Annotated in this window: 56 protein-coding genes, 1 tRNA gene, 1 other RNA gene and 2 pseudogenes (1 of these 60 running past the window's edge); 28 read left to right on the top strand and 32 right to left on the bottom strand. The window is 66.0% G+C overall.

Going from position 1 to position 55,808, the window contains the following annotated elements; all coding sequences use genetic code 11:
- Together ACYQ8K_RS04420 and ACYQ8K_RS04415 are read right to left on the bottom strand one after the other, a co-directional pair.
- A protein-coding gene (locus ACYQ8K_RS04420; protein WP_459967178.1) for a DNA primase family protein crosses the window boundary here: on the bottom strand, positions 1–216 show its 5' end (the start). The gene continues 1,716 nt to the left of window position 1, outside the view; only the first 216 of its 1,932 coding nucleotides appear in the window; the start codon lies at positions 214–216; its stop codon lies beyond the left edge, outside the window.
- 324 nt (positions 217–540) lie between these two features.
- On the bottom strand, positions 541–762 hold the full coding sequence (locus ACYQ8K_RS04415; RefSeq protein WP_459967176.1) for a helix-turn-helix domain-containing protein: 222 nt from the start codon (positions 760–762) through the stop codon (positions 541–543).
- Between the two features lie 53 nt (positions 763–815).
- On the opposite strand from ACYQ8K_RS04415, the gene ACYQ8K_RS04410 reads away from it, so the two are divergent.
- From ACYQ8K_RS04410 to ACYQ8K_RS04400, 3 genes are read left to right on the top strand one after another with little or no spacing between them, the layout of a single operon-like run.
- Positions 816–1,427 carry a hypothetical protein gene (locus ACYQ8K_RS04410; protein WP_459967175.1) on the top strand — a complete coding sequence of 204 codons (612 nt, stop codon included), beginning with the start codon at positions 816–818 and terminating at the stop codon, positions 1,425–1,427.
- On the top strand, positions 1,424–2,611 hold the full coding sequence (locus ACYQ8K_RS04405; protein WP_459967174.1) for a tyrosine-type recombinase/integrase: 1,188 nt from the start codon (positions 1,424–1,426) through the stop codon (positions 2,609–2,611). The genes ACYQ8K_RS04410 and ACYQ8K_RS04405 overlap by 4 nt, the downstream gene beginning before the upstream one ends.
- Positions 2,612–2,668: 57 nt before the next feature.
- Positions 2,669–6,895 carry a hypothetical protein gene (locus ACYQ8K_RS04400; protein ID WP_459967172.1) on the top strand — a complete coding sequence of 1,409 codons (4,227 nt, stop codon included), beginning with the start codon at positions 2,669–2,671 and terminating at the stop codon, positions 6,893–6,895.
- A gap of 170 nt (positions 6,896–7,065) precedes the next feature.
- Here ACYQ8K_RS04400 and ACYQ8K_RS04395 read toward each other — a convergent pair.
- The 3 genes from ACYQ8K_RS04395 to pgm form a co-directional block, all read right to left on the bottom strand.
- Positions 7,066–7,138, bottom strand: a tRNA-Ala gene (locus ACYQ8K_RS04395).
- 56 nt (positions 7,139–7,194) lie between these two features.
- Complete coding sequence (locus ACYQ8K_RS04390) at positions 7,195–8,364, bottom strand: MFS transporter (protein WP_459967170.1); 1,170 nt, start codon at positions 8,362–8,364, stop codon at positions 7,195–7,197.
- A gap of 92 nt (positions 8,365–8,456) precedes the next feature.
- The gene (gene pgm / locus ACYQ8K_RS04385; protein WP_459967169.1) at positions 8,457–10,100 is read right to left on the bottom strand and encodes a phosphoglucomutase (alpha-D-glucose-1,6-bisphosphate-dependent); all 1,644 of its coding nucleotides are present in this window, start codon (positions 10,098–10,100) and stop codon (positions 8,457–8,459) included.
- Positions 10,101–10,201: 101 nt separating this feature from the next.
- Here pgm and crcB (ACYQ8K_RS04380) point away from each other — a divergent pair, with 101 nt between their 5' ends.
- Positions 10,202–10,600: a fluoride efflux transporter CrcB gene (gene crcB, locus ACYQ8K_RS04380; protein WP_459967168.1), complete on the top strand. Its 399-nt coding sequence runs from the start codon at positions 10,202–10,204 to the stop codon at positions 10,598–10,600.
- The gene (gene crcB, locus ACYQ8K_RS04375; protein WP_459967167.1) at positions 10,597–10,980 is read left to right on the top strand and encodes a fluoride efflux transporter CrcB; all 384 of its coding nucleotides are present in this window, start codon (positions 10,597–10,599) and stop codon (positions 10,978–10,980) included. Before crcB (ACYQ8K_RS04380) ends, crcB (ACYQ8K_RS04375) begins: the two co-directional genes overlap by 4 nt.
- Before the next feature lies 1 nt (position 10,981).
- Here the strand turns inward: crcB (ACYQ8K_RS04375) and ACYQ8K_RS04370 are convergent, their stop codons facing one another.
- From ACYQ8K_RS04370 to ACYQ8K_RS04360, 3 genes are read right to left on the bottom strand one after another with little or no spacing between them, the layout of a single operon-like run.
- The gene (locus ACYQ8K_RS04370) at positions 10,982–11,608 is read right to left on the bottom strand and encodes a GNAT family N-acetyltransferase (RefSeq protein WP_459967166.1); all 627 of its coding nucleotides are present in this window, start codon (positions 11,606–11,608) and stop codon (positions 10,982–10,984) included.
- 42 nt (positions 11,609–11,650) lie between these two features.
- Positions 11,651–12,007 carry a DUF488 domain-containing protein gene (locus tag ACYQ8K_RS04365; protein WP_459967164.1) on the bottom strand — a complete coding sequence of 119 codons (357 nt, stop codon included), beginning with the start codon at positions 12,005–12,007 and terminating at the stop codon, positions 11,651–11,653.
- A gap of 39 nt (positions 12,008–12,046) precedes the next feature.
- Positions 12,047–12,967, bottom strand: coding sequence for an HpcH/HpaI aldolase/citrate lyase family protein (locus tag ACYQ8K_RS04360; RefSeq protein WP_459967162.1), 921 nt, complete (start codon positions 12,965–12,967; stop codon positions 12,047–12,049).
- 309 nt (positions 12,968–13,276) lie between these two features.
- On the opposite strand from ACYQ8K_RS04360, the gene ACYQ8K_RS04355 reads away from it, so the two are divergent.
- Together ACYQ8K_RS04355 and ACYQ8K_RS04350 are read left to right on the top strand one after the other, a co-directional pair.
- The gene (locus tag ACYQ8K_RS04355; RefSeq protein ID WP_459967161.1) at positions 13,277–13,846 is read left to right on the top strand and encodes a hemerythrin domain-containing protein; all 570 of its coding nucleotides are present in this window, start codon (positions 13,277–13,279) and stop codon (positions 13,844–13,846) included.
- Positions 13,847–13,875: 29 nt separating this feature from the next.
- The gene (locus ACYQ8K_RS04350; RefSeq protein WP_459967159.1) at positions 13,876–15,351 is read left to right on the top strand and encodes a protein adenylyltransferase SelO; all 1,476 of its coding nucleotides are present in this window, start codon (positions 13,876–13,878) and stop codon (positions 15,349–15,351) included.
- A gap of 2 nt (positions 15,352–15,353) precedes the next feature.
- Here the strand turns inward: ACYQ8K_RS04350 and ACYQ8K_RS04345 are convergent, their stop codons facing one another.
- From ACYQ8K_RS04345 to ACYQ8K_RS04325, 5 genes are read right to left on the bottom strand one after another with little or no spacing between them, the layout of a single operon-like run.
- Complete coding sequence (locus ACYQ8K_RS04345; protein WP_459967157.1) at positions 15,354–16,181, bottom strand: LLM class F420-dependent oxidoreductase; 828 nt, start codon at positions 16,179–16,181, stop codon at positions 15,354–15,356.
- Positions 16,182–16,213: 32 nt separating this feature from the next.
- Positions 16,214–17,785 (bottom strand): adenylate/guanylate cyclase domain-containing protein, encoded by a 1,572-nt coding sequence (locus tag ACYQ8K_RS04340; protein WP_459967156.1) that lies wholly within the window; start codon positions 17,783–17,785, stop codon positions 16,214–16,216.
- Between the two features lie 60 nt (positions 17,786–17,845).
- Entirely contained in the window at positions 17,846–18,256 is a 411-nt protein-coding gene (locus tag ACYQ8K_RS04335; protein WP_459967154.1) for a DUF4267 domain-containing protein, read from the bottom strand.
- A gap of 59 nt (positions 18,257–18,315) precedes the next feature.
- Complete coding sequence (locus ACYQ8K_RS04330; RefSeq protein ID WP_459967152.1) at positions 18,316–18,588, bottom strand: hypothetical protein; 273 nt, start codon at positions 18,586–18,588, stop codon at positions 18,316–18,318.
- 11 nt (positions 18,589–18,599) lie between these two features.
- Positions 18,600–19,196, bottom strand: coding sequence for a TetR/AcrR family transcriptional regulator (locus tag ACYQ8K_RS04325; RefSeq protein ID WP_459967150.1), 597 nt, complete (start codon positions 19,194–19,196; stop codon positions 18,600–18,602).
- Between the two features lie 98 nt (positions 19,197–19,294).
- Between ACYQ8K_RS04325 and ACYQ8K_RS04320 the strand changes: the two genes are divergently transcribed.
- From ACYQ8K_RS04320 to ACYQ8K_RS04310, 3 genes are all read left to right on the top strand, one after another.
- Entirely contained in the window at positions 19,295–20,299 is a 1,005-nt protein-coding gene (locus ACYQ8K_RS04320) for an oxygenase MpaB family protein (protein WP_459967148.1), read from the top strand.
- A gap of 75 nt (positions 20,300–20,374) precedes the next feature.
- Positions 20,375–20,878: an RNA polymerase sigma factor gene (locus ACYQ8K_RS04315; RefSeq protein WP_459967146.1), complete on the top strand. Its 504-nt coding sequence runs from the start codon at positions 20,375–20,377 to the stop codon at positions 20,876–20,878.
- On the top strand, positions 20,875–21,489 hold the full coding sequence (locus tag ACYQ8K_RS04310) for a methylated-DNA--[protein]-cysteine S-methyltransferase (protein ID WP_459967145.1): 615 nt from the start codon (positions 20,875–20,877) through the stop codon (positions 21,487–21,489). The genes ACYQ8K_RS04315 and ACYQ8K_RS04310 overlap by 4 nt, the downstream gene beginning before the upstream one ends.
- Before the next feature lie 38 nt (positions 21,490–21,527).
- Here ACYQ8K_RS04310 and ACYQ8K_RS04305 read toward each other — a convergent pair whose 3' ends face one another.
- Positions 21,528–21,929, bottom strand: coding sequence for a DUF732 domain-containing protein (locus tag ACYQ8K_RS04305; protein WP_459967143.1), 402 nt, complete (start codon positions 21,927–21,929; stop codon positions 21,528–21,530).
- Between the two features lie 183 nt (positions 21,930–22,112).
- Here ACYQ8K_RS04305 and ACYQ8K_RS04300 point away from each other — a divergent pair, with 183 nt between their 5' ends.
- From ACYQ8K_RS04300 to ACYQ8K_RS04290, 3 genes are all read left to right on the top strand, one after another.
- On the top strand, positions 22,113–23,570 hold the full coding sequence (locus ACYQ8K_RS04300; protein ID WP_459967141.1) for a phospholipase D-like domain-containing protein: 1,458 nt from the start codon (positions 22,113–22,115) through the stop codon (positions 23,568–23,570).
- Positions 23,571–23,651: 81 nt separating this feature from the next.
- Positions 23,652–24,515 (top strand): phytanoyl-CoA dioxygenase family protein, encoded by an 864-nt coding sequence (locus tag ACYQ8K_RS04295; protein WP_459967140.1) that lies wholly within the window; start codon positions 23,652–23,654, stop codon positions 24,513–24,515.
- A gap of 163 nt (positions 24,516–24,678) precedes the next feature.
- Positions 24,679–26,241 (top strand): LCP family protein, encoded by a 1,563-nt coding sequence (locus tag ACYQ8K_RS04290; protein WP_459967291.1) that lies wholly within the window; start codon positions 24,679–24,681, stop codon positions 26,239–26,241.
- 7 nt (positions 26,242–26,248) lie between these two features.
- Here the strand turns inward: ACYQ8K_RS04290 and ACYQ8K_RS04285 are convergent, their stop codons facing one another.
- Positions 26,249–27,817, bottom strand: a complete 1,569-nt coding sequence (locus ACYQ8K_RS04285) for a serine hydrolase domain-containing protein (RefSeq protein WP_459967139.1) — start codon at positions 27,815–27,817, stop codon at positions 26,249–26,251.
- Positions 27,818–27,979: 162 nt separating this feature from the next.
- Between ACYQ8K_RS04285 and ACYQ8K_RS04280 the strand changes: the two genes are divergently transcribed.
- The 3 genes from ACYQ8K_RS04280 (at position 27,980) to ACYQ8K_RS04270 (ending at position 29,688) form a co-directional block, all read left to right on the top strand.
- On the top strand, positions 27,980–28,642 hold the full coding sequence (locus tag ACYQ8K_RS04280) for a M15 family metallopeptidase (protein WP_459967289.1): 663 nt from the start codon (positions 27,980–27,982) through the stop codon (positions 28,640–28,642).
- A 27-nt stretch (positions 28,643–28,669) separates the two neighbouring features.
- Complete coding sequence (locus tag ACYQ8K_RS04275; RefSeq protein WP_459967138.1) at positions 28,670–29,176, top strand: DUF2505 domain-containing protein; 507 nt, start codon at positions 28,670–28,672, stop codon at positions 29,174–29,176.
- 167 nt (positions 29,177–29,343) lie between these two features.
- Complete coding sequence (locus ACYQ8K_RS04270) at positions 29,344–29,688, top strand: DUF732 domain-containing protein (protein ID WP_459967136.1); 345 nt, start codon at positions 29,344–29,346, stop codon at positions 29,686–29,688.
- Positions 29,689–29,718: 30 nt separating this feature from the next.
- Here ACYQ8K_RS04270 and ACYQ8K_RS04265 read toward each other — a convergent pair whose 3' ends face one another.
- Genes ACYQ8K_RS04265 through ACYQ8K_RS04245 form a run of 5 tightly spaced genes read right to left on the bottom strand, consistent with a single transcriptional unit; the run spans position 29,719 to position 34,249 of the window.
- Positions 29,719–30,921 carry a cytochrome P450 gene (locus tag ACYQ8K_RS04265; RefSeq protein WP_459967135.1) on the bottom strand — a complete coding sequence of 401 codons (1,203 nt, stop codon included), beginning with the start codon at positions 30,919–30,921 and terminating at the stop codon, positions 29,719–29,721.
- Between the two features lie 11 nt (positions 30,922–30,932).
- Positions 30,933–31,811 (bottom strand): TIGR03619 family F420-dependent LLM class oxidoreductase, encoded by an 879-nt coding sequence (locus ACYQ8K_RS04260; protein WP_459967133.1) that lies wholly within the window; start codon positions 31,809–31,811, stop codon positions 30,933–30,935.
- Positions 31,808–32,638 (bottom strand): TauD/TfdA dioxygenase family protein, encoded by an 831-nt coding sequence (locus ACYQ8K_RS04255; RefSeq protein ID WP_459967132.1) that lies wholly within the window; start codon positions 32,636–32,638, stop codon positions 31,808–31,810. The genes ACYQ8K_RS04260 and ACYQ8K_RS04255 overlap by 4 nt, the downstream gene beginning before the upstream one ends.
- A gap of 4 nt (positions 32,639–32,642) precedes the next feature.
- A complete protein-coding gene (locus ACYQ8K_RS04250; RefSeq protein ID WP_459967130.1) occupies positions 32,643–32,966 on the bottom strand; it encodes a hypothetical protein in 324 nt (107 codons plus the stop codon).
- Positions 32,963–34,249, bottom strand: coding sequence for an aromatic ring-hydroxylating oxygenase subunit alpha (locus ACYQ8K_RS04245; protein WP_459967129.1), 1,287 nt, complete (start codon positions 34,247–34,249; stop codon positions 32,963–32,965). Before ACYQ8K_RS04245 ends, ACYQ8K_RS04250 begins: the two co-directional genes overlap by 4 nt.
- 102 nt (positions 34,250–34,351) lie before the next feature.
- Between ACYQ8K_RS04245 and ACYQ8K_RS04240 the strand changes: the two genes are divergently transcribed.
- From ACYQ8K_RS04240 to ACYQ8K_RS04220, 5 genes are all read left to right on the top strand, one after another.
- The gene (locus tag ACYQ8K_RS04240) at positions 34,352–35,281 is read left to right on the top strand and encodes a LysR family transcriptional regulator (protein WP_459967128.1); all 930 of its coding nucleotides are present in this window, start codon (positions 34,352–34,354) and stop codon (positions 35,279–35,281) included.
- 30 nt (positions 35,282–35,311) lie between these two features.
- On the top strand, positions 35,312–35,470 hold the full coding sequence (locus tag ACYQ8K_RS04235) for a hypothetical protein (RefSeq protein ID WP_459967127.1): 159 nt from the start codon (positions 35,312–35,314) through the stop codon (positions 35,468–35,470).
- 42 nt (positions 35,471–35,512) lie between these two features.
- On the top strand, positions 35,513–35,950 hold the full coding sequence (locus tag ACYQ8K_RS04230) for a nitroreductase family deazaflavin-dependent oxidoreductase (RefSeq protein WP_459967126.1): 438 nt from the start codon (positions 35,513–35,515) through the stop codon (positions 35,948–35,950).
- 125 nt (positions 35,951–36,075) lie between these two features.
- Entirely contained in the window at positions 36,076–37,047 is a 972-nt protein-coding gene (locus ACYQ8K_RS04225; protein WP_459967124.1) for a UDP-glucuronic acid decarboxylase family protein, read from the top strand.
- Positions 37,044–38,213 carry a glycosyltransferase gene (locus ACYQ8K_RS04220; protein WP_459967123.1) on the top strand — a complete coding sequence of 390 codons (1,170 nt, stop codon included), beginning with the start codon at positions 37,044–37,046 and terminating at the stop codon, positions 38,211–38,213. The genes ACYQ8K_RS04225 and ACYQ8K_RS04220 overlap by 4 nt, the downstream gene beginning before the upstream one ends.
- 7 nt (positions 38,214–38,220) lie before the next feature.
- Here ACYQ8K_RS04220 and ACYQ8K_RS04215 read toward each other — a convergent pair whose 3' ends face one another.
- Positions 38,221–38,952 carry a class I SAM-dependent methyltransferase gene (locus ACYQ8K_RS04215; RefSeq protein WP_459967121.1) on the bottom strand — a complete coding sequence of 244 codons (732 nt, stop codon included), beginning with the start codon at positions 38,950–38,952 and terminating at the stop codon, positions 38,221–38,223.
- A 136-nt stretch (positions 38,953–39,088) separates the two neighbouring features.
- A pseudogene (locus ACYQ8K_RS04210) lies at positions 39,089–39,379 on the bottom strand (adenylate/guanylate cyclase domain-containing protein); the annotation flags it as partial.
- Between the two features lie 23 nt (positions 39,380–39,402).
- Between ACYQ8K_RS04210 and ACYQ8K_RS04205 the strand changes: the two are divergent.
- The 5 genes and pseudogenes from ACYQ8K_RS04205 to ACYQ8K_RS04185 all read left to right on the top strand — a co-directional run bounded on the left by ACYQ8K_RS04205 (position 39,403) and on the right by ACYQ8K_RS04185 (position 42,794).
- Positions 39,403–39,861 (top strand): GAF domain-containing protein, encoded by a 459-nt coding sequence (locus ACYQ8K_RS04205; RefSeq protein WP_459967120.1) that lies wholly within the window; start codon positions 39,403–39,405, stop codon positions 39,859–39,861.
- 44 nt (positions 39,862–39,905) lie between these two features.
- The gene (locus ACYQ8K_RS04200; protein WP_459967119.1) at positions 39,906–40,274 is read left to right on the top strand and encodes a VOC family protein; all 369 of its coding nucleotides are present in this window, start codon (positions 39,906–39,908) and stop codon (positions 40,272–40,274) included.
- 53 nt (positions 40,275–40,327) lie between these two features.
- Positions 40,328–40,996 (top strand): annotated as a pseudogene (locus tag ACYQ8K_RS04195) (BadF/BadG/BcrA/BcrD ATPase family protein); the annotation flags it as partial.
- A 117-nt stretch (positions 40,997–41,113) separates the two neighbouring features.
- The gene (gene murQ / locus ACYQ8K_RS04190) at positions 41,114–41,980 is read left to right on the top strand and encodes an N-acetylmuramic acid 6-phosphate etherase (protein ID WP_459967287.1); all 867 of its coding nucleotides are present in this window, start codon (positions 41,114–41,116) and stop codon (positions 41,978–41,980) included.
- A gap of 46 nt (positions 41,981–42,026) precedes the next feature.
- On the top strand, positions 42,027–42,794 hold the full coding sequence (locus ACYQ8K_RS04185) for an N-acetylmuramoyl-L-alanine amidase (protein WP_459967118.1): 768 nt from the start codon (positions 42,027–42,029) through the stop codon (positions 42,792–42,794).
- A 50-nt stretch (positions 42,795–42,844) separates the two neighbouring features.
- Here ACYQ8K_RS04185 and ACYQ8K_RS04180 read toward each other — a convergent pair whose 3' ends face one another.
- Positions 42,845–45,985, bottom strand: a complete 3,141-nt coding sequence (locus ACYQ8K_RS04180) for a bifunctional cytochrome P450/NADPH--P450 reductase (protein ID WP_459967116.1) — start codon at positions 45,983–45,985, stop codon at positions 42,845–42,847.
- A 233-nt stretch (positions 45,986–46,218) separates the two neighbouring features.
- On the opposite strand from ACYQ8K_RS04180, the gene ACYQ8K_RS04175 reads away from it, so the two are divergent.
- Together ACYQ8K_RS04175 and ACYQ8K_RS04170 are read left to right on the top strand one after the other, a co-directional pair.
- Positions 46,219–46,347 (top strand): hypothetical protein, encoded by a 129-nt coding sequence (locus tag ACYQ8K_RS04175; RefSeq protein ID WP_459967115.1) that lies wholly within the window; start codon positions 46,219–46,221, stop codon positions 46,345–46,347.
- Positions 46,348–47,074: 727 nt separating this feature from the next.
- Positions 47,075–47,299, top strand: coding sequence for a ferric uptake regulation protein (locus tag ACYQ8K_RS04170; RefSeq protein WP_459967114.1), 225 nt, complete (start codon positions 47,075–47,077; stop codon positions 47,297–47,299).
- Between the two features lies 1 nt (position 47,300).
- On the opposite strand, the gene ACYQ8K_RS04165 is transcribed toward ACYQ8K_RS04170, so the two are convergent.
- From ACYQ8K_RS04165 to ACYQ8K_RS04125, 9 genes are all read right to left on the bottom strand, one after another.
- Entirely contained in the window at positions 47,301–50,228 is a 2,928-nt protein-coding gene (locus ACYQ8K_RS04165) for an MMPL/RND family transporter (RefSeq protein ID WP_459967113.1), read from the bottom strand.
- Entirely contained in the window at positions 50,225–50,647 is a 423-nt protein-coding gene (locus ACYQ8K_RS04160) for an MmpS family transport accessory protein (RefSeq protein WP_459967111.1), read from the bottom strand. The genes ACYQ8K_RS04165 and ACYQ8K_RS04160 overlap by 4 nt, the downstream gene beginning before the upstream one ends.
- 708 nt (positions 50,648–51,355) lie before the next feature.
- Positions 51,356–51,723, bottom strand: a transfer-messenger RNA (tmRNA) gene (ssrA, locus tag ACYQ8K_RS04155).
- An 88-nt stretch (positions 51,724–51,811) separates the two neighbouring features.
- Positions 51,812–52,657: a maleylpyruvate isomerase family mycothiol-dependent enzyme gene (locus ACYQ8K_RS04150; protein ID WP_459967110.1), complete on the bottom strand. Its 846-nt coding sequence runs from the start codon at positions 52,655–52,657 to the stop codon at positions 51,812–51,814.
- Positions 52,658–52,675: 18 nt separating this feature from the next.
- On the bottom strand, positions 52,676–53,419 hold the full coding sequence (locus ACYQ8K_RS04145; RefSeq protein ID WP_459967286.1) for an EamA family transporter: 744 nt from the start codon (positions 53,417–53,419) through the stop codon (positions 52,676–52,678).
- A gap of 95 nt (positions 53,420–53,514) precedes the next feature.
- Positions 53,515–54,024, bottom strand: coding sequence for an SsrA-binding protein SmpB (gene smpB, locus ACYQ8K_RS04140; RefSeq protein ID WP_044484454.1), 510 nt, complete (start codon positions 54,022–54,024; stop codon positions 53,515–53,517).
- 2 nt (positions 54,025–54,026) lie between these two features.
- Positions 54,027–54,920 (bottom strand): permease-like cell division protein FtsX, encoded by an 894-nt coding sequence (gene ftsX, locus ACYQ8K_RS04135; RefSeq protein ID WP_459967109.1) that lies wholly within the window; start codon positions 54,918–54,920, stop codon positions 54,027–54,029.
- Positions 54,921–55,610 carry a cell division ATP-binding protein FtsE gene (gene ftsE, locus ACYQ8K_RS04130; protein WP_459967285.1) on the bottom strand — a complete coding sequence of 230 codons (690 nt, stop codon included), beginning with the start codon at positions 55,608–55,610 and terminating at the stop codon, positions 54,921–54,923.
- Positions 55,610–55,808 (bottom strand): hypothetical protein (locus tag ACYQ8K_RS04125; protein WP_459967305.1); only part of this gene is annotated, 199 nt, incomplete at its 5' end. The genes ftsE and ACYQ8K_RS04125, both read right to left, overlap by 1 nt.

Here is a 55,808-nt window from a genome sequence, read left to right as displayed (position 1 = left end):
CAGCTCGACGTCCGGATCGGCACCGCCGTTCGCCTCGGCGAACGTGCGCACCGCCTGCCGGGACGGCACATCGACACCGTGGTCATCGAAGACTTCGGCGACGATGTCGACCGGAATAACCGGCACATCATCCACCCAAGGGTCCAGCTCCGGCTTGCCGGTGATCTGATCGATGAGATAACGCCCGTGATCGAGCGTGTCGCGCTGCCAGTCCACGATTATGCGGGCGCGTTCGTGACCAACAGCCTCACTCAGAGGGTCGGTCGGGTCGACGTTTAGCAATACAGCGAGGTGCGCGCCCGTGATGTGATCAGCGCGCCGCGGCTCATCTCCGACTTCAGCGGTGACCTTTGTCATGTGTGGCTCTCTGGCGGTAGGGGATAGCACTTCTCGGTCGATTGGGCTGGGAGTCGTCAGTAGTGGTACCGCCGGGCACATGGTGCGAAGGCAAACGCGCGGCTCGGCGGTATCGCTGTTTCTGAGTTGAGAGCCCTGCAGCGCTGACGATTCGGCGTCATGGTGCAGCTGTCGACCAGTGGCTCAGTCCTCGTCGCCCAGCATCTTGAGCAGCGCCAGCGCGGACACCCGTATTCGGCGCGAGCCGAGCTGGATCGTCGGCAGCCGCCCCTCGCGGGCCATCGAATAGCCATATGCGCGACTGACGCCGAGATAGCGCGCTGCCTGCTCGATGCTGATAGTCGGTGGCCCACTGCGCAATTCGTCCAATGTGGGCGTGGCCTTAGCGGATGTGGTTGTCTCCATTTCTCCAGAGTCACCGTTTGTGCGATGAATGTCTAGACTGTAGAGTCATCAGAATGGCTCAACGAAGTGGTGACTCACCACCCGCCCCGCAGCGCGGCGACGTCGAGAGAGTCGGATACGCCGATCCCGATCCGCGTGTGGGCAAACGCACCGGCCCGTTTCAGCGCGTACCGGAGCCTGACGAACGTGTGGCAATTCGCCTTGTAGGACACCCTTTTACGTATTCCGTGCGGATCTCGACCAGCCGACGATCCGACCCGCGCCTAACCGAGCTGACGATCACCGCCGACGACGGCGCAATGGTCGATTACGCCGCCGTGCGCGCAGTCCCGACTCGCAGATTGGCCTACAGCGCCGCGCAATGGATAGACCGCGTCGGCGGTCTGATCGGTTTTGTTGACGACATCGCCGAAACGCACAGCCAGCCCGACAATCCCGCGCCCAAGGTGTTCGAAGCGGCACAGATTGCCAATAATGCCATCGCACTCGGCCGGCCGGTGCGCCCGACCGTGGCCGAAAAACTCAACGTCAGCAAGACGACGGTTGACCGGCTTCTCAAGAGAGCGAAGGCCGAAGGGTGGTTTGACGACAAGCCACTACCGAAGCGACCACAACCACAGCAGCGAGACACCACCGCCACCACCGACCAGGAGACTGACCGATGACCATCGACGACGAGCAGCAGCTCAGGCAGCGTGGCGAGCGAACCGACAACTCGATCAAGCGCCTGACGAACGGCAACGGCTGGCGCGCGCGGCCCACGCTCGGCACCGACCCGGTCACGGGCAAACAGGTCCGGCCGACCAAGGTATTCGCCACCAAGAAGGCCGCTCAGGACTGGGTTACCGAGCAACGCCAGCAATGGGTGGCGGCGACGTGGGCGCCGAAGTCGAATCAGACGTTCGATGAGATTGCTGACCATTGGCTTAAGCTTCGCGACGCCGACCCGTCCATCGGGCCGAATACGGTTCGGGCCGATCGCGAGTCGCTGACCTACGCGCGCCGGGCGTTCGGCGCGGTGCCGGTTCAGAAGCTCACCCCCGCTGCACTGGCCGACTGGTCAGCCACGCTCACCGGTAAGGGCGGCAAGGTACTGGCACCGGCCACCAAGCGCCGCGCGATCGTCCGGCTCAAGTCGGTGATGGCGCACGCGAAGCGGATGCGCTGGCTGACCTACGACCCGTCGGCAGACCTCGACTCGCCAGAGCAGAAGACAATCACCGCCACAGCGGCCGACGACATCTGGACGCCGGAGCAGATGGGCAAGTTCCTCGATCACGTTGCGCCTCACCGCCTCGCTGGGTGCTTCGCCCTAACCCTGCTCGGCCTGCGGCGCGAGGAGGTCGGCGGGATGCGATGGTTGGATATCGACCTGGAGATCGGCGCACTCCGGATCCGACAGGCACGCGTGGATGTCAACGGACGCGACGTGATCGTGCCCACCAAGACCGACCGCAGCGCCCGCGATCTGCCCGTGCCACCGCGCGAGTTGGCGATGATCAAGGCCATGCGTGCAGTGCACCTGCGCGAGCGCCTCGCCGTGGGCCGACCACTGGCCGAGGCCGACCTGTTGCTCTCGCGGGCCGACGGCACACCGCAGCCAGTGCGCGACTACAGCCGCGAGTTTTCCGTGCAGCGCAATGCGGCTGGCTTGAAGGCAATAACGCTCGGAAAGCTGCGGCACTCCAACATCTCTCGGATGCGCGCTGCGGGTATCGCCGCCGACGTGGTCGCCGCCTGGCACGGCCACACCGAGCGCATGACTCAGGCCGTCTACGGCCGGGTTACCGACGACCGCCTGACCGCCGCGTCAGCGGTTATATCAACGAACGCGGTAGGCCGAAATTAGAACCGGCGGCATTTCTCCGCTCACAACCTTGTCGGGACCCGCAGGCAGAATGGTTGTATGAGAGACCACGTCTGGGACGGCGCTGTCGAGATGGGCGTCCGCAACCAGCGCGTGATCACCCTGGCGAAAAACCACTGCACCCGCATGGAGTTCGTCCAGAGCAGCGGCCAGGGCATGGCTGAGGAAGCAACGGGGCTTCCGATCAACGCACGCGAGGTTCGCTGCCCCGTGGCTCGCGGCAACATGATCGGGTCGAATCTTGAGATGACCGTGCCGATGTTCTACCGGCAGAATTGCGTAGGCTGCGCTGAGCAACGCCCCAGCGGCCTTCTACCGACACTGGCCGGCTACATCGCCTCCGCCGACGAGAAGGCTGTTGCTGAACGCGAGCGTGAGGTCCAGCGTAAGGCAGCGTTACGTACGGAATGGGAGGCGCGCGCCCAAAGGCGCCGCGGGTTGATGGCGCGCTGCGACGACATGATGGCGACCGCCCTGGCCGACATTGGGCAACTCGATGTCGACCCTGCCGGTGACGGTGAGGAGGATGACCGTGCCGCGCTCGCGCGGTTGCGAGCCTTGGCCGAGCGCGCTGCTGCGACGTTCACTCCGGACGTCATCGCCCATGGTGTTGAGCTGGTCGAGCGCGGATTGGCGTCGCCGACGCTTCTGGATCCGCTGCGGATTGTCGCCCTGTCGCGGCCCGAGTTCGGATCTCAAGTCGTCCGCGCAGCCGTAACGGTGATGCGCAGGACCGCATCGGGACCGGCGGGACGGTGTCTTGCCGATCTGGCCGAGCACGCAGAGATTGCTGACCTTGATGAGCGCGTGTGTCGATCGGCCGTCGCTTTGGCTGGCTCGCCGATGCGGGACCCGTTCTCCCGGCGCCGTCAGGGTAGCGATCCGGTCAGCCTGCTCGCGGTTGCCGCCATAGTTCCTGATCGACTCGTTTCGGTCTTGAAAGACTTGCTACCGGGGCCGCAGATGCAGACGGTTCTGCATCTCCCACCGGGGGCGGCCACGCCGCGGCCACACGTGACCCAGTTTCTGATGGGTTCGGCCGCTGGTGCTGTCCGAATACTCGCCGGGACCCATCCGAGTTTGGCCGCCGGCCTGGTCGATTCCCTTGTACTGCAACTGGCTTCAGATGAATTCGAGCGATTCGATGACCACGGGTTGCGCGAAATCGAGCGAGCGTTGGCGGTGATGTTCGTGCTCGACGTTGGCGACGTGTCGAGTTCGATGGTTCGCGCTGGAGCTCGCGGTTCCGGACTTCTGGGCGAGCGGCTGCTGCGAGTACTCACGGTGACCGCAGACCTCGTCGCGGCTGAGCCCTACTGGCGCGAGACCGGAGACCCCGTGCCTGATGCCGCACGTGCGGCGTCGGTGACCGAAGAGCTCTTCGAGATGGCGATGGGCCGCCTCGGCGGCGACTGGGGCGGCGAGGCCATCGATGACGCCGCCGAGCTGATAGAGCGCCTCGCAAAAGAGCGCCCTGTCGCAATGCACGTGAAGGTGGCGGCCATTCTCGGTGCCATCTTGGAGTTGGTGGACGCGCAGAAGGCATCGAAGGTCTCGCCGCTGACCGTGATCGACGACGAACCGCCGGCGCTGAAGATGATGACCGCTTGGAGCCAAGGACTATTACTTGGCAGGGCCATCGGGCGACTTGGCGACGCCGTCAAGTTCGTCGCGGCAAATGACCCAGTTGCCGCGTGTAACGCCGTAATCGATGTCATGGCCGATGAACGTGACGGCGAGCGGGGAGCCGACGCCGCCTGGTATCTACTAGAGATTCTCGGTAAGATCGGCGCCGCACACGGCACGGAAAGTGGTGTGCTGCAAGCGATCTTGCCCGCTCTCCACACTTACATTGTCGGGTCTGAGGTGGGAACGCGAGCACGTGCCATCGACACGTGGGTAGCGATCGCGCGCCGTCATCCCTTACCCTCCGCGCTTGAGGATCTACTGCCGGCGCTGACTGCCGACCCCTTTGTCATGGTCATCCGATCGGTGCTGAAGGCGGCAGAGACTCTCATCTGGTCCCCCGACGCAGCAGTGCGTCTGCTCGCGTACGCGGCACTGATCGTGGAAAGAATCAGCGGCCGCGAGCATGCCGAGGTCGTCAAAGACGCGATCAGGGTGATGCTGTCACTGTCTTCCAGGCTCCAAATCGACGGGGCCCGGGAGGTTTCGGAGCGTAAAGGATTAGAAGCTGCTGCATCGCTCGGCGCGTACGACCTGCACGACGTGCTGCACCACAACACGTGGGGCACCACGGTAGCTCGATCCGCTCGAATGGCGTCGCTGCGGCTAAGTCAAGCGGCAGAACCAGCTTTCGCTGATTTCTCTCGTCGGAGGGGTGACTCCGACATCGAGATGCTTCTCGCGTGCGGCCCGGGGCTGACGTCGCTCCCTGCCGCGGACTTGACGGCCGCGACTCTCACGTTCGGTCCCGATAGTCCGGTCGCTGCCGCCGAATTCGTTGAGGTGGCCTGGCGGGCAGGCAGATTGGCCGATGCCGTTGCAATGATGTCGGTTCTACTCGAAGCGACGCCGGATCAGCGAGCCTACGCGGGGCAGCGGTCCTTTCTTGAGATGCTCGCGTCGGCCGTCCGCGCCGACGCCACTGCAACGGCGGGCGGTGAGTGGGGCGCACACGCCGACGACGCAAGCGCGGTCGCCACGGCGCTGGTGGAGGAGCGCGACTCAGATTCAATCGCATTCGTAATTAACGCGGTCCGTGCGACGTTGACACTGCGGCGTCTGCTGATGGATGCCGGGTTTGTTGACGCATCACGGCCAGCGGAGAGCATCGCATCGCGGGCTGGCGAGTTCTCGGCAGCTGGCGAGGCATTGTCGAAGGCGGGTATGACGGTGACGCCGACGGGCGCCTACCTACGGTCCGTCGCCGGCTTGTGTGAGGTTGTCTCGCATTTGTTGCGAGCGCAGGCCGCCGCGCTGAATGCCGACACCGAAAAGGCTTCGTCACATGGCCAGGCGGTCGCGCTGCGGTGCGACCTGATCACCGCTGATATCACCGAGCGGCTAGGGCGCGACGACCCGATTGGTGCGCCGCTTCTCGAACTCGTAGCGGCCGCGAAGAACACAGACCCTGTCTCACCGATCTTGCCGCTCCTCGCCATGTGGGCGCAGCTGCCGCTGCCCGTCACGGTTGTCAGGGGGCCCGAAGAGAATCGCTTCGCACGCCGCGGTAGTGCCGGTGAGACCCCGCCCGAACCGGCAGTAGAAGAGGCACCCGTCGCGGTCGTGCTGGCTTCGCTGGACGGCCGGCTGATCACAGGGCCCGAAGTACTGCGGGACCAGCGTGTCTACGAACTGTCGGTGCGCGTGCAGCCCGGTGAATGGCCACAGTGGGCAGACCGGATGGACGGGGAATTACTAAGCCATCTGACCCCTGCCGAGATCACGGTGCCGACGTTTAGCTGGTCACGCGGCGACCATGTGGGCGATGGCGAGACCTATGAGCAGTCGGGATCGGTGACGCTTCGGTTCACAGTGGCAGCTGGCAAGCCGGCGCCCCCGCTGATGGTGCGACTGACGTGGAGCGGCGAGGTCGACGGCAAGCCGCGCAAGCAGACGCTCGATGTCGCCGGCCACCGCGAACTCCGGCTGCGGCCCTACGACGAGACGCGCGACCGGGCGACAGATTATCCGGTGTTCGACGAGCGTCTCATAGCAGAATACGACCGCCTTGCCCGCGCCGGATTCGACGATGGCCAATTGCGGGCGTTCTGCCGCTTGTTCACCGGGATTTGTCGCGCCGGCTTGGCCATGACATGGGAACGCAAGTATCGCCGCGGAACCCGAGTAACAGAACGCGAATTCCACGACGACCTCTTTGAACGTTTGCTCGCCAACCCGGAACTCGGCGGCCGAGTCGAACGTGGCAACCCGCTTGCGTTGGGTTACCTCGACGTGCGGCACGACGGCATCACCGCGGAGCTAAAAGTCGAGCGCAAGACGCCCGTAACCAGAGAGTCCGCGCCGAAATATGTTGGCCAGCCGACGCAGTACGCCGCCGCCGACGGAGCTCAGCTCTCGATCCTCGCCATCCTGGACATGAGCTCAAAGGAGCTGCCCATCGGGACCCCTGAGAATTACTTGTTCGCACTCGAACCGAGGCTGCACGGACTCGACAACCCCGAGGCCCCGAGCCTGGTCGAGGTCCTTATAGTGAACGGCAACCTTCCCACGCCGAGCTCTTGGTCACGCAAGAAGACGCCGGTCCACGACACTCCAGGGCAAGAATCGCAAGGTCTGTGAGACGACCTCCGAACGGAATCCGCAATGACTCAGTCCTTCCTGTGGGGCCGCCGTCTCGGCGGTATTCTCGTCCGCGATAGGACAGAGTTAGGACGTTCAGCGCACCGCCCGACCCGGCCCGCAAATACGTAACCCGCCCCGACCAATGGTCGGAGCGGGTTTTCCTTTTGTGGAGCTAAGGGGACTCGAACCCCTGACCCCCACACTGCCAGTGTGGTGCGCTACCAGCTGCGCCATAGCCCCGAGAAGTCGTGCCCATCGAAGTTACACCACCGGTAAGTGACCTTCAAAGTTGCTGCTCATACCGGCTCGACGTCCGACTCAGCCGCCAGCAGGTCCGCCTCCAGATCCACCGCCGTGCGAGTCTCCGGCGCCACCACCCAGCCGATGGCGGCGATCAGCAGAACGATGCCGCTGATGACAAAGCCCCACGTGTAGCTGAACTGCTCGGCGGCCCACCCGACCGCCATCGACCCGACGATGGCACCCAGATCCGACATCATCTGCACCGTCGCCACCGGAAGGCCCGCGCGCGCCTCATTGCCCAGGATGTCGGCGACGGCGGCCTGCAGTGGCGACATGTAGATCCCCGTCATCGCCCCGACGACGCCGGCCGCCACCATGAACACCGGCAGCGACGGCACGTAGCCCAGCCAGACGGTCGCCACCCCGGACGTCACCAGCCCGATGATCAACAGCGTGCGCCGCCCCATCCGGTCCGACAGGTAGCCGCTGGGGATGACCGCCAGCGCATTGCCGCCGGCGAACGCCGCCAGCACCACACCGATGACGCCGATGCCACGACCCATCACGTCGGAGATGAACAGCGGCACCAGCGCGACGCGCAGCCCGAACGCCGACCATCCCGTCGCGAAATTGGACAGCAGCGCCGATCGGTAGGCGCGCACCCGCAGCGCCTCGCGCAGCGTCACCGTGGATCGGGTCGGCGGCGGCGGCGCGGCCAGCGCCGAGTTCCGCAGGCTGTAGAAGAGCACCACCGCGACGGCCAGCATGGCGACGCCGTAGACGACGAACGGTGCGGTCAGCCCCCATCCCGCCGCCAGGCCGCCGACCGCCGGACCGCCGACCGCGCCCACCATGAACGAGGTGGTGAACAGCCCCGCGATCCGCCCGCGCGCGTCGGGAGGGCTGATGTGGATCATCAATCCCAGCGCCGAGACATAAAACATCGTGGACCCGATGCCGCTGAAGACCCGGAAAAGCATTAACTGCCAGTAAGCCTGGGAAAACGCGCACGCGGCGGTCGAGACCGCCACGATCAGCAAACCCCCGATATAGATCCGGCGCTCACCTAGCCGCTCGGTGAGCAGGCCACTGATCGGTGCGAAACACAACCGGCTCAACGAAAAGACGGTGACCAAGAATGTCACCGCCTTGATGCTGACCCCGAAGGTACGTGCAAACGTTGGCAGCGCCGGCGAGATCACCCCGTAGCCCAAGGCGATCATGATATTCGCCCAGCTCAGGATCCAGACTTCGCGCGGCAGCCGACCAGAACGGGATGCGCGCCCCCCCGAGCGGGCAAGACGGAGGGAAAAGGTCACCCAATGACTTTATTAACTACCTCGCGCGCGGTTTCCTGCACCTCCGCCAAATGCTGTGGCCCGTTGAAGGATTCCGCATAAATCTTGTACACGTCCTCGGTTCCCGACGGCCGCGCGGCAAACCATGCATTGGCCGTCGTCACCTTCAATCCGCCCAGTGGTGCACCATTGCCCGGCGCCGCGGTGAGCTTCGCGGTGATCGGCTCCCCCGCCAATTCCGTCGCGGTCACCTGGTCGGCGGAGAGCTTCGAGAGACGGGCTTTCTGGTCGCGGTCGGCGGGCGCGTCGACCCGCGCGTAATACGGCGTGCCGTACTCGGCGGTCAGCCGCTGATAGCGCTGCGACGGACTCGCCCCGGTGACCGCGAGGATTTCCGAGGCCAGCAGCGCCAGGATGATGCCGTCCTTGTCGGTGGTCCACACCGAGCCGTCCCGCCGCAGGAACGACGCCCCGGCCGACTCCTCGCCGCCGAAGCCGATGGTCCCCCCGATCAGGCCGTCGACGAACCACTTGAACCCGACCGGCACTTCGATCAGTTTGCGGCCGATCCCGGCGACCACCCGGTCGATCATCGACGAACTGACGGCGGTCTTGCCCACGGCGATGCCGCCCGGCCACGACGGCCGCTGGGTGTACAGGTATTCGATGGCGACGGCGAGGTAGTCGTTCGGGTTGAGCAGCCCCCCGTCCTGCGTCACGATGCCGTGGCGGTCGGAGTCGGCGTCGTTGCCGGTGGCGATCTGGTAGCGGTCGGGCTTGTCGGACATCGTTCGGATAAGCCCTGCCATCGCATCCGGCGAGCTGCAATCCATCCGGATCTTGCCGTCGTGGTCGAGCGTCATGAATCGCCATGTCGCGTCGACCAGCGGATTGACCACGGTCAGGTCCAGGCGATGCCGCTGGGCGATCTCGGCCCAATAGTCCACGCTGGCGCCTCCCAGTGGGTCGGCGCCGATGCGCACCCCGGCAGCGCGGATGGCGTCGATGTCGACCACGTTGGGCAGGTCGTCGACATAGTTGCCCAGGTAATCGTGGCGTTGCGCGGTGTGCAGCGCCCGGGCCAGCGGAATGCGCTTGACGCCCGACCCGTTGCGCAGGATCTCGTTGGCGCGCTTGGCAATCGCGTTGGTGGCATCGGTGTCGGCCGGGCCGCCGTTGGGCGGGTTGTATTTGAAGCCGCCGTCAGACGGCGGGTTGTGCGACGGTGTCACGACGATTCCATCGGCCAGCGCCTCGGTGCGGCCACGGTTGTAGGTGAGGATGGCGTGGCTGACCGCGGGTGTCGGGGTGTACCGGTCGCGGGAATCGATCATGGCGACGACGTCGTTGGCGGCCAGCACCTCCAGCGCCGACACCCAGGCCGGCTCGGACAGGCCGTGGGTGTCCCGGCCGATGAACAACGGGCCGCATGTGCCCCGCGCGGCGCGGTACTCGACGATGGCCTGGGTGATCGCCAGGATGTGCGCCTCGTTGAATGCCCCGGCCAGGGCCGACCCGCGATGCCCTGAGGTGCCGAAGGCGACCTGTTGGGCGACGTCCTCGGGGTCGGGCGCGGTCGAGTAATACGCCGTCACCAGGTGGGGCAGATCGACGAGGTCTTCGGGCTGGGCCGGCTGACCGGCGCGTGGATTGGCGACCATGGTTTCCAATTCTGCCCGTGTCCGCGTCCCCCCGGGCTGCGCCGGTCTGGACTTCGGCCATACGCTGCGTAGCGCACCGGCGAACGAAGGGAATCGACCCAGTGGCTCAGCGGGACTATCGCGAGTTGGCCGCGGTGTTTGCCGGTGGGGCACTGGGCTCCCTGGCCCGTGCGGCGCTGAGCACGCTGGCCGGCGGCGACCCGGCGAGCTGGCCATGGCCCACGTTCACGGTCAACATCGTCGGCGCATTCCTGGTGGGCTATTTCACCACCCGGCTGCTGGAGCGGTTGCCGACGTCGAGTTATCGGCGGCCCCTGCTCGGCACCGGATTGTGCGGTGGTTTAACCACTTTCTCCACGATGCAGGTCGAGACGCTGAGGATGATCGAACACGGCCACTGGGGGCTGGCCGTGGGCTACACCGTGACCAGCATCGTGCTGGGACTGTTGGCGGTGCACCTTGCCACCAAGTTGGTGCGCCGGGTCCGGGTGCGCCGATGACCGCCGCCATCGCGACGACGGCTCTGGTCTGGGTCGGAGTCGTGCTCATCGGCGGCGTCGGGTCGGTGCTGCGTTTCGTCGTCGACCGCACGGTGGCGCGCCGGCTATCGCGGCCGTTTCCGTTCGGCACCCTTGCCGTGAACATCAGCGGCGCAGCGCTTTTGGGCTTCCTCGGCGGGATGGCACTGAACAAGGACGTGGCCCTGCTGGCCGGCACCGCGTTCGTCGGTGCCTACACCACGTTTTCCACCTGGATGCTGGAAACGCAGCGGCTCGGCGAGGAACGCCGACTCCGCGCGGCATTGGCCAACGTCGTCATCAGCGTCCTGCTCGGTGAGGCGGCGGCCTTCGTCGGACAGCAGCTGGCACAGCGGCTTTGATTCAGGTGTCGCGCCGACCGGGGACGTCTTCGGGGGTGCGGGGCAGCACGTACAGCGCCATCCGCCGATTCGCCATGTCGTGCTCGCCGAGAAATACACAGCCGCCTCGTTCACAGAACTTGCGCGCCAAGGCGTTGCGATGATCGGGATCGAACATGATGCGGCGACACCGCGGATCGAGGGTGAAGATGCCGATGACCAAATGCGGCAGCAGGTAGCTGACGTGGCCGCGTTCGATGTAGTCCACATCGGCGACGGCGACATGCAGTCCCAGATCATAGGGGTCATACTCGTATCGCCGAGAAATGGAATCCTTTGCCGCCCTGTATAATTCGATGTATCCGCGGTCTACCCCGTCCAGGCTGGCGATGAGCGGGCGTGAGAAGCCGCCTTCCAGCTGCGCCTTCAGGTAGCGATGCCACCGCGCGACCGGCCAGTGGGATTCCCAGGCCTCGACCAGATGCGGCCGGCCCATCCACTCCGCGACCATCTCGGCGTCGGCGTCCGGGTCGGCGACACGCAGACCGTACGGCTCGGGCAGTTCCGGGATGGGCGGTGGCGGGACGCTGCGGATCGCCTCGGGAAGGTCGGTCAGTTCCCGCGGGAGGATCGGGTCGGGGTTGGTCATATCAACGGGACGAGCCTAGGACGCTGCTGGTTCGAAGCCGCTTCAGCGCGGTTTGAGCAGCTTGGCCAGGACGGCGGCCTGGCTGATGTCGAGGTCGCGGGTCGCAGTGACCAGCGTGACGGAACCGCGCTTGGCGAGCTTGCGCAGCTCGTCCAGGGCGCCGCTGTCGCGCAGCTCGCTCTTGTAGCGCGACGCGAATTCGTCGAACCGGTCCGAATCGTGCTGGTACCACTCGCGGAGGTCCTTCGACGGGGCGACGTCCTTGCACCAGATGCCCACGCGCGGATCGTCTTTGCGCACCCCTCGTGGCCAGACGCGGTCGACCAGCACCCGCTGGCCCTCGTCGGGGCTGACGTCGTCGTAGACCCGCGCCACCCGGATCCGGACCTTGGCGCTCACAGCACCAGGGTAATCGCGGACGCGCCGGCGTCCACTGGCTCAGTAGTGGTAGGTATCCGACGGCGCGGGCGAGTGATCGCGCTCTTCCTCGTCGATGTCCAACGCCTCGATGCCGTAGGCGCGCGCCAGTTCCAGAATCTTGGTGGCCCGGGCGATGCGGGGCAGGTCGGAGCCGTTGCGGATCTCTCCCCCGTCCCGTTCGAACTCGGCGAAAAACTCTTTTGCCCAAGAGATTTCGTCCTGCGACGGCGAGAGCCCCTCGTTGACGACGGCACATTGATCGGGCGTCAGGCAGATCTTGCCGGTCATCCCGAACTGGGTGGACACCGCGGTCGCCTCGATCAGCTTCAGCGGATTGGACCCGATGGTCGGCCCGTCGATCGCGCTGGGCAGGTCGGCGGCCTTGGAGGCGATAGTGAACCGTGATCGCGTGTAGGCCAGGGTGGCCGGGTCCTCCCCGAAACCGGTGTCGCGGCGGAAGTCGCCGATGCCGAAGGCGAGCCGGAAGGTGCCCTTGGTCGCGGCGATCTCGGTGATGCGTTCCAGGCCCCGCGCCGTTTCCACCAGCGCCACGATCGGCACGTCGGGCAGCCGCTTCGCGGTCTCGGTCACGTGGTCGACCGATTCGACCATCGCCAGCATCACCCCGCCGACCGGGGTGGTGGCCAGGGCGGCCAGGTCGTCGGCCCACCAGGGTGTGCCGAAGCCGTTGATGCGGACCCAGTCGACGTTGCCGGCGCCCAGCCAGCCGACCACGTTGTCGCGGGCGGCGTTCTTGTCCCTGGGCGCGACCGCGTCCTCGATGTCGAACACGACGATGTCGGCGCGCGAGTCCACCGCGGATTGGAACCGGTCGGCGTGCGTGCCGTTGACCAGGAGCCAACTCCGGGCGAGGACCGGGTCGATGCGAGAGCCGACGTCTTCGGGCTCGGCGGCGGTGCTGTTGACCTGTTCGTACATGTCTGCTGATCTGTCGTCTCTGTGCGTCGGGCGGGTTCGTTGCCCCTAACCGTAGCGAGTATCTGCAACCGGCGGTCCCGGATGGTCGTGCGGGGGCAAAGACACTCTGGACCCGCTCCCGGCGAGAGAGCGACCGATCAACCCTCGATTTCATCGAAAACATCTGTGTCGCAAAGTAATACGAGACTTGCGGCCAGCCTCGGACGCGTCGCGGCGTTTAGCAGCGTGTATGCGGGGTATTTCCTGGTCAAGCCGCACTCAGCCCACAGTGCGCAGTCCCCATTCCTGGAGTCATTGGAGGTATCGGCGATGGCAGATCTCATTGTCGAATCACCCGACGAAGTCGTCGCATTTCTGAAAGCGCAGCACAACCTCATCGAGGACATGTTCGACCAAGTGCTGCACGCGACGGATCCGAAAGCGCGTGAAGAGCCTTTCGCGACGTTGCGTCAGCTGCTCGCCGTCCACGAGACGGCCGAGGAAATGGTGGTGCATCCGCGCGTGCGGCGGGAGGACGGCGATGCCGGCGACGCCATCGTCGACGCCCTCCTCCATGAGGAGCATGAAGCCAAGGAGTTGCTGTCGGCGATCGAGAAGCTCGACATCACCTCGGACAAGTTCATCACCGAGCTGACCAAGCTGCGCGAAGCCGTGCTCGAGCACGCCCGGCAGGAGGAGGACGAAGAGTTCCCCGTCCTGAAGCGCAAGGTCGACGCCGACGACCTCAAGCGAATGGGGGCGGCGGTACGCGCCGCCGAAGCCATCGCTCCGACGCGCCCCCACCCCGGCGTGGAGTCGGCGAAGCTGAACTTCGCGCTCGGGCCGTTCGCGTCGATGCTCGACCGCGCGCGAGACCTCATCGGCAAAGCCCTCGGATAGCGCCTTCGGGTTTCCGTAGGCTCGAGAAGATGAGCGTTGCCCCGGATACCACCATTGCTCTGCAAAGCCGGTTCTTCCACGAATTGCCGGAGATGGCGGTCCGCTGGCAGGCGGAGACGTTCCCCGAGCTGCAGCTGCTGGCGCTCAACGAGCCGCTGGCCGAGTCGCTGGGCCTCGACGTGGCCTGGCTACGTGGCCCCGACGGGCTGCGTTTCCTGGTCGGCAACTCGGTGCCCGACGGTGCCACCCCGGTGGCCCAGGCCTACGCCGGGCACCAGTTCGGCGGCTTCGTTCCGCGATTGGGCGACGGGCGCGCGCTGCTGCTCGGTGAACTCGTCGACGCCGACGGGCGGCTGCGGGACATCCACCTCAAGGGATCCGGTGCCACGCCGTTCGCGCGCGGCGGCGACGGCCTGGCCGCGGTGGGGCCGATGCTGCGTGAATACCTCGTCAGCGAGGCGATGCACGCGCTGGGCGTGCCGACCACGCGATCGCTGGCCGTGGTGGGCACCGGCCGCCCGGTTCATCGCGAAGAAACGCTGCCCGGTGCCGTGCTCACCCGCGTGGCCGGCAGTCATCTGCGGGTGGGTAGCTTTCAGTTCGCCGCGGCCACCGGAAACCAGGATCTGCTGCGCCGCCTCGCCGACCATGCGATTGCCCGCCACCACCCCGGGGCCGCCGAGGCGGACAACCCGTACCTCGCGCTGTTCGAAGCGGTGGTTGCCGTCCAGGCGTCGCTGCTCGCGCAGTGGATGCTGATCGGATTCGTCCACGGCGTGATGAACACCGACAACACCACCATCTCCGGTGAAACGATCGACTACGGGCCGTGCGCGTTCATGGAGGCCTATGACCCCGACACGGTGTTCAGTTCGATCGACTTCTGGGGACGCTATGCCTACGGCAACCAACCGGTCGTCGCCGGATGGAACCTCGCCCGCTTCGCCGAGACGCTGCTGCCGTTGTTCTCGGAGAACACCGAGCAGTCCATCGCGCTCGCGGAACAGTCGTTCGGCGTTTTCCAGACCCGCTACGACGCCGTCTGGGCCTCCGGGATGCGCGCCAAACTGGGCCTACCCGACGGCGTCGACGCCGAGTTCGCCACGGCGCTCGTCGAGGAACTGCTTCTGCTGCTCAAGCAGAACCACGTCGACTACACCTCGTTCTTCCGCGGGCTCAGCCACGCGGCGCGTGGAGATGCCGCAGCCGATGCCGAGCCCGTGCGCGGATTGTTCGCCGACCTCGCCGGCTTTGACGCGTGGTTGACGCGTTGGCGGGCACTGCGTCCCGAGGCCGACACGATGGATCGCACAAACCCGATCTACATTCCCCGCAACCATCTGGTCGAGGAGGCGCTCACCGCCGCGACGGCCGGCGAGCTCGGCCCACTGCAGCAACTGCTCGCCGCGGTGACGAACCCCTACGCGCAACGGCCCGGCCTTGAGCGCTACGCCGCACCCGCCCCCGAGGACTTCGGCAAGTATCAGACCTTTTGCGGCACTTGATTTTACGACAGCTTGGCGAGCTCGGCGTGCAACCCATCGAGGCGTTGTAGCGTCTGATCGCGAGGCTCGGTCGGCAGGTCCACCAACAGGTGCTCCACACCCAAGTGGCGATAAGCCTCGAGTTCCTTTGCCGTCGGCTTGCCGCCGTGGAAGTGAATCACCGGGACGTCTTTGCCGGCCACGTCACGCAATTGCTCAAGCGGAGAAGACAATTCCTCTGCCGACCCCGTCATCGACAGCCAGCCCGCGTTCAGCCGTGCGATGCGCTTGAAGCCCGCCGGTCCGCCGCCGAGATAGAGCGGTGGATGCGGCTTCTGGACCGGCTTGGGCCAACTGTAGATCGGGTCGAAGTTCACGAATTCGCCGTGATGCTCCGCCTTTTCGTGTGTCCAGATCTCGATCATCGCGTCGAGGCGCTCGTCGACGACGCGCCCGCGGACCGAGGGATCAACCCCGTGGTTGGCGATCTCCTCACGCAGCCAGCCGATTCCCACGCCGAATCGAAATCGCCCCTGCGACACCAGATCCAGCGATGCCACCTCCTTGGCGGTGTGGATCGGATCGCGCTGAGGCACCAGCGCGATGCCGGTGCCCAGGACGAGCCGCTCGGTGACGACCGCCGCGGCGGCCAGCGCCACGAACGGGTCCAGCGTGCGGTAGTACTTCGGCGGAATCGGGCCGCCGCTCGGATACGGGGTCTTCGCGTCGACCGGGATGTGTGAGTGCTCGGCGAGAAAGAGCGATTCAAAACCACGCTGCTCGAGCGCCTTGCCCAGCTCCGCGGGACCAATGCCGTCGTCGGTAACAAATGTCAGCACACCGAAACCCATGATGCTCAGTCAACAGCATCACCGCTGCGCTGTCAGCGTGAGCTTGTCCCGGCGGCCAGCGGGCCGGGTTCGGTCACCGGCACCAATCGCGCCATGCCGCGCAGCAGCCACGGCGTGCGTTTGGCCATCACCGCCACGGCCCGATCCGACCGGCGCATCGACGTCCGGGGACCGGGCGTGGGCGCCGCGGCCAGCCGCACCTCGCGCGACGCCCCGGTCGCACCATGACGGTCCACGGCGACCAGCTCCCAGGCGCCGGGAACGCCACGCAACTCGACGACGCCTCGCTCCTGGAATCCGATCCCCGAGCCGACGACCAAGTCACGCACCGTCCGCGACACCACGATTTCCCCGGCACCGGCTTGACCGAGAATTCGCGCCGCAATGTGGACGGCGATCCCTCCGATGTCGGTATCCATGAGTTCGCATTCACCCGTGTGCATGCCGATACGGATCTCGATGCCGAGCTTCTCGGCATCGTCGCGCAGGTTCTCGGCGCACCGGATGCCCTGGGTCGGGCCGTCGAACGTGATGAGGTACCCATCGCCGGTGCTCTTTATCACCGTGCCGCCGTATCGTTCGGTGGCCCCGACGGTGATCTCAGCGAAGCGCTGCAAGACCGCTCGCCACCGCTCGTCGCCGGTCGCCGCGACCCGCTCGGTCGACGCGACGATGTCGGTGAACAGCACCGTCCGCAGGGCGCGATTCAACGGTGCGGGGGTCGCGTGGCTGCCGGTGAGAAGCTCCTCGATCTCGGTGGCGATCTTGTCGGGATCGGTGAACCACGGCGCATGGTCGGTGCCGTCGAGCTCGACCATGCGCGCGCCGGGTATGTGGTCGGCCAAATACCTGCCCGCCTGCACCGGGACCCCGGGATCCCGGGCGGCGTGCACGACCAAGGCGGGCATGGTGAGTGTCGGCAGGATCGGCCGGACATCGATCTGGAAAGCGGCTTCGAGCGTGGCGCGTGCCATTCCGGGGCTGGCGCACGAGCGCTCGAGCATCCCCAGCTGCCGAGTTGACCGGACCGACGGCAGCAGACACTTGAGTGCCTCTCCGCTTCCCCACGCCGACAAGACAGCTTGGCCGAATTTCTGGAAGCCGATGATCTGGTCTTCAGACGGTGTGTACTCCTCGCCGATCTCGCGTATCGAGCGTGCCCGGAGCTCGGCCGGATCGACGTCGAGGTCGTCCCAACCTGCGCTGGGGAGATATGCCGCCGTGCCGGTGAGGATCAACGCCCGTGTCCTGTCCGGTCGCGTCGCGGCGAACAGGATGGCCGCCGGGCCGCCCTCACTGACCCCGAGCAGCGCAGCTCTTTCGAAGCCGGCGGCGTCCATGACGGCCTCGATCTCGGCCGCCCGATCATCCAGCGTGCGGATCCGCGGAACGGGATCAGACAATCCGACGCCGGCCTTGTCGAAGAGGACGACGCGGCAAAACGTCGCGAGCCGCTCCATGAAGGCCTTGAACTCGGGCATGGACCAGTACAGCTCGACATGGCTGGCGAACGAGCCAGCGAAGACGAGGTCGACCGGCCCGTCACCGAAAACTTGGTAGGCCAGGCTGAGATCACCGCAGTTTGCATACGCCGTCTCCGGCACGCAATGAGCGTACCGACTGCATCGCGGTCTAGAACGGCAAATACTTGCCGATTCGCTCAGCTATACAACCGATTCGTCGGCCACCGCCGGAGACGCCCGGCGCTTGGCCGGACGTACCGCGCCCCAGAGCCCGGTCGCGACACCGACCGCGGCGCCGCCGAGGCCGATGATCTGCTGCGAGGGCTTCAACTCGCTGTGCACGCTCATCCCGCCGACCAGGTCGGCCACGTCGGCACCCGCGGAGGCCAGGAACCAGCCGCGCGTGCTCTTACCGCGCAGTGCCGCCGACGCGAGCAGGACACCGATCAGCGCGTCGCGATAGCCCATCGACCGCAACAACAGTTGCGCTGTCGGTGACGGCTGGTCCGGGTCCCCCCACAGCTTGTTCGCTCGTAGCGGGTCGACGAGGAAAGAAACGCCAGAGGCAAGTCGGATGGTGCCCGCAAGGAGGCCGAACCGGTCGATGGACATGGTCTTCAGAGCCTAGGAGCAAACCGTCCGATCGTGCACGCATTGCATCCGACAGTCGCTCACGGCGCCGGGCAGGAATCGGCGATCTGCAGCGACGCCGGCCACAGCACAGTCGCCGCCCCGAAGGCCATGGCGTCGGCCGCGGTGGGCGCCACGGCTTCTATCCGCGCCTGAATTCGCTGGGTCTGCTCGGGGTGAAAAGCTGTCCAGGCGAACCCGATACACAGGTATGGGATCAACAACCACAATCCGAGCTCGATGAGCCCGCCGACGCTGACCTTGTGCCCGAGGATGCGCCGGAGCGGGCCCATCGCGTGTTCGATTCCGCCCATCACCGCCCTGCCTACCGCAGCACCAGTTTCAGCGCATAGTCGACGACGACATCGAGGTCAGTGCCCAAATGCCCGGCGAGCCATTGTTGCGCGAGCTCGGCCATGGCGCCCGTGTACAGGGCGGCGGCGACCTCCGCGGCCACCGGATCGGAATCGGGGTTCAGACGCCAGCCCTCGGTCAGCACGCCCGCGCGCAGCATGTCCTGCGTGGCGCGGCGCCGGGCGGCCAGCACCGGGTTGGTGCGCGCGTCGGTGAACAGCACCCGGCCGCGGCGCGGATCGGCGGACGAGAAGCCCAGCACCGCCGCGATGCCGGCCCGGGTCCGGGCGCCGAGCGAATCCCCCGCCCGCTCGATGGCGGCCTCGATCACTTCGGCGAGCTGATCACTCACCCGGTCGTAGACCGCGCCGAGCAGATCGTCGGTGTCGCCGAAACTTTCGTAGAAGTACCGCGTGTTCAGCCCGCATTCGCGGCACACCGAACGCACCGAGACGGCCGCCTCACCGCCGCTGCCGAACAGTCGATAGGCGGCCTCGACCAGCAGCGCACGTCGTTCGGCGCGGCGGTCCTTGAGCGGTATACCGGCCCACCGGGTGGGACTCGACATCCCTACAGCCTAAGTCGGGATGGCGCGGGTCTTGTCACACCTGTAGCCAAATCTTATTCTGGTTACAGTCGTGACCAGAAGTTTCGAGGGAGTGCGCTGTGTTTCTGCCACACCAAATCGTCGGGCAGCTGATCAACAAACGGTTGGACGACAACATGCGGCGGTACTTTTTCCGCGGCATGGAGTTCGCCGCGCCCGTCGGCGATCCGGGTTGGTTCGGCCCCGGCAGCGCCGTGTGGCGCGTCCATTCGCACCTACCCGCGCTGATCTTCGGTCTGCAGTGCGCCGCCTTCATGGAGACCCTGGACCCGTCGATCTACTGGATGGGCATGCACCACTCGCGACTGATCAAGCGGGACAGCAACGGAAACCCGATATCGCAAGTGCCCCAGATCGATCCAGAGGGCGCCGCGACACGCCTCGGCCACTCGGTGGCGTTCTTCATCGGCACGGCATATGGGTCAACGGAAACCGCTGAGCGCCTGGCGAAATCGGTGCGCGCGATGCACCACACCATCAAGGGCACTCGCCCCGACGGGGCCCGCTACGACGCCGACGACCCCGAGTGGCTGCGCTGGAACTACGCGACGGTCGTCTGGGGCCTGGCCACCACGCACGAGCTCTATCACCCAATGCCGTTGCGCGGCAAGAAACTCGATCGCTACTACGGTGAGTTCGTCCGCGTCGGACACGCGCTGGGAGGCACCGACCTGCCGACCACCAAGGCCGAGACGCTCGAGTGCCTGGAATCCTACTTGCCCAAACTGGCTGTCACCCATGGCAAAGCGATGGGCACGGGCCCCAACGTCCACATGCCGCAGGCTGCCGTCGACTGGGCCATCCGCGACACCCTGCCGAAATGGGCCAAGCAGATGCTGCAGCACCGCGACTGCAACATCGTCGAACGCACCGCCCGTCGCACGGCGGTGTGGTCCATCATCAACGGGATCAACGCCGCATCCGGGCCCACGCCGGAATTCCGGCAGGCCCAGGCCAGGGTCAAGGGCGGCACCACGGTCCCCCACACCCTGCCGACCTACGTACTGGGTACCGATCAGGTTCGCAGCCGCTCCGAGGTGGAGCGCAGCTTCCAGTCCGTGTAGTCGCTCCCGCCGCCGCGTGCGGTGTTCGACACTGGGGCCATCTCACAAACTTCCCCGGCGAGACGTCTACACAGCGTGACAGCCAAACGACCGTTCGAGGCGGTGGTCGTCGACCACGGTCCTGTCGTACTGCGGGTATGCCGCGCCATCGTCGGGCCGGTCGACGCCGACGATGCCTGGTCGGAGACCTTTTTGTCCGCGTTGCGCGCCTACCCGGACCTGCCCGCGGACGCCAACGTCGAGGCCTGGCTGGTCACCATCGCGCACCGCAAAGCCGTCGACCTCACCCGGGCGCGGGCGCGACGTGCGGTGCCGACCGACGAGGTCCCCGAGACTGCCGGCCCGGCGGATCCCGACAGGGACGACGACCTGGCCGACGCCCTGGCGCGACTGCCCGCCAAACAGAAACAGGCGGTGGCCTACCACTACCTGGCCGGCCTGCCCTATTCCGAGATCGCCGCCATCCTCGGCGGCAGTCCCGACGCCGCCCGGCGCGCCGCCGCCGACGGCATCGCCGCCCTCAGACGCACATACCCCGGCGCCGCCGCCGGCCCGACCGGGACAGGAGAAATTCGATGAGCACCGAACACGAATTGGCCCGCGAACTGGCACAGGCCACCGCCGCCACCGCCGGCGACCTGGGCGCGCTGCACGCCCGACTCGCCACCGCCGCGCAAGCCGAGGGCCTCCTCGACATCGCCTACCGCATCGTCGACAGCCCGGTCGGCCCCTTGCTCATCGCGGCCACCGAACTCGGCCTCGTCCGCGTCGCCTACGCCAGCGAGGGGCACGACGCCGTCCTGCAAAGCCTCGCCGACAGGATCAGCCCGCGCATCCTGCTCGCGCCCGGCCGCCTCGAGACGGCCGCAAGGCAACTCGACGAGTACTTCGCCGGCAAGCGCCGCGATTTCGGCGTGCCGCTGGACTGGCGGCTCTCGGCCGGATTCCGCAACACCGTGCTTCGTCGGCTGCCCGAGATCGGCTACGGCCACACCGCGAGCTATGCCGCGGTGGCCAAGCTGGCCGGCAATCCCAACGCGGTTCGCGCCGTCGGCAGCGCGTGTGCCACCAATCCGCTACCGGTCGTGGTGCCCTGCCACCGCGTGGTGCGCAGCGACGGCGCGATGGGCGGCTATCTCGGGGGCGTGGAAGCCAAGCGCATCCTGCTCACCCTCGAGGCCGCGGCCTAACGGGCGAATCCCGTTGTGGTGCAACCGGACCGGGCCCGCTAAGCGGCCCCCGGCGTGAGGGGCGGAAGGTCGACGGCCGGCGATGACGGCTGCGTCGGCGCGGGCTGCGGTGCCTGGTTGACGTGCTGCCCGAGGTGCTGGGGACAGTAGGCGCTCGCCGCGATCATGGTGAACTGGGCGGCGCCGTCCACCGTGAATCCCGGATTACTCGACGACACGCTCTTGATCACCTCGACCTGGGGACTGCCCTCGTCCATCAGTTGGCACGCCCGCTTACCCACCCCGACGGCCGCGGCGGGGTCCTGATAGGTGATGCCCGCCTGGTTGAGCGCGGCGATGAAGCTCGCATCGGCTCCCGAGGTGCCGACCGGGTCGGCGTACGCGGGCGCGGCCACACCGGCGAGGGCGGCGCAGCCCGCAAGCACTAGCAGCATTCGCATCGCCTCATCCTCATATAGATCGGCGCCCTTGTCCTGCCGAGCCCCTCCGGCTGTGTATAACGGCGGCGAACGCCCACGTTGGGCCGCCGGGCTCCGATTCCGCACGGACCCTGAATTCGGGCCCCATGTGGTACACAGTGGCTATGTCCGCGCTGTCCCAGCAACATCGTTAAGAGCCCCGGCGTGGACGACGACCGACTCCTGACTCCCGGCCAGACCTGCTGGCGCACGGTACGGGCCGACCGGTTCGCCGCCATCATCGACGCGGCCGACTATTTCAAGCACGTCAAGGCCGCGATGCTGCGCGCCCGCCATCGGATCATGCTGATCGGCTGGGACTTCGATTCCAGGGTGACGTTCGAGCGGGGCGAGAAGACGCTTCCCGGGCCGAACCAGCTGGGCGCGTTCCTCTATTGGATGCTGTGGAAACGGCCGGGCCTCGACATCTACCTGCTGAAGTCCAACCTGCGTCTGCTGCCGGCCTTCGATGGCATCTGGGTCGGCCTGACACCGGTGTCGGTGCTGAATCAGATCAGCAGCAGGCGAATGCATTTCGCCATCGACGGCGCCCACCCGATCGGCTCCGTGCATCATCAGAAGATCGTGGTCGTCGACGATGCGGTGGCGTTCTGCGGCGGCATCGACCTGACGCTCGAACGATGGGACACGCGTGCACACGCGCATGACAACCCTCACCGCCGCACGGCGGGGCGCAGGTACGGGCCGCGTCACGATGTCGGCCTGGCCGTCGACGGTGCGGCCGCACGGGCCCTGGGCGAGCAGGCCCTGGCCAGGTGGCATACCGCGACCAAGCACTCGTTGGCGCCTGTCGAGGCCAAGCACAGCACCTGGCCCAGCAAGCTGGAACCGAGCCTGCGCAACGTCGACGTCGGAATCGCACGCACCGTGCCGGAGTTCGAAGACCGCCCCGAGGTCCGGGAGGTGGAGGCGCTCAACCTGGCCGCCATCGCGGCGGCGCGCCACACCATCTATGTGGAGAACCAATACCTGGCCTCCCGGACCATCGCCCAGGCGCTGGCCGCGCGGCTGCGCGAGGACGACGGACCGGAGATCGTCATCGTGCTGGCCCGCCGAGGGAACAACCCGCTCGAGCGCGGAACCATGGACAGCGCCCGCCATCGCCTCATTCGGCTGCTGTGGGAAGCCGACGATCACGGCCGGCTGGGCGTCTACTGGCCGGCGACCGACGGCGGGACCCCGATCTATATCCATTCCAAGGTGCTGGTGGTCGACGATCGGCTGCTGCGCATCGGCTCCTCGAACTTCAACAACCGCTCGATGGGCTTCGACAGCGAGTGCGACGTCGCGATCGAGGCGCAGCCGGCCAATTCCGAACACGACGACGTCCGCCGCGAAATCCATTCGGCGCGAAGCGAATTGATGGCAGAGCATCTCGGCGTTTCGGTGGGCGAGTTTGAGGGCGCGATCGGCGAACACCGGTCGGTCTTGACGGCGATCGACGCACTTCGCGGAGACGGCAAGACGTTGCGGCCCTTTACCGAGCGAACGGTCGCCAACGAGGCGGGCCCGCTGGCGGAGAACGACCTGATGGATCCCGACCACGTGCCACGGTCGCTGACCCGCAGCGTGCAGCGGTTCATCACCGGCCTTCGGGGTTGACCGGTCGGCGATTTAAGTGTGGGTTGAGCCGAACTCGGCCTAGTGTGGGCAGAAGCGCCCGTGGACTAAGGACGAGCACCAATGAGCATCGACGACGACTCCGTCACCACGCTGGAGGACCTGCGCGGCGACCTGGCGCAGCGCTACAAGCGGACGCCGACCGGTGGAAGTGCGGTGGACAGCGCGATCGTCGAGGCCGACATGGCCGCACTCGATCGCGACGGCTACGTCATCTGGGAGAACCTGCTCACCGTCGAGCAGTGCTCCCAGATCCGTGAAGTTGTCCGTCCCTGGCTGGGACACACCGGACGCAACTCCTTCGAGGGCCTGCGCACCCAGCGCATCTACAGCGTGTTGAGCCGGACCCGGGTGTGCGATCGGCTGGTCGATGACCCGCGGGTGCTGGCGGTGCTCGATCGGCTGCTGATGCCCAACTACCTGCTTTCGGCGTTGCAGGCCATCAACATTCAGCCCGGCGAGGCCGCGCAACTGGCGCACCACGACGACGGCTTCTACCCGATTCCGCGCCCCCGGGAGCCGCTGGCCGCCGCGACGATCTGGGCGATCGACGACTTCACCGCCGACAACGGCGCCACCGTCGTCTACCCGGGCAGCCACCGCTGGGGCAAGCGCCGGCCGGGGCCCGAAGATCGGGCCCTACCCGTCGCCATGCCCGCCGGCTCGTGCGTCTTGTTCGTCGGTACCCTCTGGCACGGCGGCGGCGCCAACAACACCGACCGCGAGCGGCTCGCCGTGACCGCCCAGTACTGCCAACCGTGGCTGCGGCCCATGGAGGCCTACACCCTGTCGATATCGCGCGACATCGCCCGGGCGGTCTCCGATGACATTCGCCGGATGCTCGGCTACAGCATCCATCCGCCGTTCGTCGGCAACGTCGACGGCCTGCATCCGTTGCGGCTGTTGGAAGTTGAGCAGCAGGCGTAGCGGACCGTCCGATCCGGGGCCAAAGCGCCGCGACCCCGCCGGTTTGAAGCGCCGCGACCTGGCTATTCTCAGATCTGTCATGACGCGTCGAGCGGGCCCGCCTGGCGAAGAAGCCGATTCACCGACGGCCGAGTCCCGGAATCGCTTGCACCGCAACCATAGGATGGTGGCCGGTGCCAAGGTGCTGGCCGCGTTGGTCTCCCTGGTGGTGGTCGCCGTCATCGGCGTCGCCTGGCACGCCTACCGCAACGCGTCGGCGGGCATCACCAAATCCGAGGCATTGGCCGGTGAACCCGCGTCGACCGGAAGCGACCAGAACATCCTGATCATGGGTCTGGACAGCCGCCGTGACCAGCATGGGCAGCCGCTGTCGCCCGACATCTACGACGCGCTGCACGCGGGCAACGAGGATTCCGCTGACGGCGATTCCGACGCGCTCATCGTGGTTCACCTGCCCGCCGGCGGCGGTCCGGCGACGGCGATTTCGATTCCCCGCGACGATTATGTCGATCTGGCCGGATGCCCGACCTCGGACTGCCGCGGCAAGATCAAGGAGGCCTACAGCTACGCCTACCAACGCGTAACGGCCGGTCGCGCGTCCGCAGGCTCGCAGCCGAATACGACGCCCCTTCAGGGGCAGGACGCGACGGCCAAAGAACAGGCGGCGCGGGAAGCGGGCCGCAGAGCCGAAATCAGCACCGTCAAAAGCCTTCTGCAGATCCCGATCGATCATTTCATCGAAGTCACCCTGGCCGGGTTCTTCCAACTCGCCCGGGTGGTCGAACCGATCACGGTGTGCCTCAGCGCGGACACGTCGGACCGCTACTACTCCGGCGCGGACTTTCATAGCGGCGTCCAACAGATCAGCGCAACCCAGGCGTTGGCCTTCGTCCGGCAACGCCGCGATCCCAACGACGCGGCGTTCACCGACCTTGATCGAAGCCGGCGCCAGCAGGCCTTCATCGTCTCGGTGGTCAGCGCGATGCGCCGCGGCGGGACATTGTCCGACCCCACCAAACTGCATGCCCTGCTGAACGTCGCCAAGCAGAACGTCGCCGTCGACGCCGGCTTCGACTTCGACGAATTCATTCGTAATGCGTTGGCATTCCCCAACCGACCAGTGGTGTTGTACACGCTGCCGGTCACCAGCTTCGGTCAACTCTCGGACGGCGCCTATGTGAACTTCATCGACCTACCCACCATCCGCTCCATCGTGCATAACCTGGTGGGCACCGATTCGTCCAGCGCGCCCTCGACGAGCAGCGCCAGCACGGCGGCGCGACCGGACGGCGGCACGCCGACCACCTCCGGCAGCGTCGCGCTGGACGTCGTCAATGCCTCGGGCCGGCAGGGTGAGGCGGCAACTGTCCAAATGCTCTTGGCGACTGGGAAATTCAATGAAGGCAAGGTCAGCACGGCCGACTCCACCATCGAGACGAGCACTATCACCTACGGAGCGGGCGCGAAGGTAGCGGCCACCGAGCTCGCCGATCAGTACGACATAACGGCGACCGCATCCGACAGCGTCGCCCGAAACACGGTGCGGCTGACCGTCGGGACCGATTTCTCCCGGTTCGACCAGACCCGCAATTCTACGTCGGAATCGTCGACCGCGACCGCCACAGCGCCCGTCACCACCGTGCCCGCCACCGGCGCGGGCACGCAGCAGCCTGCGGCTACCAACCTGTCGCGGATGACCGCCGACGGCATCCCCTGTGTGAAATGACAAGGAGCTACGGCGTTTTCCGTGGGGCGGGCGCCGATGCCGGTGGCTCGGCGCCATAGAGGCGCAGAGCCTGCGCCGCAGCCGTGGCCACCGCACCCCTGAGGTGCGAGATCGGCGGGCTGCCCCGCAGGTGGATCGAGTTCGACAGCAGGATGACATACGTATTCGAACCTGGGTCCATCCACAGCGTGGTTCCGGTGAATCCGGTGTTGCCGAAGCTGCCGACGGGAAAGACCGTCCCGCGCGGCCTGGAGAAGGCCGTGTCGATGTCCCAGCCGAAACCAAACAGGCTTTGCCCTTCGATCGCCGGATAGCTCGGAGTGCGAGCTCGTTGATCGGCACGGTTTGCCGCCACAACCTGATCGGCGGTATGGCCCGGCTGCTGAGGGGTCGTCATCAGCGCGAGAGTCTCTGGCCGCAAAGGAAACTCGCTCGGGCGACCGGCCAGCCGGTCAAGCAGCGCCTGCGCAAAGATGCCGACATCGTGTGCCGTCGAGAACATGCCGGCATTGCCGGCGACTCCCCCCATCCGGCGTGCCGTCGGGTCATGCACCGTACCCCGAAGCAGGGCAAAGAAATTCGGATTCTTGCTCGGATCGTCTCTGCTTTCCTCGTCGCGCGCCGTCGGCGCGATTCGCGGCAGCAGGCTGGTGCTCCAGGTACCTGAGGGACAAGTCGTCGGCTCATCCCCCGCCGCCGCGGGGGCCCAGGCAACCGCTGCTCCTCGGATCGTGTGGGGCCCGCAGGCCTTGGCGACGGGAAGATAGCGAGTGTCGTGCAGGCCAAGCGGCGCAAACACATTGCGTTGCACGTAGGCGTCTTCGGCCTCGCCGGTGGTCTTCTCGAGCAGCGCGCCCAGCAGGATGTAGTTGATGTCCGAGTATCGGAAGAGCTCACCGGGACCCGACTGCAGCGGGGTGGTGAGCGCGCGATGAATGCCTTCGGCTTTGTCAGGTCCGCCCAGCCCCCACGGGTCTGCCAGACTCACATCGATCCCCTCGCCGGACGTGTTGGTCAGCAGCATGCGCACCGTGACCTGTGCCCGCCGTGGATCGTTCGTAGCGTTGAAGTCGGGCAGATATTTCTGCACCGGGTCGTCGAACGCCACCTTGCCCTGCTCGTAGAGCTGCATGATGGCGACCGCCGTCGCGAGGCACTTCGTCAATGACGCCATGTCGAAGATCGTGTCCTCGGTCATCGGCTCCGCGGGTGCGGGCGAGCCGTCCAGCCCCGGTTCGCCCGCGAGTTTGCGCGACCCGTACGCCTGGTGGAAGGCGACCTTGCCGTCGTGCCCGACCATCACCACGCCGCCCGGCAGCCCGCCTGCCGCGATCGCGTCGTTCATCAGCGTGGAGATGGTCGCGAATTCGGGTGCGGGAGCCGCGGTCGGCGCCGCGGCGGGCGGCGGTGTCTGTGCGGGCGTCCGCGCGGGCTGCTCTGGGCGGTCGGCTACCGGCGTGCGTGCCGTGAACGTCCACGGCGAAACGGCGAGGAGGGCGAGCAACACAATTGCTACCACGACCGTCTTGCGTAGCGAGGATGGCCAGAACTTCCACCTGCCACTGACTACCGGCATAGGGCAAGGGTAAGTCGGCGCCCTGGCGGCATCCAGTAGCGTTGGCGCCGGACCTGTCTCGCGACACCCGGTCGCGACGGGTCGTGTCGCGATGGAGCAAGCGGTGAGGACCCATCCCCAGTGACCTCCGGCAGGCGGTGGGTCGCCGTGCTGGCGGGCGCGATGGCCGCCGGTACCACGTTGACGCAATGCGCCGCCGCTCCGCCACGCCCCGCGGCCAGGCCTGCGTCCGCCGTGTCATCAGCCGCCGACCCGTCGTCGCCACCCACCGCTGGCGACGTTCGCCCGGTCACCGCCGCGGAGCTCGGTGCCAGCTGGCGGCCGGGCTGCCCGGTGGACCCCGCGCAGCTACGACGAGTCGAGGTTGACCACGTCGGTTTCGACGGCGGCACCCATCGCGGCGAGCTGATCGTGCACCAGGACCTGGTGCCGGAGGTCATCACGGTTTTCGCGGAGCTCTACCGGGCGCGATTTCCGATCGAGAAGATCCGCTCTGCGGACCGCTACCCGGCGGCCGACGATGAGCTCTCCATGGAGGACGACAACACCTCAGCGTTCAACTGCCGAGGCATCCCGTGGAGCGAGCACTGGTCTCAACACGCCTACGGCCGCGCCATCGATCTGAATCCGCGTCTCAACCCGTGCGTCTACGCCGACGGCACGTTCCAACCGCACAACGCGACGGAGTATCTGGACCGCAGCCGCGGCGACCCGGGGCTCCTGCACGGCGGGGACGCGGCCGTGCGCATCTTCACCGACCGCGGCTGGCGGTGGGGCGGCGAGTGGGCATCGCCCGTCGACTACCAGCACTTTGAACGACCGTGAGCCGGGCCTCTGCAAGAATGGGCGGATATGTCGCGCTCATTCGACGTCTCGACCGAGTCGTCCGCCACCGTCGAACAGATACACGCCGCGTTCGGTCGCGAGGAGTACTGGCTGGCCCGCATCGCGGCCGGCTCCGCCGACGCCACGTTGGATTCGCTGGTGACCGACGCCGACGGCGCGGTGACGGTGCGCACGACCCAGCACCTGGGCCGTCAGATTCTCCCCGGGATGGTCGCCAAATTCGTCACCGCTGACGTGAAAATCGTGCAGACCGAGACGTGGCGACCGGACGGCGACAGCCAAGTGCGCGGGCACATCAGCGTCTCGGCGTCGGGCGGGTTGGGGTCGGGCCGTGCGGAATCCCGGCTGGCGCCGACGGATGACGGCGGTTCACAACTGCACACCACCCTGAGGGTGGAGGTCAAGATCCCGTTGGTGGGCGGCAAGCTCGAGAAAACCATCGGATCCGATTTGTCCAAGGGCATCCCCGAGATGCTGCGCTTCACCACCACGTGGATCATCGAAAACAGCTGAGGCACAACTCGTCGATCGAGTCCTGAGGTATTTCAGGGCCGGAATGCAGCAAACGGGCATCGCGACGCCAGACGCAGCAGTAGGCTCCCTCACGACGTGGTGAATCGGTCCCCACGACAACGTGTTTCGCACAGCGGAACGCGCTCACGCATCGATGGGAGCATTCCATGATTCGCACGATCGTGTTCAGGTCAGCGCTGGCCGCGGCCGCACTGGCCGGCCTGGCGTCGCCCGTGTCGACGGCGAACGCCGACCCCGATCCCATCTCGGTCGGCGCCTACCTGCACACGCTGAACGTGCTGCACGTGCCGTACGACAACCCGGGGAGGATGGTCGACATCGGAAACAACGTCTGCCAGCAGGCGCGCGGTGGCACCGACTTCGACACGATCTACCCGACAGTCGCGGGCAATGGCTTCGCGTCGGCGCAGGCCGGCCAGATCATGGGCGCTGCTGTCGGAACATTCTGCCCGGACGTGGAGGCCGCGTTCGATCGGTGGACCAACAGCTAAAGGGCTACGGAAACTCGAACGCCTTGCCACCTAAACGTGAGCGGGCATGCTGTCCCAGCCGCGCACCGCCGAGGACGAGGAGAACACCGCGGCATCCAGGTCGACTTCCCAGTCAGGGAACCGATTCATGATCTCGTCCAGCGCAATTCGTCCCTCGATCCGCGCCAGCGCGTTGCCGAGGCAGTAGTGCGCACCCACCCCGAACGTCAGGTGCTGACGCGGCATCCTGGTCACATCGAACGATTCCGCGTTCTCGCCGAACCGCCGTTCGTCGCGGTTGGCCGCGCCGATCAGCGTCAGGATCGCGCTCCCCGCCGGCACCGTCTGGCCGTGGAATTCGATGTCGCGGGTGACGTACCGCGCCGCTTGCAGCGCGGGTGGCTCGAAACGCAAGAGCTCTTCGATGGCGCCGGGCAGCAGCGATCGGTCGTCGACCAGCCGGCGGCGCTGATCGGGATGCTCGGACAGCAGCTTGCCCGACCAGCCGATCAACCGCGTGGTCGTCTCCGAGCCGGCCACCGCGACGACCTTCATGAACATCAACAGTTCATCACGGTGCAGCTTCCTGGTGACCCCCTTCTCGTCCTCGAACTCGGCGTTCAGCAGCTCCGTCGTGAGGTCGTCCGCGGGATGGGTTGTGCGCCAGTCGATGAAGTCGGCGAAGACCTCTCCGTCGGCGAGCTTGGCATCGGTGTTGTCCGTCATGCGCCCGCCACGCTTGGTCCGGACGAACTTCTCGCCGTCCTGCTGCACCCGGCGCTGGTAGTCCTCGGGGATGCCGAACAGCATGCCCACCACGCGCAGCGGCATGATGGCACCGAGATCCTGGACGAAGTCCACGCGGTCACCGCCGACCAACGGGTCCAGGCAACGCTGGGTGAACTCGCGGATCATCGGCTCGAGGGAGTTGATCTTGCGGGGGGTGAACGCGCGGGAGAGCAAGCTGCGGTGGATGTCGTGCACCGGCGGATCTTCGAAAATCAGGAGCCCTGGCGGGATTTCGATGCCCGCCTTGATGATCTCCAGCACGACGCCCCGCGCGGAGCTGAAGGTCTGGTGGTCGACCAGTGCCCGGTTGACGTCATCGAACCGGCTCAGCGCGTAGAAGTCGTGTTCGGTGTTGTAGTACAGCGGCGCGTTCTCGCGGATGCGCCGGAACATCGGATACGGATCGGCGTTGAGGTCGACGTCCCAGGGGTCGTAATACAGGTCGTCGGCGGTCCTGGTGGTCATGGGATTCCTGTCTACTGCGTCTGCGCGTCCGCACCGAAGGTTTCGCGGTGCAGTTCGATCAAGGCGTGCAGTTGCTCGAGATAATGCTGCAACGAATGGTGGACGAAGCGAGCCGAGAGGGTGGTGGTTCCGCCTTCGGCCAACTCCCGCAACGTATCCTGTGTCGCTTCAGGTTTACCGGCCGGATCCAGGGGTTGCTCCGCGGGCATCACCACCTCGAATTCCGACGGTAATTCGAACTGCCGCAACCAGTCCGCGGCCGTGTGGATCGACACATAGTACGGGCACCATCCGTCCGCGAGGGTAACCGCACGCCGCAGCGATCGTCGCGTGCGCCCGCCGACCCAGATCGGCATACGCGGCTGTACCGCACAGGGGTCCACGGTCAGCCCGCCGAATGAGTAGAACTCACCGTGATACACCGGCTCGTTGCTGGGCAGCGCCGCCCGCAGCGCCCGCAGGGCGTCATCACCGCGGGCGCCCCGGTCGTCGAAAGGCGCACCCAGAAGGTCGAACTCCTCCTTGAGCGAACCGACGCCCACACCGAGGATCACCCGCCCATTGCTGACATGGTCGAGGGTGCCGTAACGCTTGACGATCGCCAGCGGATGGTGGTATCCCAGCACCAACGTCATCGTGGCGAAGCGAATTCGGTTGGTGCGCCCCGAAACGTAACCGAACGTCGCAAGCGGATCCCAGTAGCGAGCCCCGCGCCGACCCGATTCGGTCGAGGGCATGCCGATGTGCTCGCTGCAGGTCATGTGGTGATAGCCGAGCCGATCCGCGACCTCGGCGACCCGGCCGATGTCCTCGATGCCGGCGTCTCTCTCCCATTCCAGCGGCGCTCCGGCGACATTGGTGACGACCGGGGTGGCGATACCGAGCTTCACTGCAGTGGCTCTTCACCCGCGAGAATCGTTCGGTGCATGAGGCGGCCGCTGTCGATCGAATACGGCAACACCCGGTGCATGGTCCCGGTGTTGTCCCAGATGAGCAGATCACCGGGCTGCCACTGATGTTGGTAGACGTACTGCGGTTGGGTGGCCCAATCACGAAGCCGCGCAAGCAGTGCGCGGCTTTCTTCCACCGGCAGGCCGATCACGTAATCCGACGTCGCGCCCAGCAGCAAGGATTTGCGCCCGGATTGATGGGTCCACACGATCGGGCACGCCTTGGTGGGCGACTTCTGCCAGAAGGCCACCTCGTCGTAACTCATCTCCGGGGTGACGTAATACTGCGAGCGCTCCGCGCTGTGCACCACGCGCAGATCGGCAATCGTGGCCTTGTCGGCATCCGGAAGGTCGTCGTAGGCCGCGTAGGTGTTGCAGAATTCGGTCTGCCCCCCGGTCTCGGAGAGCTGCACCGCGCGCAGCAGCGTGGCCAGGTTGGGCAGCGGCTGCAGCGATCCGTCGAAATGCCAGAACATTGAGCCCTGCAGGTATCTGGCGCGCTGATTGACCTTCTCGTCGAGGGAGATCTTGTTGATGCCGCCCTGGCCCTCGTTGGCGACGAGCGTGCCGAGCGTCTTGGCGATGGCGACTTGCTCCTCGTCGCCGATGTCCAGCCCGCGGAAGAAGACCACGCCGCGGCGCTCGAGAACGTCGCGGATCGTCGACGCCTCCCGCCCGCTCAGCAGCGTGTCGAGATCGGTTCTGATTTCGCTGCCGATTCTCGGGGTGAGGTCGACGATCTCCAGCTGCGCAGAGGTGAGCCCCATGGTCTCAGCTGACTCTCGTGAGAATGGTGGTGGCCGAATGCTTCACCCGCGGCTGTTTCCACAGCTCGACCGCCAACGAGACGGTGATCAACGAGTACAGCAGGTTGCGCAGATTGGCGACGTCGTCGGGCAGCGGCTCGGAGTAGTCGAACTTGTCGATGTAGGCGACGGCTTCCTCGGCGTGCGGAAACACCTCGTCGTAGAAGGCCCGGATTTCCTCCATGGAGCTGTTGACGCGCTTGACGTAGCGCCGGTGGCCGTCCTCGATCGCCCACTCGGGCACCAAGTGCTCGAGTTGCGAGAACTCTTTCGGCAGAACCGTGCTCATCGCTGACCCACCTTCGCGGCTTCGCCGGCCGCAACGTAATCACCGACCACCTTGTGGAGGTGGCGCAGCAGGATCTCCTCATCATTCATCGTGAAATGGGTCAGGACACCGCTGTTGAGCATCGCCTGCAAACCCTCGGACGGGCTCGCGTCCTCGAGGATGATGTCGTTCAGGAAGGTCACGGTGAGCTCTTGACCGAGTCGCTCCCGGTGCGTCTTCGGCGGCTGATAGAACATCTCGACTTCGAACACGTGCGAGTGCGGGCCGGTGGGCCAGTGGGCGTGGGTGGTGAAGCCGGATGCGCCGAAGATGATGACGAAGTTGGGGAAGAACTGGAACGAGTCGAACCCGTGCTTCTCCGACCGCGTGGGATTGATCCCCGGCGGCATCGCGCCCCGATCGATCTTCTTGTTCCAGGGGCCCGCGGCGCTGGCTTCCATCACACATTCAATTGGCTTGGAGTACGGGGTCTTCTGCGAGGGCTCGCCGGAGAACGAGAACATCCGATGCGGGCCGCAGAGCTGGTAGGCCAGCGCGTCGGTGAAGGGGTTCGGCTGGTCGAACGCGTCTCTGGCCTCTGCGGTGAGTGCGCCGAAGGACGACGCGTGCAGGTACGGCCCGTGGTAGCTCTCGGCGAAGCTGTCCACGAAAATCTTCCAGTTGCACTGCAATTCGGCGGAGAACTTGTAGACCTGATGCGGTCCGTCGAACGGATACCCCTCGATGCCATGAGCCAGCTCGCCGAGGAAAGACCGCAGCGGCTCGGTGTTGTGCGGGTTGAGGTTGATGAAGATGAAGCCCTCCCACACCTCGCACTGAACCGCCGGCACCCGGCAGCCGTCCGGATCGAAGTCCAGCAGCAGGTCCTTGCGGGTGGCCGAGTGCAGCGAGCCGTCCAGCTTGTAGCGCCACCCGTGGAAACGGCAGTACAGCAACGGGGCGCGGCCGGACACTTCCTGGAAGGGGTCGTCCTCCCACAGCATCTTGTTGCCGCGGTGCGGACAGATGTTGTGGAAGGCCCGGATCACCTGGTCCTTGCCGCGCACGATGATGATCGAGGTGTTCAGGAACCTGAACTCGCGGGTGAAGTAGCTGCCCGAGCGCGGAACCCGTTCGACCCGCCCTACATAGAGCCAGCTCTTCTTGAAGACGTGTTCGCGTTCCTTCTCGTAGAACTCTTCGGATACACAATCTTCGAGCGACACCGGGCCGCGGCCGAGTTCGGGATATGCGTCGGTCCAGTGCCCGTTTGGGGGCTTGGCGACGGCGATGGGCTGATTCATCCCCGCGTACCTCCTACGTGGTGCGGCCGACGCTAGCAGCTGCTGGGACCCCCAATAAGGTGTACGAACGCAACACCCTGTTGCATACTTGGAACACCGCTCATGGAACAGAATCTGCCCTTTGACCTCGATGCCCTGCTGGTATTCGGCAAGGTGGTGGACTGCGGCAGCCTCTCTAAGGCGGCGACGGCGCTCGGCATGCCCAAGTCGACGGTGAGCCGGAAGCTGACCAAGCTGGAATCCGACCTGGGCATCAAGCTGCTGCGCAAGAACACCCACCAGTTGACGGTCACTGACATCGGCGAGCAGATCTACGACCACGCGATGAACATCTTGACCGAGGCCAACGGTGTACGGGCCCTCGTGGAGGGCAGCCGGCAGGAACCCCAGGGTGAACTGCGCGTCGCGATACCGGTGAGCTTGGGCATCGACTACGCGTCCCGCGTCGGCGCGATGTTCTTGCAGCGTTACCCGAACTCGCGCTTGGATATTCGCTTGGTCGACAACATCGTCGATCCGGTCAAGGACGGTTACGACGTCGTGTTCGGCCCCGGCCCACTTCAGGATTCGACGCTGATCGCGCGCAAGGTTTTCGACCTGAACCTTTTCCTTTGCGCATCAACAGATTTCGTGGGGCGACTGAAGGATCCGATCACCGAACCCGCGCAAGTCAACGCCCTGCCGTTCATCGACTTCGGCTTCTGCGGGCCCCAAAAACTGAAGCTGGCGGTGACCAAACTCGACCGTCGACACGAGTTGGCGCCACGAGTGCGCGCACGGGCCAATAACTTTCAGGTGTGCAAGGAGTACATCCTGCAGGGGCTCGGCATCGGCGCCATGCCCACGCAGATCATCTGCACCAAGGAACTGCGCGAGGGCACCATCGTGCCGATCCTGCCCGACTGGGCGGTCGAGCCGCTGGCCGTGCACATGATCTATCCCTTCGAGCTGTCCTTCTCCACCCTGATCAGCGCCTTCTATGACACGGCCTGCCAGATCATCGTCGAGAACATCGCCAAGGCGCAGAGCTAGAGTTCGTCCGAATTGAGAGATAATCGCCTCATGCCCAGTGAACCTTCGCCTCCACCGCGGCCCGCGCCGAAACCGAAGCGGGTGCACGTCACGCCCGAGGACGCGGAGCGGTTCGGCGACGAGGAGCAGGTCCGCGAGGCGTGGGACGAGCGCCGGCTGCGCGACGAGCAACCGCCGCATCACCACTGACCCACTGGCCAAGCCCGGCGCCGCTGGGTGAGACTGGAAGCCATGAGTCTCGTGGACAAGCTGCTCCCGCAGGTACTGCGGGTGCACGACACCGTTTATCAGAAGACGAACGGCTGGATCGGTCACCGCACGCTGTGGATACCGAGCCTGCTACTGCACACCGTCGGCGCGAAGACCGGTAAACAACGCACGACGTCGCTGACCTACGCCCGCGACGGGGACAACTATCTGGTAGTCGCGTCCAAGGGCGGTGCGCCCGAGGCCCCGGGCTGGTACCACAACCTGAAGGCCAATCCCGACGTCGAGATCAACGTCGGCCCAAGACGTTTCGCCGTCACCGCGCGGCCAGTGCTGTCCGGCGATCCCGACTACCCGAGGCTGTGGCAGATCGTCAACAAGAACAATCAAAACCGCTACAACGAATACCAGAAGAAGACGTCGCGATCGATCCCCGTCGTCATCCTGGCTCCGAAATCTTGAACTCCAGCTGAACGAGCCGAGAACCGCCGGTGTGAGCGCAATCGGTTCTAGCGGGCGTCTTGCCGGGCGTCATGCCGGTCATGCGAAGCTACGTGTTCGATGCCCGGAACTAAGGAGAACAAGCAGTGAGAGCCCTCGTCGCGGGCGCCGCCGGGTTCCTGGGGTCCCACCTGTGCGATCGTCTCCGCCGCGACGGCATCGAGGTCATCGGCCTCGACAACCTCTGCACCGGCAGGCGCGAGAACATTACGCAGCTCGTCGGCGACCCGGGCTTCAGTTTCGTCGAGCATGACATCACCCGGCCGGTCGACGCGGCCGCGCCGGGTCCGCTGGACGTCATCTTCAACCTGGCCTGCCCCGCGTCGCCGCGCGCCTATCAGCGGGATCCCCTGTTCACCCTCGAGACCAATTACGTCGGGACCAGAAACCTACTGGAACTGGCGTGCGAGCGGGGGGCGGTGATTCTGCAGGCTTCCACCAGCGAGGTCTACGGAGATCCGACGATCCATCCGCAGAACGAAAGTTACTGGGGCAACGCCAACTGCTTCGGGGTACGGGCTTGCTACGAGGAGGGCAAGCGGGTCGCGGAGACGCTGATGCTCGAGTACGCGCGTCGCTACGGCGTCCGGATCAAGGTCGTCCGCGTTTTCAATACCTACGGTCCGAGGATGGACCCAGCGGACGGCCGAATCATCTCGTCATTCATCGTCCAGGCGCTGCGCGGCGAACCGATCACCGTCTTCGGCGACGGCAGCCAGACCCGCTCCTTTTGTTATGTCGACGATCTCGTCGAAGGCCTCGTGAATATGACGGCGAGCGAGGCTTCGTTCACCGGACCGGTCAACCTCGGCAGCCCGGCCGAACGCACCGTCCTCGAAACCGCAAGCATCATCAAGGAAATGACCGGATCGCCCTCGGCGACCGTCTTTGAGCCACTGCCACCGGACGACCCGAAGCAGCGCAGACCGGACATCACCCTCGCCGAGTCCGCCCTCGGCTGGGTCCCACGGGTCTCCTTCGAAGAAGGCGTCGAACGGACGATCGACTATTTCAGGGGTATCGTCGGCCCTGGCTCCGATGGGGGCGGCCAGCGATGAGAATTGTGCTGGCAACCTTGGGAACTCGGGGCGATGTCGAGCCGTGCGCCACCATCGGTCGGGAGCTGCAGCGCCGAGGTCACGACGTCACTATGGCGGTGCCACCCAACTACGTCGGCTTCGTCGAGTCGGCGGGGCTTGCGGCGGCGCCCCACGGCCCGGATCAGGTGGAGCAGAACGCGAATATCGCTCGGAAATACGGAGAGTCGCCCAATCCGGTCTTCATGGCGTGGGTGATTTCAGAGGATCTCAAGCGACTCTGGCCGCAGCTGGGCACGGCGCTCACGTCGCTGGCCGACGGGGCCGACCTGTTGTTGACCGACGCGAGCCAGCAGGGGCTGGCCGCCAATGTCGCGGAATACTACGACATTCCGCAGGCCGCGCTGCACATCTACCCGCTCGGGCGTGATACGCGTTCGGAAGTTACCAAGGAGGCCGAAGACGCCCTGCGCCAAACACTGGGCCTACCGCAGGGAACGGAGACCTCGGCCCGGCAACCGCTGGAGATTCAGGCCTACGACGAACTCTTCTTCCCGGGGCTCGCAGCCGAGTGGGCGAAATGGGATGTCCGACGGCCTTTCGTCGGAGGGCTGACGCTGGAGCTACCGACCGATGTTGACGACGAGGTCTCGTCCTGGATCGAATCGGGAACTCCGCCGATTTACTTCGGCTTCGGCAGCAGCGCGCGAGTCGCATTTCACACCGGCTTGCTCGAGATGATCAGCGAAGCCTGCGCGCAATTGGGCGAGCGCGCGCTGATCTGCAGCGGCGTAAGTGATTTCGCCGATACCTCGCAATTCGACCACGTCAAGGTTATGGAGTCGGTGAACCACTCGGCCGTCTTTCCCGCTTGCCGGGCGGTGGTGCATCACGGGGGGCCGGGCACCACGTTCGCGGGCATACGCGCCGGCAAACCCACGTTGGCTCTTGCGGTTTCGGTCGATCAGCCGATGTGGGCCGCCGCCGTCGGCCAGCTGGGCGTCGGCATTGGACGGCACTTCTCCGCAACCACCCCGGATTCGCTGCTCGCCGATCTGCGGGCCATCCTCACGCCGCACTGCATCGCACGAACCCTCGAGGTGGCCGCCCAGATGGCCACGCCCGCCGAAAGCGCCGCCAGGGCCGCCGGTCTCGTGGAAGCCGCGGTCGGCCACGTCACGGGCTGAACCCCTGTCAGCCCTCGTCGGCCGTGTGGTGGATCTGCATGTCCGAAACGCTGCGATATGACGGGAACTCGAAGTCGGGGAAGGCGCAGATGTCGCCGCGATCCCGGACCCGTTCTAACCAGTAACTCTGATCAGCGGCCGATGTGCAGGCGTAGAGCTTCATATACGTCGCTGCGAAGGGGAACACGAAGCCATTGCCGACGGCCTGCCAGACGGCCGCCGCCACGCCGGGGGTTTCGACCCCTCGATAATCGTCCATCACGATCACCGCCCGTTCGGCCGCGTGATCTACAGCCAGGCTGATGTCACTGGCGACGCACCGGTAGGCGTGACACCCGTCGATGTGGACGAAGCGCAGTGCCCGCTCCCCCAGATCGAGTGCCGCTGATTCGCAGACCTCCAACGTCGGCCGGCGGGTGTGGAACCGATCCCAGTTGGCCAGGAACTGCTGCTGATCCAGGCCCGAGTACTCCTGGCGCGGGGCCTGCGCAATGTCGGCGTGACCCATCACGGCGCCGAACAGATCGCAGATCACCAGGTCTTCATCGTCACGCAGGCCGTAACCCATCAAGATGGCGGACTTGCCCTGATACGCGCCGATCTCCAGCATGTCGCCCTTGATGCCCTCGGCCGTCTGGCACGCGAGCAGCTGGCTGAAGAGCTCGACATCGGCCTCGAAGAACCAGCCGTCGACGTTGTTCATCTGCTCGGTATAGAGGGCCCAGGCGGCATCGCTCATGACGCGCTCCTGCGCATGAACTCCTCCAGGGTTGATCGGGGCTGGCGAATTTTGCGGCGGTCGAATTGGCGGCCTTGAATTGAACCGTATCAATTCTGCGCGCGGACGCAATCGATGCCGCTGCCAAGCGCTGTTCTCACTGTGGCTTTTGGTCCTCTAAACCGAGAGTGAAGACTTGGACCGCAGTGGATTTGCCTTTCAACGCGTGCGACCCTCGATCGAGGAGTCCGGACGGTCGGCGGGTCAGCGCGTCCGCGCACGAACCGGTGAGAAGAATGGCGTCGCCGGTGGTCTTGGTGAGTTGCTCGACGCGGGCCGCGACGTTGACGGTGTCGCCGATCAGGGTGAACTCGAGCTTGCTTCCGCCGCCGATGGTTCCGGCGATCACCTTGCCGGTGTTGATGCCGACACCGATGCGAAACTCACCGGCGTCGGGGCACCATGTCTCTCATGGTCGCCGTCTACCGCGCGCCGATGCGATCCCGCAACGGTGCCGTCGAGCAACAAGCCACCATCGATCGCGCTCGCCGGCTCGGCGTGTGCGGGTTTGGCCGCCTTGTGAGCAGTCCTGCCGAGCAGGACCGGCTTGCCCGTCGGGTCGCCCGATTCGCCGAGCTCGGCGAAGGCTCGTTCGTGTGGACCCGCGACCCGCACGGGTGGTTCTGGCTGGGCCGCGTCTGCGGGCCTTACAGCTACGACGCCGGCAAAAGCGCTGCGGCGGTGGACCTGGTGCACATCCGACCCTGTGAGTGGGTGTCCATGCCGATCCTGGAACAGGATGCGCCGGACGCCGTCGTCGCCACATTCCGTCGGGGCGGACGGAACTTCCAGGAGATTCACCACCCATCGATCGGGGTTGAGACACAAGCTGTTTGGGATGCGCGGACGAATCAGCCGGAGGAGAACTAGACCACGGCGGATCTCGCGCTGCCTGAGCAGCTACCGTGCAAGGCATGACGCGTGTGGACTACGTCATTCACTATGTCGAGTCGCTGCACCGGTCGGTGTCGTTTTACCGCGACGTGATCGGGCTGCGGGTGCGCATCGAAGGCGCCGGCTATGTCGAGTTCGACATGGAGAACACCAAGTTCTCGCTTTTCGAACGCGCCAAGCTGCCGGAGCTCATCGGTCGCGAGGGCGGCACTCCGCCCTGCGGTGAGATCGGCTTCCTGATCGACGACGTCGATGCGGAAGCGGAGCGGTTGCGTGGACTCGGTGTCGAGATCCTCAGCGGACCGGTGGATCGACCGTGGCGCGAGAGGACGCTGCACATCGCCGACCCGGACGGCAATATCGTCGAGTTCGCGCAGAAGCTGCGGTGATTCTCGCCATCGACCTCGGAAAGACGGCCTGCCGGGCCGCGGCCGGCGGTCGCATGGCCGACGGCGCGGGCGCGCCGGGGCTCGCGACTCCTGGCGGCGTACGAGCCGCGGAGGCGGCCATCCTGGCGGTCGCGCGAGATTTCAGCCCGGTCGACGAGGTGATCGTGGGCGCAGCCGGTGCGCTGACGGCGCCGGACGCGGCGCGCGCGTTGGGCGCTTCATTGCTGAAATCGCTTGGGGCGCAACGCGTCGCCGTAACCAGCGACGTGGTGATCGCGCACGCGGGCGCGCTGAACGGGGAGCCGGGCGTCGTGCTGATCGTGGGCACCGGCGTCGTGGCGCTCGCCATCGACGCGAACGGCGCGCTGCGCACCGCCGACGGTTGGGGCCCCTGGCTGGGCGACGAGGGCGGCGGCGCGTGGATCGGCGCCGCCGGGCTGCGCGCGGCGTTGCGCGCCCACGACGGCCGCGGACCCGCCACCGCGCTGCTCGACGCCGCCCGCGCCCGCTTCGGCGCGCCGGAGACCTGGCCCACGCAGCTCACCGATGCGGCCGCGGTTGCGTCGTTCGCGCCGGACGTCCTGGCCGCGGAGAGCGACGCCGCGGCGCTGGCGATCATCAGCGCCGCCGCCGACGCGCTCGCCGCGACAGCCGGCGCGGCCGGGGATGGCCCGGTGGCGATGGTCGGCGGACTGTCGAGAATCCAGGCGCTGCGCGCGCGGCTCGATGTCAGCCCTGCCGTCGGCGAACCGCTCGACGGCGCCCTGCAACTAGGGGCGATCCACGAGCCGTATGTGATTCGCGTGCAAGCGCATCCGAAAGCCGTTGTCGCGCACCGGATCGATGCGCTCGCCACCGAGGCGGTGCGGCCGGACCTTGACGATCTCGACGCGCGCCCCATCGCCGACGTCGTCGCGCTGCTCGTTGCCGCCGAAGCCGAAGCGCACCGCGCGGTGGCCGCGGCGGTCCCGCGGATCGCGGCGGCGGCCGAGGCGATCGTCGAACGGCTCGAGCGCGGCGGCCGCCTGGTCTACGCCGGCGCCGGTACGCCCGGGCGCCTCGGGGTGCTCGACGCGGCCGAGTGTGGGCCCACGTTCGGCACCGACCTGGTGCGCGGCGTGATCGCCGGCGGACCGGCGGCGCTGACCGAGGCGATCGAGGGCGCTGAAGACGCGTTCGATCCCGCCGATCTGACCGACCTCACCGCCGCCGACGCGCTTGTCGGGATCACGGCTTCGGGCCGCACGCCGTATGTGCTCGGGGCGCTCGAGCACGCGCGCGCGGCGGGCGCCCTGACCGTCGCGATCGTGAACAACGCGGGCAGCGAGGCGTCCGCCGACGTGGTCATCGAACTGCTGACCGGGGCCGAGGTGCTCGCCGGCTCCACGCGGCTGACCGCGGGCACGGCCCAGAAGGTGGTGCTCAACGCGCTCTCGACGAGCGTGATGATCGCGCTCGGCAAGGCCTACGGACCGCGGATGGTCGACGTGCGCGCGACCAACGCGAAGGTGCGCCGCCGGGCGGTGCGGATCGTCCGCGACGCGGCCGGCGTCGACGAGGAGGCCGCGGCCGCCGCGCTCGCCGCCGCGGGCGGTCACGCCAAGACGGCGATCGTCGCCCTGCTCATGGGAGTCGACGCGAGCGAGGCCGCCGCCCGGCTCGACCGGGCGCGCGGACGCGTCCGGGACGCCCTCGGCGGGACATGAACGAAGACGTCCCGCGGTCCGGCATCACGCCCGTATCGTGAGGACCGTGTGTGAGCCAGCGTGGGGCCGGCCAGCTCACGTCAGCCGCCGTCAGCTGCTGATGGTGGCCGGCAGCGCCGGCGCGGCGTCCCTGGTCGGCGGCTGCTCGAGTGCGACTTCTGAGACCCGCCCTCTGGCGTCGGCTCCTCCCCCGACGTCGACGATCAGCGCAAGCCTGACCGCCGCGAGTTCGGCGCTGTTGCTATGCCGGGATGCCTGGGGGGCGCGACCGGCCCGCTCCGGGGGCAAGCGCCACACCATCACCCGGATGACTCTGCACCACGAGGCCGTCGTCCTCGGCGAAAACCGCAATGCCCCAAGCCATCTCCGACAAGATCAGCGATACCACCAAGACCAGCACGGATGGATCGACATCGCCTATCACGTCGGCGTGGACCGCAATGGCAACATCTACGAACTGCGGAGCACCGAGATCGCGGGCGACACCGCGACGGACTACGACACGACGGGCCATTTCCTGGTCCTCTGCGAAGGAGACTTCGATCAAGAGGCCGTGCCGGAGGCACAGCTCCAGGGAGCAGCTCGCGCGTTCGCCTGGGCGGCTCAGAATTTCCACATTTCGACCGGCACACTGGCGGGCCATCGGGACCTGGCCCAAACCTCTTGCCCGGGTACCAACCTGTACGCCCACATCTCCTCGGGCGACCTCAAGCGCCGCATTGACGACCTGCTCGGCGCGGGCGGGGTGGACCTGCAGCGCTACTGCGGCCCCGACGCGGCCGCGAGGGTCGCGTCGATCGAGGCGGGCAACTAGACCCGCCTGCGCGACGCTTCCTAGTCGCTCGCCATTCCCCGGGGCGGAGATCACCCGGCCCACACGTCCTCGACGTAGTGGTCGGATTCGATGAGACCGTTCAGCCAAGCGCGGGCCTGATCGTCGTCGGCGCCCGTCCGTGCCCGATAGATGTCGACGAAGGACCCGCGCACCGCCGGCGCCATCCGCGCGCCGTCGCCGCACACGTAGACGTGGGCGTCCTTGCCCGGGTCGCCCAACAGGTTCCACACTTCGTCGGCGTCCGTGGCGATCCGATCCTGCACGTAGCGAACCCCATCCTCGGGTGCGCGCGAGAAGGCCGGGCGCATTTGCACGATGCCGATCGCTTCGGCCTGCTCGAAGCGGTCTCGGAAGATGTAATCGACTTCAGGGTCACGCACCCCGAAGAAGCACAACGCAGGCTCCACCGGCGCACCGGCCTGTTGTGCGGCGAGTCGGTCACCGAGGAAACCGAGGAACGGTGCGACACCCGTGCCGGCGCTGACCAGGATCACGTTCTTGGCCGGATCGGCACCGGCCCGGAACGCCTGCCGGGCCGGGTCCACGCGGGCCCGGATCACCTGTCCTGGTTGGACTGTCGCGAGGTAGTTGGACGCGACACCCTTGAACAGACCGTGACCGGAACGGGCCGGCGCGTCCAGCACGCTCACCACCAGTCCTACGGTGCGCGGCGACAGCATTGACGATGATGCGATCGAATAGTGCCTAGGCACCATGGGATCGAGCAGTTCGAGAAGTTCGGCACCGGTAAGAACGCAAGATGGATATTCGTCGAGGCACTCCAGCACGCTGAGCGGGCAGCCGTCCGGATCCTCGGCCAGTTCGTTGAGCCGCTCGCGCTCTGAAGGATTGCTATTGGCCGCCGCGAGACGGCGTAATTGACTGCTGGTCACCGGTTTCCGCAATTCGACGAAGTGCGTGAGAAGTTCTCGTGCGCTGACCTCTCGGTCCAGCGCGATCAGCCGCCGCGAGCTGCGCCGAGGATTGATCGCCAGCCGCAATCCAGGGTCGATGCCGAGTTGCGCCAACACCGCGTCGACCACCTCGGGTGGGTTGTCCGCCATCACCGTGAGGTGATCGCCCGTTTGGTAGTCGACGCCGTCCGGAAGATCTACGCGGACATTGGTTTTGGCTTGACCCAGTCCGGGCCTGACCAGTTGGGTGTTCTCGACGATGGTCATCGGGATCACCGACGACCGTGCGTCCATCGCTGCCGTGACCGGGCCGACGATCCGCCGCAGCTCGTAGAGCGGCTCGGCCGCATCCGTGAGCGGCGCGGCGTCGGGGTCTCCGAAGCGTTCGGCCAACGACGACCACAGCGCCGCTGCGAACTCCTCGATCGTGCCGACCATATCCCCCGAGGTGTCGGCCGCCGCCCGCGAGACCAACCGGTTTGCTCCCAGCTCGCCGAGGCGCTCGTCGATGCGCCGCGGGACCACCTGGTAGGTGTCCGCCCAGTTATGGTCACCCACACCGAGAACCGCGACGTAGGGTGCCGGATTCAGCGTGGTTTTCGCCTCGAGCAGCCAGTTGAGGAAGGCGCGCGCGTCGTCGGTCGGCTGGCCGTTATAGGAGGACGCGATGATCAGGATGGCCTCCGCTTCGGGGAAACCGCCGACGGCATCGTCGAGCGGGGCCACCGTGGCCGTGCAGCCCAGTGCCGTTGCATCGTCGGCGAATTGGCGGGCCAGGGCGCGGCACGTGCCGAGGTTGGAACCGTGAAAGACGGCCAGTCGGGTGCCGGCCGTGATCGCCGTCGGGTGCGGCGCTTCGTTCTGGGCGCCGACGCCCTCAACGCCCGGTGTGACGGTCTTGCGCTCCTGCGGGGTACGCCGGATGACATCGAGCCGGAATCCGACCGGCCGACGACTGGTCGGGGTTTCCCATTGCGGCACATAGTGGTAGCTGTCGATGAGACGGTAGCGATGTACGATCCGGGCCACCGCCATGGCGGCCTCGTGCAGCGCGAACTGCCGGCCGATGCAGGATCGTGCCCCGGTACCGAAGGGTTTGAACAGCGCGGTCGGCCGGCCCGCCGAACGTTCGGGAGCGAACCGCTCGGGATCGAAAAGTTCGACATTGTCGCCCCACTGCGGCTGGCGGTGCAATGCGCCGGTGAGCACCGTGACCGCCTCGCCGCGCTTGATCGGATACTTGCCACCGATCACAGTGTCTTCCAAGGCCATTCGATCGAAATTCAGCACCGGCGGAGTCAGCCGCAGCGTTTCCTCGATCACCTGACGTAGATAGGCCAGCTTGCCGATGTCGTCGTAGCCGGGCATGTAGTCGTCTGCGATTCCGAAAACGCTGTCCACTTCGGCCTGAACCCGGTGCAGCACCGTCGGATCGCTGACGAGGTTGTAGAGCGTGTTGGGCATCAATTCCGACGTGGTGAGCTGCCCGGCGATCAGGAGGGTCATGATCTGATTGCGGATGTTCTCGGTGTCCAGCACCGGTTCGCCGCTCGGATCCTGTTGCAGCATAAGCGCTAACAGATCGTCGAACTCACGGTCGCCGGATCGGTGCACGGCTATGAGTTCGTCTATGAACGTGTGCAGCGTGGCCAATTCTGCCGTGAACGCCGGTGTCGGCTCGTCCTTTACCAGCTCGCCGAGAGCGGTGGTGAAGCTCTGCGGGATCGGAGCCAGGACGGGGCGGTCGAAAGAGCCGAAGCGTGAACCGAATCCCGCGAGCGCCACGGTGTCCATGGCCAGCTTCTGCAAGTCATTCGACACGTCCACCGGCGCGACTCCCGCGCTGGCGTCCCACCGTTCGATCATCGTGCAGTTGATGTCCAGCATCGCTGCGTGGTAGGTGCGCAGACCCGCGTAACTGAAACCTGGCAACAGCACATCGTGGGCGCGCTGCCAATTCGGTTCGCCGTGGTAGGCCGTGAAGAGGCCGTCACCGGCTAGCGGCCTGACTCGGGCGAGGGTCGCGGTGAGGTTCTTGGCGAAGCGGCTTTCGTCGCAAAGCTCGGTGACGAGTTCCAGCGAGCACGCGTAGAGCTTCCTGATGCCGCCGTTGAAGTCGGCGTAGAAGAGCGGACCGTGCAGTTCGCCGAGTAAGTCCACGGCCAACGCGCGGGGGCGGCCGACCAATTGATCCGGCCCGGGCAAGGCCCCCTCGGCCGAGGGAATGCCGGGGTAGATCCGGCGGCGGCGACGCACGGAACTCGGTCATGCGGGCAGCATAGGTTTCGGCGCCCCGCTACGTCACGAATCGGCGGAGGTGATCCGCGGCGCGACGCGCCCTGTCTTGATGAGGGTTTCGCACTCGGTGCACCAGGTGCCTGACCTGCGGTTCCTGTTATGACACTGCCGGGAATCGCGCCCGGTGATGCGCGTAGCCGATCTGCGAAAATCGCCACGGGGATTTCCACCCCAGGGTTAAAATCCCCGCCATGGCCAGGGGGAAGCAGATCTTGTTAGGGCTGGTGCTCGCGTTCGCCGTCTCGACGACGACGTCGGGCTGTGTCCCGATCATCAACATACCCAGCTGCCCCGCCGGTGGCAGCTTCGTCGGCTGCTGATCGGATCGTTGCGAGCGCGAGGCGCATAGCCCCGCTGAAACGCCTCACGCAGGGCGTCGTCACTGCGGATTGCCCGGAGGCGCCGGACTCGTGGGGCTCGTTGCGGTGGCAGGAGTCGTCGTTGGGGTCGCAGGACTCGTGGGAGTCGTGGGACTCGTTGGGCTCGTGGGCCGTACGGAGCTCGTCGGACTCGTCGGACTCGTAGGACTCGTAGGCGTGGTACTCGCAAGGCCCGGCCCTTCGCCACACCAGTCCGCCACGTCTTTCGGGTACTGCTCGAGCGGTGGAGGACAACGCTGCCCCGGCGGGAAATTGGCGCCGGCGTTGAGCAGATCGCAGGGCACGTAGACCTGCTTGCCCTTGGGGGTGTTGGTCAGACACTTCGTCGGCGGCTCGCCCTGTGCCGGGACGGGAACGATGGCCACCGTCAGCACCGCGCCGAGCGCCCAAGCGAGACGGCGATAGGTCATGAGAGCTCCTCGGTCTGGCTGCGAAGTTCAGCACTGGGTTGACTGCAGGTAATCAAAGCAAACCAAATTCTGTCTCCGCGGCAAAAGCGCTCGTCTGACACACGTTGCCCTCAAAATGCATGCGCGGGTTCCCTTCCTGGTCCTCCTGACGACCCAATCCCGCGAGAAATGCGCCGCCGTGAACCGACGCGTGAACGGCTTTGCGAACCCTCTGAAACCGGCTCCGATTTGGGGCGATGGCGCGTACGCTGAGCGATATGGTCAAGACCAAGACCAGGGTCTGCGTGCATTGCGGCCATACGTTCGATCCGGACGACCGACGGCGTGACCTGTCCGATCCGGAGTGGCTTCCGGCCGCGTCAGCCTATTGTTCGCATGATTGTAGCGACCGGTTCCATTGCGAGATGGGGCATTGCTGCTCGACCCACGCCAAGGAGAAGGCTCGGCGCGAAGCCGTCAAGGCGGCGCGGCGCGAAACGTAGGCTACGTCGTCGGAGCCCCGTGCCGGGGGTGGTGCAACAGGGCACGAACCAGCGGGCGCGGCCCGACGGACCGAAGCATCTGGCTGGCCGGCCGGACGCGTACCCGCTTCGGCCACCAGAACCAGCGTCCCATCACCGTCATGATCGAGGGCGTGATGAGCGATCGGACGACGAAGGTGTCGAACAACAGGCCGATGCCGATCGTTGTGCCGAATTGCCCGATCGCCCGGAGATCGCTGGTGATCATCGTGGCCATGGTGACGGCGAACACCACACCGGCGGCGGTCACCACCGGGCCGGTCACGCCCATGCCGCGGATGAGTCCCGTTTTCAGGCCGGCCCCGATTTCCTCCTCGATTCGGGACACCAGCATCAGGTTGTAGTCGGATCCCACCGCCAAGAGCACAATCAACGCGAATTCTGTTGCCACCCAGTGCAACTGGAAATTACCAAGGTGCTGCCAGATCAGTGTCGAGAACCCGAAGGCGGCCCCCAACGACATCACGATGGTGCCGACGATGACGCCCGCTGCGACCAGAGCGCGGGTGACGATCACCATGATGATGAAGATGAGCACGATCGAGGCCACCCCGGCGATCATCAGGTCGTACTTGGCGCCGTTGGCGATGTCGTAAAACGTTGCGGCCGTGCCGCCGAGGTAGATGTCGGCGTTCTCCAGCGAGGTGAGTTTCAGCGCCTCCTTGGCCGCTCGGCGCTCCTGATCGACCGACGCGATTCCCTGCACCGTCGCCGGATCCACTGCGTGAGTGATGATGAAGCGGGCGGCCTTGCCGTCCGGCGACACCATCAAACTCAAGCCCAGCTGGAAGTCGGGGTTCTGGAAGATCTCGGGTGGCAGGTAGAACAGGCTTTCCACCTGAGAGTCGTTGAAGGACTTGCCCATCACCGCGTTCGTGTCGGTTAGCCGGTCGAACTGATCGATCAGGCTGTCGAACGAGCTGTAGATGGTCAGCGTCGTATCCCGAATCGACTTCGAGACAGCGATGTTCTCCGGAATGATCGCCAGCAATTCGCGCGTGGCCTTGGCCGTGTCGCTGAGGTCACTGGTGAGGGCGTGGAACTTTTCGGCCAGGTGATCGAACCCGTCCAGGGCGTCGAACAGGCTTCGCAGCGACCAGCAGATCGGGATGTCGAAGCAGTGCTTCTCCCAGTAGAAGTAACTGCGGATCGGTCTCCAGAAGTCGTCGAAATCCGCGATGTGGTCCCGGATCTCGTCGGTGATGGCCGCCGTCTCCGCGGTGGTTTTCGAGCTGTCGTCCGCGGCGTTCGCAAGCCTCTGGGTCACGGCGTACTGGCGTTCCAACAGCGCGATCTGAGTGTCGAGGAAACCGGTGATCTTTTTGATGTCGCCGACACGGGCCTTCAGGTAATCAAGGTTGCTGCGGATCGGCGCGCTTTGCACACTGAGCTGGAACGGGATGGAGCCGTCTTGAATTGGCGGGCCGAGAGGCCTGGTGATGCTCTGCACCCGTTCGATGCCGGGCACCCGGAAGATGGCTCCGGCAACCTTGTCCAGGACCAGCATGTCTCGGGGATTGCGCAGATCGTGGTCCGATTCGATCATCAGAAGGTCCGGGTTCAAACGGGCCTGGGTGAAGTGTTGATCGGCCGCGGTGTACGCCTGCACCGACGAAGCGCTCTCCGGCAGGTAGTACAGGTCGTTGTAGCGCGGAGTGAAGCCCATCAAGCCAATCGCGCCGACGATCGCCAGGATGACGGAGGTGGCGAGGATGGGCGCCGGCCACCGCACGATGGCCGTCGCCAATCGGCGCCATCGGGTGTAGTTGAACTCGCGCTTCGGGTCGAACAGGCCGAAGCCGCTTGCGAAGGCGATCAGCGCCGGGGTCAGCGTGACCCCGGCGGCCACCACCACCAGCAGACCCACCGCGCACGGAAACGCCAGTGAGCTGAAGTACGGCAGCCGGGTGAATTTCAGACAGGCCAGGGCCCCGACGATCGTCAAACCCGAGCCCAGCACCACCTTGGTCACACCGGCGAAGGTGTCGTAATAGGCGGCCTCGCGGTCCAGCCCCCGTTCGCGGCCCTCCTGGTAGCGGCCGACCATGAATATCGCGTAGTCGGTGCCCGCCGCGATGGCCAGTGCCGTCAGCAAGTTGACGGCGAACGTCGACAGCCCCATGATGCCGGTTGCGCCCAGCAGCGCCACCACGCCGCGGCCGGTGGCCAGTCCGACGAACAGGATGACCATCGTCAGCAGCACGGTGCCGATGGAGCGATAGACGAACATCAGCATGATCGCGATGATGATGATGGTGATGATCGTCATCTTGGCCAGACTCGCGTCGCCGACAACGATCGTGTCGGCGGTCAGGGCGCCCTGGCCGGCGACGTAGGCCTTCACCCCCGCCGGCGGCTTCGAGTCCGCGACGATTTTGCGAACGGCGGCAACCGATTTGTCGCCGATGGCGCCGCCCTGGTCACCGCGCAGGTTGACCTGAACATAGGCGGACTTGTGGTCGTGGCTTTCGACACCCGAGGATGTGAATCGCTGTCCCCAGAAATTCAGCGCATGCTCGACGTGTTCGTGGTCCTGCTGCAGTTTCTTGACGAGATCGTCGTAATACCGGTGAGCGTCCTCGCCGAGCGGTTTATCACCGACCAGGGTCACCAGGACGAGAGTGTCGGAGTCGTACTCCTTGAATTTCTCCCCGATGTGCTTCATCCCGGTCACCGAAGGCGCGTCGGATGGCGAGAGCGGCACCGAGACGTCCTCGGCAACCTTTTCCAACTGTGGCACGAAGACGTTGACGGCGATCGCGATCAGCAGCCAGGCTATGACAATCGGCAGCGCCAGGACGCGGATGGTGCGGGCCAGACGCGGTTTGCGCTCAACTTCGGTGCGCTGCGCGACGGGGATTCTGTCCGTGTCGCTCGTGTCGTCGGTCACGCGGACTTGTCCAAGCAGGAGACCTGCGCGTCCCGGTTGTTGGCCTGTTGCTGATCGACCAATTTGCCGTCGACGGTGATGCGGCAGCCTATGAAGGGACTGTCACCTTGGGCGACGACGTAGGCGAAGATGCCGGGCATCTCGGCGACGATCGTCTTCGACCACGGCAATGTGGTGAAGTTGGCCTTCTGCGGTAGCGAGTCCGCATCCATCCAGTTGACGACGCCGGTCGTTCCGGGCGGTCCCAGGATTTCGTAGATGGCGGTCTTTGCCGCATAGGGCGGGGTCGCATCCCGCGGATCGGGCTTGGGCAGGCCGGGTCCTGGGAAAACACCGTTGAGCCGGACCACCGCAACGCCGCCGATGATCAGCGCGACTGCCACAACCAGCGGAACCCACGCGCGCTTGAGAAGCCTCAACACCGTGCCCCCCGATCAGGAATGCTCGACGGGCTGATACTAAGACATCTCTTCGCGTGCGCCACGGCTAGCCGAACGCCAAAGCAGTCGAGTTGATTCCCGGGGTGGCCGACAGACCGACGCCGCAGCGGCATCGGTCACACGTCGTCAGCTTCGCGGTGAGGGTGGTAGTGCACTGCAGCGGTACCAGCGATGCTGCGGAAACACCTTGCGCTTCAACCGAATTCACGATGAAGAATCTTATGCATCTTTGCGTCTCGCGGCCGTCGAACCATCCGGTTGCGGTGTTTTTCACATCTACCTTTCGTCGACCGTGTGAAACGCTCACTGCGGCGGGGCGGATTCGGTTTCCGCCGAGGGGCTGCTGGACAAGGCTGGTTGCCCACCGGGCCGGTCGGTCGTGGCACAGCGCGGCGATGTCGCACGGCACAGGTTGGCAGCCGGTGAGTCGTGGTAATCAACAGCGCGGCGCACAATGCGTGGGGTGTGAACAGTGCGGCGCTCGAAAAATCTTACTCCGCCTCGATTTTGGAGAAAAATCGAGCGCGAACATCTGATCGAGGCGCACCGGACACGTCACGCCCCCCGGTACCGCTATCAGCAGTTGTTCGGAGAATTGTTGCGCAGCGCGCTTTGTCGCACCGCAAGCACCGCAGCGAGGCGGTCAGCGCGCGTGAGAACTCGGCCTGTTGTCATTCGCATATCCTCTTGTGGAGCTGCCGGGAATCGAACCCGGGTCCTACGGCATTCCCTCAAGGCTTCTCCGTGCGCAGTTCGCTATGCCTCTACTCGGATCTCCTGATCACGCGAACAAGTCAGGATGACGATCCCAGTCGCTGTTGGTGTCCCGATGAGTCCCGCGACCGGACTCATCGGTGGATCCCTCTAGCTGACGCCAGGGTCCGGGTCGAGGGCTTTCCCGGTCTGACGGACTAGCTGTCGCTTAGGCAGCGAGAGCGTAGTCGCGCTGATGTGAATCGGCGCTTATCTGTTTGCAACGACGCTTACGGTGGTCGGTTGCCTGCACCGGCACGCTTCCCTTGATTCGATGCGCGAAGTCGAAACCTTTCAGCCCCTCGCACCCCACCGACTTTCGGCAGGAATATCAATGGTACCCGGCTATCAACCAGCGGCAACGGGATTATCTTCCCGGCCGGGCAGCGATCAGATCACAAAGTTGAGGTGCTCGACAACCTGGTTGGCCACGTCTTTGTCGCCGCCGAGCTCGATGTCCTGGGCCCGCGCGGGACACATCGGGCGGCCACCGGCGAGCCTGGTGAACTGCAGCCCGTCCAACCGGATGGTCGCGGTCGGGTCCCGGCCGCCGAAGTCGTCGACCACCGCGGCCCGGCCGTCCACGCTGACCCGGATGGCGCGGGCCAGCGGGCCGGTGAGATCGAACTGGATGCGTGCGCCCTCGGGCGCCTTGGCCAGCTTGCCCACCACGTAACCCATCGTCGCGGCGATCTCGTCGAGGGCCAGCGACGCCGCGGGGCCGGCGAGCTCGTCATCGGAGGGCGGGCGTCCCAACGCCACGCGAATGTCTTCTTCGTGCATCCAGCAGTCGAACACACGGATCCGCATGAACCGGCCGTAGGAGTCCGGGCCGGTGGGAGTCATCGTCACCGCGTCCCACTCGTCGTCGGACATGTTCGTCAGCGCTGCGCGCCGATCTGTGGTGATCGCCCGGAAGCTTTCCAGCACGTCGGCGTCGGCGTGCGCGCTCAGATGGCGGACCCAGCACTCGTTCATCACGCCGACGTCGTTGCGCACGTGATCCAACACGGAGACGTCGACATCGGGCTGGGGCGCGGCGATGCCGGCAAGGAACGACTCGGTGCCGATCATGTGCGACACCAGGGCCTTAACGTCCCAGCCAGGCAGCGGGCTGGCCGCCCGCCATTGCGTTTCGGAGAGCCCGCCCAACAGCGCGTCGATGTCGTCCCACACCGCGAAGAGACCGGTAAGCACGGTGGATATGTCGAGTTTGGTGACGGGGCGATCGGCCATGCCTCGGATCGTAGGCCGTCAGGCGGACGCAATCATCGCCACGGAGCCCATCGCGAGCACCATGCCGATCCCCTGCAACCGGGTCACCCGTTCACGCAGCACCACCATCGCCAGCACGACCGTCGCGGCCGGATAGAGCGAGATCAGGATGCTGGCCAACGACAGCAGCCAGGTGTGCAGCGCCGCCAGCATGGTGATGTTGGCGAAGATATCGAGCAGCGCGACGGCCACGGCCAATTTGAGCGGCCGTCCGCGCGGCATCACCAGGTTGTCGCTGGTTTTGGCCATCGCGAACACCACCAGGCTGGCCGCCACCCGGGCGAAGACCAGGGGCCAAAGCTTGCACGCATGGGGCGCCTGGTGCAGAAACACCAGGTTCAACCCCATCGCCGAGCCCGCAACCACTGTGAGCCAGGCCACTTTTGGCGTGAAGCGATACGGCGTCCCCTCGGCGGGGGCCTCGCGGCTGACGAGCATCACCGCGCCCAGCGCCAGGACGACGCCCACCAGGGCCGCCTGCCCGGGCCGCTCCCCCAGCGCCATACCCACGGCGACGGGCACCGCGGCGTTGAGCACGGCCGCCAAGGGTGAGACAACCGAAATCGGCCCGGAGCCAAGGGCCGCGAAGAACGCCCACATACCGAACGCCATGCCGATGCCGTATAGGCATCCCCACAGAACGGCGCCGGCGTGAATCGGGCCGCCGACGAAAACGGCCATCACGCCCAGTAGAAGAGTCTCGATCGGGTAGGCGACGAGCATGACGCGCAGCGCGGCCACTCGCCGAGCTGCTACGCCGCCCACAAAGTCGCTGACTCCGTACGTGACGGCAGACAGCTGAGCGTACGCCGCCCCGATCAGGTCATGCCCTTTGCTCGACGTCCCATCTCACGAACCACTTCACGCTGTGCATCGCGCTGCGCCATGTCCTGGCGCTTGTCGTAAGCCCTTTTACCGCGCGCAAGGGCAAGTTCGACCTTGACCTTGCCCTCGGAGAAATACAGAGACAACGGCATCAAGGCGAGGTTACCATCTCGTATCTTGCCGACCAGCCTGTCAATTTGTTGCCTATGTAACAACAACTTTCGGTTGCGGCGCGGTTCGTGATTGGTCCAGCTACCGTGCTGATACTCCGGAATGTACAAGTTGCGCAACCAAACTTCGCCGTCGTCGATTGTTGCGAACGCGTCAGCTAACGATGCTTGGCCCTGCCGAAGGCTTTTGACCTCGGTGCCCTGCAAAGACACGCCGGCCTCGAACAACTCGATGATCGAATAGTTATGCCGCGCTTTGCGATTGGTGGCGATGACTTGTTTGCTGCCACCTTTGCCGCCCGCCGCCTTGGCTCGGCCGGAACCCTTGGCCACAGCTACCGCCGTATATAGAGGCGCAAGGTCGCGTACCCCGTCACCGCCGCCATCGACACGCCGAGCAGGAACAGCCACGGCGAGATGTAGAGGATGTCGGCGTAGTCGACCTTGGCGATCAGGTGTGCTTGATAGAACTGGCTCAGCGCGTTGTCCAGGAACAATGCCCGAACCAGCATGAGTCCGACGACCGCGATCGCCACACCGATGGCCGCGGCCAGCATCGCCTCCACCAGGAAGGGCAGCTGGGTGTACCACCGGCTGGCACCCACCAGCCGCATGATCCCGATCTCGGTGCGCCGCGTGTAGGCCGCGACCTGCACCATATTGGCAATCAACAGGATTGCTCCGACGGCCTGCACCAGAGCGACGGCGAACGCGGCGTCGCGCAGGCCGTCCAGGACGGCGAACAGCCGGTCGATGAGGTCCTTCTCGTTGAGGATGCTGCGCACCCCGGGCTGGCCCTGCATCGCGGCATCGAACTCCGCGTGCTGTTCGGGGTTGTTCAGTTTGACGATGAACGACGCCGGAAAGGAGTCCTTGCCCGCCACGTCCTTGAACTCCGGGAACTTCTTGATCGCGTCGTTGTAGGCGTCCTGCCGGTTGACGAACCGCACCGATTTGACGTCTTGCCGCGCATCGATCTTGTCGCGCAGCCCCTTGCAGGGCGCGGAGGCGCACGTGGCGTCGTTGGCCGAGATGTCGTCGGTCAAGAACACCTGCGTCTCGACGCGGTCGAGGTAGATCTCGCGCGAGTTGTCGGCCAGCCGGACGACCAGCAGACCGCCGCCGAACAGGCCGATGGAGATCGCGGTCGTCAGGATCATCGCGGCCGTCATGGTGACGTTGCGACGAAACCCGGTCAGGACCTCGTTGAGTAGGAAACCGAAGCGCACTTAGCGGTCCATCCCGTAGATGCCGCGCTGCTCGTCGCGAATCAGCCTGCCCAGCGACAACTCGACGACGCGCTGGCGCATCGAGTCGACGATGTGGTGATCGTGCGTTGCCATCAACACCGTCGTCCCGGTGCGGTTGATCCGCTCCAACAAATCCATGATGTCCTTACTGGTATCTGGGTCGAGGTTGCCCGTCGGCTCGTCCGCCAGCAGGACCAGCGGCCGGTTGACGAACGCGCGGGCGATCGCCACCCGCTGCTGCTCGCCACCGGACAACTCATGGGGCAACCGATTGGCTTTGCCCGACAGGCCGACCGTTTCCAGCACCTCCGGCACCACCCGGTTGATCGCGTCGGTTCGTTTGCCGATCACTTCGAGCGCGAACGCGACGTTCTCGTAGACCGTCTTTTGCTGCAGCAGGCGGAAGTCCTGGAAAACGCAGCCGATGACCTGGCGCAGCTTCGGGACGTGCCGCCCGCGCAGCTTGTTGACGTGGAACTTCGACACCCGGACGTCGCCGCTGGTCGGGTTCTCCGCGCCGAGCAGCAGCCGCATGAAGGTGGACTTGCCCGACCCCGACGGGCCGATCAGGAAGACGAATTCACCCTTGTCGATCTTGACGTTGACGTCTTCCAGCGCCGGGCGGGCCGACGCTTTGTACTTCTTACTGACATGGTCCAGGGTGATCATCACGGCACGCCAGTGTAGCGGTGAATTTCGCTGGCAGGCGAAGTCAACTGGCCGGTGGGGGCGAAGTCGGCGTCGGCCCGGGCCCCGGCTGCGGTTGCTGTGGCGTCGGGGTGGCGGGGCTTGAGCTGGGCGGGCAGAACGGCGCCGGCAGGATGCACGGCAGCTGCGGCAGCTGGAACGGCGGTGTGGTGGTGGTTG

The sequence above is a fragment of the Mycobacterium sp. MUNTM1 genome (genome assembly GCF_054660795.1).
This window is presented reverse-complemented; position numbering and strand designations above follow the sequence as displayed.

Bases quoted from the DNA above. Each gene is read 5' to 3' on its own strand.
- ACYQ8K_RS04200 (WP_459967119.1), top strand. From the start codon at position 39,906: ATGACGCGTGTGGACTACGTCATTCACTATGTCGAGTCGCTGCACCGG.
- ACYQ8K_RS04235 (WP_459967127.1), top strand. From the start codon at position 35,312: ATGCCCAGTGAACCTTCGCCTCCACCGCGGCCCGCGCCGAAACCGAAG.
- ACYQ8K_RS04275 (WP_459967138.1), top strand. From the start codon at position 28,670: ATGTCGCGCTCATTCGACGTCTCGACCGAGTCGTCCGCCACCGTCGAA.
- ACYQ8K_RS04205 (WP_459967120.1), top strand. From the start codon at position 39,403: ATGGTCGCCGTCTACCGCGCGCCGATGCGATCCCGCAACGGTGCCGTC.
- crcB (WP_459967167.1), top strand. From the start codon at position 10,597: ATGACCGCCGCCATCGCGACGACGGCTCTGGTCTGGGTCGGAGTCGTG.
- ACYQ8K_RS04280 (WP_459967289.1), top strand. From the start codon at position 27,980: ATGGCCGCCGGTACCACGTTGACGCAATGCGCCGCCGCTCCGCCACGC.
- ACYQ8K_RS04290 (WP_459967291.1), top strand. From the start codon at position 24,679: ATGGTGGCCGGTGCCAAGGTGCTGGCCGCGTTGGTCTCCCTGGTGGTG.
- ACYQ8K_RS04255 (WP_459967132.1), bottom strand. From the start codon at position 32,638: ATGGGGCTCACCTCTGCGCAGCTGGAGATCGTCGACCTCACCCCGAGA.
- ACYQ8K_RS04360 (WP_459967162.1), bottom strand. From the start codon at position 12,967: ATGTACGAACAGGTCAACAGCACCGCCGCCGAGCCCGAAGACGTCGGC.
- ACYQ8K_RS04330 (WP_459967152.1), bottom strand. From the start codon at position 18,588: ATGGGCGGAATCGAACACGCGATGGGCCCGCTCCGGCGCATCCTCGGG.
- ACYQ8K_RS04170 (WP_459967114.1), top strand. From the start codon at position 47,075: ATGGTCAAGACCAAGACCAGGGTCTGCGTGCATTGCGGCCATACGTTC.
- ACYQ8K_RS04335 (WP_459967154.1), bottom strand. From the start codon at position 18,256: ATGTCCATCGACCGGTTCGGCCTCCTTGCGGGCACCATCCGACTTGCC.
- ACYQ8K_RS04270 (WP_459967136.1), top strand. From the start codon at position 29,344: ATGATTCGCACGATCGTGTTCAGGTCAGCGCTGGCCGCGGCCGCACTG.
- ACYQ8K_RS04265 (WP_459967135.1), bottom strand. From the start codon at position 30,921: ATGACCACCAGGACCGCCGACGACCTGTATTACGACCCCTGGGACGTC.
- ACYQ8K_RS04240 (WP_459967128.1), top strand. From the start codon at position 34,352: ATGGAACAGAATCTGCCCTTTGACCTCGATGCCCTGCTGGTATTCGGC.
- ACYQ8K_RS04405 (WP_459967174.1), top strand. From the start codon at position 1,424: ATGACCATCGACGACGAGCAGCAGCTCAGGCAGCGTGGCGAGCGAACC.
- ACYQ8K_RS04220 (WP_459967123.1), top strand. From the start codon at position 37,044: ATGAGAATTGTGCTGGCAACCTTGGGAACTCGGGGCGATGTCGAGCCG.
- ACYQ8K_RS04245 (WP_459967129.1), bottom strand. From the start codon at position 34,249: ATGAATCAGCCCATCGCCGTCGCCAAGCCCCCAAACGGGCACTGGACC.
- ACYQ8K_RS04345 (WP_459967157.1), bottom strand. From the start codon at position 16,181: ATGGGTTTCGGTGTGCTGACATTTGTTACCGACGACGGCATTGGTCCC.
- ACYQ8K_RS04215 (WP_459967121.1), bottom strand. From the start codon at position 38,952: ATGAGCGATGCCGCCTGGGCCCTCTATACCGAGCAGATGAACAACGTC.
- ACYQ8K_RS04325 (WP_459967150.1), bottom strand. From the start codon at position 19,196: ATGTCGAGTCCCACCCGGTGGGCCGGTATACCGCTCAAGGACCGCCGC.
- ACYQ8K_RS04175 (WP_459967115.1), top strand. From the start codon at position 46,219: ATGGCCAGGGGGAAGCAGATCTTGTTAGGGCTGGTGCTCGCGTTCGCC.
- ACYQ8K_RS04400 (WP_459967172.1), top strand. From the start codon at position 2,669: ATGAGAGACCACGTCTGGGACGGCGCTGTCGAGATGGGCGTCCGCAAC.
- ACYQ8K_RS04145 (WP_459967286.1), bottom strand. From the start codon at position 53,419: ATGCTCGTCGCCTACCCGATCGAGACTCTTCTACTGGGCGTGATGGCC.
- ACYQ8K_RS04390 (WP_459967170.1), bottom strand. From the start codon at position 8,364: ATGATCGCCTTGGGCTACGGGGTGATCTCGCCGGCGCTGCCAACGTTT.
- pgm (WP_459967169.1), bottom strand. From the start codon at position 10,100: ATGGTCGCCAATCCACGCGCCGGTCAGCCGGCCCAGCCCGAAGACCTC.
- ACYQ8K_RS04350 (WP_459967159.1), top strand. From the start codon at position 13,876: ATGAGCGTTGCCCCGGATACCACCATTGCTCTGCAAAGCCGGTTCTTC.
- ACYQ8K_RS04305 (WP_459967143.1), bottom strand. From the start codon at position 21,929: ATGCGAATGCTGCTAGTGCTTGCGGGCTGCGCCGCCCTCGCCGGTGTG.
- ACYQ8K_RS04295 (WP_459967140.1), top strand. From the start codon at position 23,652: ATGAGCATCGACGACGACTCCGTCACCACGCTGGAGGACCTGCGCGGC.
- ACYQ8K_RS04355 (WP_459967161.1), top strand. From the start codon at position 13,277: ATGGCAGATCTCATTGTCGAATCACCCGACGAAGTCGTCGCATTTCTG.
- ACYQ8K_RS04415 (WP_459967176.1), bottom strand. From the start codon at position 762: ATGGAGACAACCACATCCGCTAAGGCCACGCCCACATTGGACGAATTG.
- ACYQ8K_RS04370 (WP_459967166.1), bottom strand. From the start codon at position 11,608: ATGACCAACCCCGACCCGATCCTCCCGCGGGAACTGACCGACCTTCCC.
- ACYQ8K_RS04310 (WP_459967145.1), top strand. From the start codon at position 20,875: ATGAGCACCGAACACGAATTGGCCCGCGAACTGGCACAGGCCACCGCC.
- ftsE (WP_459967285.1), bottom strand. From the start codon at position 55,610: ATGATCACCCTGGACCATGTCAGTAAGAAGTACAAAGCGTCGGCCCGC.
- ACYQ8K_RS04250 (WP_459967130.1), bottom strand. From the start codon at position 32,966: ATGAGCACGGTTCTGCCGAAAGAGTTCTCGCAACTCGAGCACTTGGTG.
- ACYQ8K_RS04230 (WP_459967126.1), top strand. From the start codon at position 35,513: ATGAGTCTCGTGGACAAGCTGCTCCCGCAGGTACTGCGGGTGCACGAC.
- ACYQ8K_RS04285 (WP_459967139.1), bottom strand. From the start codon at position 27,817: ATGCCGGTAGTCAGTGGCAGGTGGAAGTTCTGGCCATCCTCGCTACGC.
- ACYQ8K_RS04150 (WP_459967110.1), bottom strand. From the start codon at position 52,657: ATGGCCGATCGCCCCGTCACCAAACTCGACATATCCACCGTGCTTACC.
- ACYQ8K_RS04410 (WP_459967175.1), top strand. From the start codon at position 816: ATGGCTCAACGAAGTGGTGACTCACCACCCGCCCCGCAGCGCGGCGAC.